Source organism: Amycolatopsis dendrobii, from assembly GCF_014145675.1.
Lineage (GTDB): Bacteria > Actinomycetota > Actinomycetes > Mycobacteriales > Pseudonocardiaceae > Amycolatopsis > Amycolatopsis dendrobii.
The window spans coordinates 283681-339958 of the sequence record NZ_JACGZW010000008.1 but is presented as its reverse complement, the minus strand read 5'-3'; the positions used below and the strand labels follow the sequence as shown (position 1 = coordinate 339958).

At 70.3% G+C, this 56278-nt stretch carries 54 protein-coding genes (2 of these 54 running past the window's edge); 26 read left to right on the top strand and 28 right to left on the bottom strand.

What is annotated here, in order from left to right; all coding sequences use genetic code 11:
• A protein-coding gene (locus H4281_RS24770) for a vWA domain-containing protein (protein ID WP_182893324.1) crosses the window boundary here: on the top strand, positions 1-337 show its final stretch. It extends 1037 nt beyond the left edge of the window; only the last 337 of its 1374 coding nucleotides appear in the window; its start codon lies beyond the left edge, outside the window; the stop codon is at positions 335-337.
• On the opposite strand, the gene add is transcribed toward H4281_RS24770, so the two are convergent.
• The gene (gene add, locus H4281_RS24765) at positions 315-1298 is read right to left on the bottom strand and encodes an adenosine deaminase (protein ID WP_182893323.1); all 984 of its coding nucleotides are present in this window, start codon (positions 1296-1298) and stop codon (positions 315-317) included. The genes H4281_RS24770 and add overlap by 23 nt on opposite strands.
• Before the next feature lie 116 nt (positions 1299-1414).
• Here add and H4281_RS24760 point away from each other — a divergent pair, with 116 nt between their 5' ends.
• Positions 1415-1618: an antitoxin gene (locus H4281_RS24760; RefSeq protein WP_182893322.1), complete on the top strand. Its 204-nt coding sequence runs from the start codon at positions 1415-1417 to the stop codon at positions 1616-1618.
• A gap of 821 nt (positions 1619-2439) precedes the next feature.
• On the opposite strand, the gene recQ is transcribed toward H4281_RS24760, so the two are convergent.
• Positions 2440-4287: a DNA helicase RecQ gene (gene recQ, locus H4281_RS24755; protein ID WP_182893321.1), complete on the bottom strand. Its 1848-nt coding sequence runs from the start codon at positions 4285-4287 to the stop codon at positions 2440-2442.
• A gap of 242 nt (positions 4288-4529) precedes the next feature.
• Here recQ and H4281_RS24750 point away from each other — a divergent pair, with 242 nt between their 5' ends.
• Positions 4530-4964 carry a DUF6314 family protein gene (locus H4281_RS24750; RefSeq protein WP_237600521.1) on the top strand — a complete coding sequence of 145 codons (435 nt, stop codon included), beginning with the start codon at positions 4530-4532 and terminating at the stop codon, positions 4962-4964.
• Positions 4965-5041: 77 nt separating this feature from the next.
• On the opposite strand, the gene H4281_RS24745 is transcribed toward H4281_RS24750, so the two are convergent.
• Positions 5042-5293 carry a hypothetical protein gene (locus H4281_RS24745; protein WP_182893319.1) on the bottom strand — a complete coding sequence of 84 codons (252 nt, stop codon included), beginning with the start codon at positions 5291-5293 and terminating at the stop codon, positions 5042-5044.
• 147 nt (positions 5294-5440) lie between these two features.
• On the opposite strand from H4281_RS24745, the gene H4281_RS24740 reads away from it, so the two are divergent.
• On the top strand, positions 5441-5947 hold the full coding sequence (locus H4281_RS24740; protein WP_182893318.1) for a mycothiol transferase: 507 nt from the start codon (positions 5441-5443) through the stop codon (positions 5945-5947).
• Between the two features lie 626 nt (positions 5948-6573).
• Here H4281_RS24740 and soxR read toward each other — a convergent pair.
• A complete protein-coding gene (soxR, locus tag H4281_RS24735) occupies positions 6574-7041 on the bottom strand; it encodes a redox-sensitive transcriptional activator SoxR (protein WP_182893317.1) in 468 nt (155 codons plus the stop codon).
• A 94-nt stretch (positions 7042-7135) separates the two neighbouring features.
• Here soxR and H4281_RS24730 point away from each other — a divergent pair, with 94 nt between their 5' ends.
• Entirely contained in the window at positions 7136-7696 is a 561-nt protein-coding gene (locus H4281_RS24730) for an NADPH-dependent FMN reductase (RefSeq protein ID WP_182893316.1), read from the top strand.
• A 268-nt stretch (positions 7697-7964) separates the two neighbouring features.
• Here the strand turns inward: H4281_RS24730 and H4281_RS24725 are convergent, their stop codons facing one another.
• Positions 7965-9197 carry an FAD-dependent oxidoreductase gene (locus H4281_RS24725; RefSeq protein ID WP_182893315.1) on the bottom strand — a complete coding sequence of 411 codons (1233 nt, stop codon included), beginning with the start codon at positions 9195-9197 and terminating at the stop codon, positions 7965-7967.
• Positions 9198-9253: 56 nt separating this feature from the next.
• Here H4281_RS24725 and H4281_RS24720 point away from each other — a divergent pair, with 56 nt between their 5' ends.
• Positions 9254-9847 carry a TetR/AcrR family transcriptional regulator gene (locus H4281_RS24720; protein WP_182893314.1) on the top strand — a complete coding sequence of 198 codons (594 nt, stop codon included), beginning with the start codon at positions 9254-9256 and terminating at the stop codon, positions 9845-9847.
• Here the strand turns inward: H4281_RS24720 and H4281_RS24715 are convergent.
• From H4281_RS24715 to H4281_RS24705, 3 genes are read right to left on the bottom strand one after another with little or no spacing between them, the layout of a single operon-like run.
• On the bottom strand, positions 9844-10326 hold the full coding sequence (locus H4281_RS24715) for a hypothetical protein (protein WP_182893313.1): 483 nt from the start codon (positions 10324-10326) through the stop codon (positions 9844-9846). The genes H4281_RS24720 and H4281_RS24715 overlap by 4 nt on opposite strands.
• A complete protein-coding gene (locus H4281_RS24710; protein WP_220507801.1) occupies positions 10323-11669 on the bottom strand; it encodes an ATP-binding protein in 1347 nt (448 codons plus the stop codon). The genes H4281_RS24715 and H4281_RS24710 overlap by 4 nt, the downstream gene beginning before the upstream one ends.
• A 59-nt stretch (positions 11670-11728) precedes the next feature.
• A complete protein-coding gene (locus tag H4281_RS24705; protein WP_182893311.1) occupies positions 11729-12409 on the bottom strand; it encodes a response regulator in 681 nt (226 codons plus the stop codon).
• A gap of 112 nt (positions 12410-12521) precedes the next feature.
• On the opposite strand from H4281_RS24705, the gene H4281_RS24700 reads away from it, so the two are divergent.
• Positions 12522-13439 carry a phosphatase PAP2 family protein gene (locus H4281_RS24700; RefSeq protein ID WP_182893310.1) on the top strand — a complete coding sequence of 306 codons (918 nt, stop codon included), beginning with the start codon at positions 12522-12524 and terminating at the stop codon, positions 13437-13439.
• Positions 13440-13471: 32 nt separating this feature from the next.
• On the opposite strand, the gene H4281_RS24695 is transcribed toward H4281_RS24700, so the two are convergent.
• From H4281_RS24695 to H4281_RS24685, 3 genes are read right to left on the bottom strand one after another with little or no spacing between them, the layout of a single operon-like run.
• Positions 13472-14446, bottom strand: coding sequence for a pirin family protein (locus tag H4281_RS24695; protein WP_182893309.1), 975 nt, complete (start codon positions 14444-14446; stop codon positions 13472-13474).
• Between the two features lie 21 nt (positions 14447-14467).
• Positions 14468-15286 (bottom strand): alpha/beta fold hydrolase, encoded by an 819-nt coding sequence (locus H4281_RS24690; protein WP_182893308.1) that lies wholly within the window; start codon positions 15284-15286, stop codon positions 14468-14470.
• Positions 15273-16355, bottom strand: a complete 1083-nt coding sequence (locus tag H4281_RS24685) for a peptidase dimerization domain-containing protein (protein ID WP_182893307.1) — start codon at positions 16353-16355, stop codon at positions 15273-15275. Before H4281_RS24685 ends, H4281_RS24690 begins: the two co-directional genes overlap by 14 nt.
• A gap of 96 nt (positions 16356-16451) precedes the next feature.
• Here H4281_RS24685 and H4281_RS24680 point away from each other — a divergent pair, with 96 nt between their 5' ends.
• Positions 16452-17369 carry a hypothetical protein gene (locus H4281_RS24680; RefSeq protein WP_182893306.1) on the top strand — a complete coding sequence of 306 codons (918 nt, stop codon included), beginning with the start codon at positions 16452-16454 and terminating at the stop codon, positions 17367-17369.
• Positions 17370-17375: 6 nt separating this feature from the next.
• Here H4281_RS24680 and H4281_RS24675 read toward each other — a convergent pair whose 3' ends face one another.
• Positions 17376-17843: a MarR family winged helix-turn-helix transcriptional regulator gene (locus tag H4281_RS24675; RefSeq protein WP_182893305.1), complete on the bottom strand. Its 468-nt coding sequence runs from the start codon at positions 17841-17843 to the stop codon at positions 17376-17378.
• 134 nt (positions 17844-17977) lie between these two features.
• Between H4281_RS24675 and H4281_RS24670 the strand changes: the two genes are divergently transcribed.
• The 5 genes from H4281_RS24670 to H4281_RS24650 all read left to right on the top strand — a co-directional run bounded on the left by H4281_RS24670 (position 17978) and on the right by H4281_RS24650 (position 23778).
• Complete coding sequence (locus H4281_RS24670) at positions 17978-19165, top strand: FAD-dependent monooxygenase (protein WP_182893304.1); 1188 nt, start codon at positions 17978-17980, stop codon at positions 19163-19165.
• A 217-nt stretch (positions 19166-19382) separates the two neighbouring features.
• A complete protein-coding gene (locus H4281_RS24665) occupies positions 19383-21215 on the top strand; it encodes an FUSC family protein (protein WP_182893303.1) in 1833 nt (610 codons plus the stop codon).
• A 64-nt stretch (positions 21216-21279) separates the two neighbouring features.
• Positions 21280-22047, top strand: coding sequence for an NPP1 family protein (locus tag H4281_RS24660; RefSeq protein ID WP_182893302.1), 768 nt, complete (start codon positions 21280-21282; stop codon positions 22045-22047).
• A 75-nt stretch (positions 22048-22122) separates the two neighbouring features.
• Positions 22123-23316, top strand: coding sequence for a CaiB/BaiF CoA transferase family protein (locus tag H4281_RS24655; RefSeq protein WP_182893301.1), 1194 nt, complete (start codon positions 22123-22125; stop codon positions 23314-23316).
• A 33-nt stretch (positions 23317-23349) separates the two neighbouring features.
• A complete protein-coding gene (locus tag H4281_RS24650) occupies positions 23350-23778 on the top strand; it encodes a MarR family winged helix-turn-helix transcriptional regulator (protein WP_182893300.1) in 429 nt (142 codons plus the stop codon).
• Between the two features lie 38 nt (positions 23779-23816).
• On the opposite strand, the gene H4281_RS24645 is transcribed toward H4281_RS24650, so the two are convergent.
• The 4 genes from H4281_RS24645 to H4281_RS24630 all read right to left on the bottom strand — a co-directional run bounded on the left by H4281_RS24645 (position 23817) and on the right by H4281_RS24630 (position 29716).
• Positions 23817-24743 carry a LysR family transcriptional regulator gene (locus tag H4281_RS24645; RefSeq protein WP_182893299.1) on the bottom strand — a complete coding sequence of 309 codons (927 nt, stop codon included), beginning with the start codon at positions 24741-24743 and terminating at the stop codon, positions 23817-23819.
• Between the two features lie 322 nt (positions 24744-25065).
• Positions 25066-27441, bottom strand: a complete 2376-nt coding sequence (locus tag H4281_RS24640) for a CaiB/BaiF CoA-transferase family protein (RefSeq protein ID WP_182893298.1) — start codon at positions 27439-27441, stop codon at positions 25066-25068.
• 21 nt (positions 27442-27462) lie between these two features.
• Entirely contained in the window at positions 27463-28644 is a 1182-nt protein-coding gene (locus H4281_RS24635; RefSeq protein ID WP_182893297.1) for an acyl-CoA dehydrogenase family protein, read from the bottom strand.
• 1 nt (position 28645) lies between these two features.
• Positions 28646-29716, bottom strand: coding sequence for an acyl-CoA dehydrogenase family protein (locus tag H4281_RS24630; RefSeq protein ID WP_182893296.1), 1071 nt, complete (start codon positions 29714-29716; stop codon positions 28646-28648).
• 218 nt (positions 29717-29934) lie between these two features.
• On the opposite strand from H4281_RS24630, the gene H4281_RS24625 reads away from it, so the two are divergent.
• The 6 genes from H4281_RS24625 to H4281_RS24600 all read left to right on the top strand — a co-directional run bounded on the left by H4281_RS24625 (position 29935) and on the right by H4281_RS24600 (position 36331).
• Positions 29935-31119 (top strand): thiolase family protein, encoded by a 1185-nt coding sequence (locus H4281_RS24625; protein ID WP_182893295.1) that lies wholly within the window; start codon positions 29935-29937, stop codon positions 31117-31119.
• Complete coding sequence (locus H4281_RS24620) at positions 31116-31535, top strand: Zn-ribbon domain-containing OB-fold protein (protein ID WP_182893294.1); 420 nt, start codon at positions 31116-31118, stop codon at positions 31533-31535. The genes H4281_RS24625 and H4281_RS24620 overlap by 4 nt, the downstream gene beginning before the upstream one ends.
• On the top strand, positions 31525-32319 hold the full coding sequence (locus H4281_RS24615; protein ID WP_182893293.1) for a crotonase/enoyl-CoA hydratase family protein: 795 nt from the start codon (positions 31525-31527) through the stop codon (positions 32317-32319). The genes H4281_RS24620 and H4281_RS24615 overlap by 11 nt, the downstream gene beginning before the upstream one ends.
• 97 nt (positions 32320-32416) lie before the next feature.
• Complete coding sequence (locus H4281_RS24610; protein WP_182893292.1) at positions 32417-35068, top strand: ABC transporter permease family protein; 2652 nt, start codon at positions 32417-32419, stop codon at positions 35066-35068.
• Complete coding sequence (locus tag H4281_RS24605; RefSeq protein ID WP_182893291.1) at positions 35055-35717, top strand: ABC transporter ATP-binding protein; 663 nt, start codon at positions 35055-35057, stop codon at positions 35715-35717. Before H4281_RS24610 ends, H4281_RS24605 begins: the two co-directional genes overlap by 14 nt.
• Positions 35714-36331 carry an ABC transporter ATP-binding protein gene (locus H4281_RS24600; RefSeq protein WP_182893290.1) on the top strand — a complete coding sequence of 206 codons (618 nt, stop codon included), beginning with the start codon at positions 35714-35716 and terminating at the stop codon, positions 36329-36331. Before H4281_RS24605 ends, H4281_RS24600 begins: the two co-directional genes overlap by 4 nt.
• Before the next feature lie 55 nt (positions 36332-36386).
• Here H4281_RS24600 and catC read toward each other — a convergent pair whose 3' ends face one another.
• From catC to H4281_RS24580, 4 genes are read right to left on the bottom strand one after another with little or no spacing between them, the layout of a single operon-like run.
• A complete protein-coding gene (catC, locus tag H4281_RS24595; protein WP_037812322.1) occupies positions 36387-36665 on the bottom strand; it encodes a muconolactone Delta-isomerase in 279 nt (92 codons plus the stop codon).
• A 15-nt stretch (positions 36666-36680) separates the two neighbouring features.
• Positions 36681-37526 carry a catechol 1,2-dioxygenase gene (gene catA / locus H4281_RS24590; RefSeq protein WP_182893289.1) on the bottom strand — a complete coding sequence of 282 codons (846 nt, stop codon included), beginning with the start codon at positions 37524-37526 and terminating at the stop codon, positions 36681-36683.
• A gap of 32 nt (positions 37527-37558) precedes the next feature.
• On the bottom strand, positions 37559-38662 hold the full coding sequence (locus H4281_RS24585; RefSeq protein WP_182893288.1) for a mandelate racemase/muconate lactonizing enzyme family protein: 1104 nt from the start codon (positions 38660-38662) through the stop codon (positions 37559-37561).
• Entirely contained in the window at positions 38659-39567 is a 909-nt protein-coding gene (locus H4281_RS24580; protein WP_182893287.1) for a LysR substrate-binding domain-containing protein, read from the bottom strand. The genes H4281_RS24585 and H4281_RS24580 overlap by 4 nt, the downstream gene beginning before the upstream one ends.
• Positions 39568-39796: 229 nt before the next feature.
• Here H4281_RS24580 and benA point away from each other — a divergent pair, with 229 nt between their 5' ends.
• Genes benA through H4281_RS24560 form a run of 4 tightly spaced genes read left to right on the top strand, consistent with a single transcriptional unit; the run spans position 39797 to position 46850 of the window.
• Positions 39797-41167 (top strand): benzoate 1,2-dioxygenase large subunit, encoded by a 1371-nt coding sequence (gene benA, locus H4281_RS24575; protein WP_182893286.1) that lies wholly within the window; start codon positions 39797-39799, stop codon positions 41165-41167.
• Entirely contained in the window at positions 41164-41673 is a 510-nt protein-coding gene (gene benB / locus H4281_RS24570) for a benzoate 1,2-dioxygenase small subunit (RefSeq protein WP_182893285.1), read from the top strand. Before benA ends, benB begins: the two co-directional genes overlap by 4 nt.
• Before the next feature lie 12 nt (positions 41674-41685).
• Entirely contained in the window at positions 41686-44181 is a 2496-nt protein-coding gene (gene benC / locus H4281_RS46305) for a benzoate 1,2-dioxygenase electron transfer component BenC (RefSeq protein WP_182893284.1), read from the top strand.
• A gap of 29 nt (positions 44182-44210) precedes the next feature.
• A complete protein-coding gene (locus H4281_RS24560; protein WP_182893283.1) occupies positions 44211-46850 on the top strand; it encodes a LuxR C-terminal-related transcriptional regulator in 2640 nt (879 codons plus the stop codon).
• A gap of 336 nt (positions 46851-47186) precedes the next feature.
• Here H4281_RS24560 and H4281_RS24555 read toward each other — a convergent pair whose 3' ends face one another.
• Entirely contained in the window at positions 47187-48104 is a 918-nt protein-coding gene (locus tag H4281_RS24555; protein ID WP_182893282.1) for a DUF5829 family protein, read from the bottom strand.
• Positions 48105-48315: 211 nt separating this feature from the next.
• On the opposite strand from H4281_RS24555, the gene H4281_RS24550 reads away from it, so the two are divergent.
• On the top strand, positions 48316-49155 hold the full coding sequence (locus H4281_RS24550; RefSeq protein WP_220507752.1) for a GH25 family lysozyme: 840 nt from the start codon (positions 48316-48318) through the stop codon (positions 49153-49155).
• Here H4281_RS24550 and H4281_RS24545 read toward each other — a convergent pair.
• From H4281_RS24545 to H4281_RS24535, 3 genes are read right to left on the bottom strand one after another with little or no spacing between them, the layout of a single operon-like run.
• The gene (locus H4281_RS24545) at positions 49112-49816 is read right to left on the bottom strand and encodes a DUF3159 domain-containing protein (RefSeq protein WP_182893281.1); all 705 of its coding nucleotides are present in this window, start codon (positions 49814-49816) and stop codon (positions 49112-49114) included. The two genes, H4281_RS24550 and H4281_RS24545, sit on opposite strands and share 44 nt — an antisense overlap.
• Entirely contained in the window at positions 49813-50424 is a 612-nt protein-coding gene (locus H4281_RS24540) for a TetR/AcrR family transcriptional regulator (RefSeq protein WP_182893280.1), read from the bottom strand. The genes H4281_RS24545 and H4281_RS24540 overlap by 4 nt, the downstream gene beginning before the upstream one ends.
• 38 nt (positions 50425-50462) lie before the next feature.
• Positions 50463-51329: a LysR family transcriptional regulator gene (locus H4281_RS24535; RefSeq protein ID WP_182893279.1), complete on the bottom strand. Its 867-nt coding sequence runs from the start codon at positions 51327-51329 to the stop codon at positions 50463-50465.
• Between the two features lie 98 nt (positions 51330-51427).
• Here H4281_RS24535 and H4281_RS24530 point away from each other — a divergent pair, with 98 nt between their 5' ends.
• Positions 51428-51787 (top strand): DUF488 domain-containing protein, encoded by a 360-nt coding sequence (locus H4281_RS24530; RefSeq protein ID WP_182893278.1) that lies wholly within the window; start codon positions 51428-51430, stop codon positions 51785-51787.
• On the opposite strand, the gene H4281_RS24525 is transcribed toward H4281_RS24530, so the two are convergent.
• Positions 51782-52117: a winged helix-turn-helix transcriptional regulator gene (locus H4281_RS24525; RefSeq protein WP_182893277.1), complete on the bottom strand. Its 336-nt coding sequence runs from the start codon at positions 52115-52117 to the stop codon at positions 51782-51784. The genes H4281_RS24530 and H4281_RS24525 overlap by 6 nt on opposite strands.
• Before the next feature lie 80 nt (positions 52118-52197).
• Between H4281_RS24525 and H4281_RS24520 the strand changes: the two genes are divergently transcribed.
• Positions 52198-52962: a group II truncated hemoglobin gene (locus H4281_RS24520; RefSeq protein ID WP_182893276.1), complete on the top strand. Its 765-nt coding sequence runs from the start codon at positions 52198-52200 to the stop codon at positions 52960-52962.
• Positions 52963-52969: 7 nt separating this feature from the next.
• Here H4281_RS24520 and H4281_RS24515 read toward each other — a convergent pair whose 3' ends face one another.
• The 3 genes in view from H4281_RS24515 to pstA are tightly spaced (at most 32 nt apart) and all read right to left on the bottom strand, a layout consistent with a single transcriptional unit that may run on beyond the window.
• The gene (locus H4281_RS24515) at positions 52970-54529 is read right to left on the bottom strand and encodes a substrate-binding domain-containing protein (RefSeq protein WP_182893275.1); all 1560 of its coding nucleotides are present in this window, start codon (positions 54527-54529) and stop codon (positions 52970-52972) included.
• Between the two features lie 16 nt (positions 54530-54545).
• A complete protein-coding gene (locus H4281_RS24510; RefSeq protein WP_370648214.1) occupies positions 54546-55337 on the bottom strand; it encodes a phosphate ABC transporter ATP-binding protein in 792 nt (263 codons plus the stop codon).
• 32 nt (positions 55338-55369) lie between these two features.
• On the bottom strand, positions 55370-56278 hold the 3' portion of the coding sequence (gene pstA / locus H4281_RS24505) for a phosphate ABC transporter permease PstA (protein WP_182893273.1). The gene runs 198 nt beyond the window's last position; only the last 909 of its 1107 coding nucleotides appear in the window; its start codon lies off the right edge, out of view; its stop codon occupies positions 55370-55372.

Genomic DNA, 56278 nt, shown 5'->3' with positions numbered 1-56278 from the left:
AATGCTCAGCGAAGCAGCGGTCGTCCGCTGGGACGGCCACAGCGATTACGGCCGTGCGCTGGGACAATTTACTGCGCACTGGCTCGACGCAGTCGGCCCGCGGACGTCGGTCATCATCCTGGGCGACGCCCGAACGAACGGCGGCGACCCGAACCTCGAAGCCGTCCGCGCGATCCGCTCCCGCGCCCGGCACGTCCACTGGCTGAACCCCGAACGCCGATCCCTATGGGGGACAGGCGATTCCGCCGCACCGGACTACGCGGAGCTGGTGGAAATGCACGAATGCCGGAACGCTCAGCAGCTCGGCGTGCTCGTCACGCGCCTTCTGCCGACCTGAGCCAACTGTCAACTTCCTTGCGCAGCAACACTTTAGTCTCCTCCGGCGCGAACGACGCCTCGACGGCGTTGCCGGCCAGCTGAGCCAAGGTCGCGTCGTCGTACCCGAAAACTTCCCTCGCACGAGTGAATTCGTCGGTGATCGTGGTACCCGTGACGTCCGGGACATCCGTGTTGAGCGTGACCCGGAGTCCCGCCTCGATCAGCCGGGGGAGCGGGTGCTCCGGAAGCGTCGGCACCAACCCGAGCGCGACGTTCGACGATGGACACACCTCGAGCGCGATCCCCTTTTCCGCTACCTGAGCGGCCAGTTCCGCATCCTCGACAATGCGAATCCCGTGCCCAATACGCTCCGCGCCACCGATTTCGATCGCCTCGCGGACGCTGGCCGGCCCAGCGTCCTCGCCGGCGTGGTGGACGAGATGCACGCCCGCCTCCCGCGCCCCGGCGAACACCTCCCGAAACGGCGCGAGCGAGTGCCTTTCCTCTCCGGCCATCCCGATCGCGATGACCTCTTCATGCCGCCTGGCCAGCTCCAGCGTCTTCACCGCCCGCTCGACCGACCGCCGTCGTGAATGGTCGAGGATCAACCGCCATTGCAGCCCATGCTCTTCGCCGCCTTCTTTCAGTCCGTTAAGGACCGCGTCGAGCGGCAGCTCAAGATCCCCGATCCGTTCCCCGTGCGAAGCGGCCGTGAACGTGACCTCGACGTACCGAGTCCCCTGAGCGGCTTCGTCCGCGCAGAACTCGCGCGCGATCCGCTCGAAGTCCGCGGCCTCGCGCAAACACGACCGAGTGAGACTGTTGCGATCGGCAAACGCCCGAAACCCGCTGAACGCGGCCGGTTTGTCCGGCACCCGGACTCCGTGGGCGTCCGCGAGCTCCGCGAGCGTGCCAGGGCGGACGGTGCTCTCGAGGTGGACGTGAAGATGCACCTTGGGAAGGGCCGAAAGATCGCGCACGCGTCGGATGATGCCTGCCCGGGTGTGTCCTGTCATCCAAGTTTCGCCGGGAACTGGAGACGGCTGGACGGCGTTGGGGGAGTGACGGAGATTTCCGCAGGGGAAGGCTGTGTGCGATGGCTCTGATGAAGAAACTCACCATGCTGGCCGGTGCCGCGGGCGCGGTGTCGTACGTGCGGAAGAACCCGCAGAAGGTCAACGAAGCCGTGGGGAAGGCGGCGCGTTTCGTGGACGAGAGGACCCACGGGCGATATCACTCGCAGATCGCGGGAGCCGTCCGGAAGGTTTCGGACACTACCCGCCCTCGGACGGCTGAGTGAGTTTTGCCCTGGCTCCCGGGGTGAGTGAGTCTTGGCGTGGCTTGGGGTTTGGCTGCGTGAGGTTTGACCCGACCCCGGCAGTGGGCTGGGTGAGTTTTGACCCAACCCCTGAGGCTGGCTGAGCGAGGTTGACTTAACCCCGGGGGCGGGCTGAGCGAGGTTGACTTAACCCGAGGGCGGGCTGGGTGAGTTTTGCTTAACCCGTTGGCTGAGCGAGTTTTGATCTCAACCTCGGAGGCTGGCTGAGCGAGTTGTGATCCGGCCGCGGAGGTCGGCTGGGGCGTGAGCGGGTTGAGCGCGCCCGGCTCGCGGGCTGGAGCGTGCTGCGCTGAGCGCGGGTAGGACCGCGGTCCGCGGACTCGGGGTTCGCCTGCGGAGCGCGCTGTGCTCAGCGGGCGGTAGTTCGGCTCGTGCTGGCTGATCGCCGTCCGGTGGCGTCGGGACCGCGCGGTTTCGACGCCACCGAGGGCTCGATCGGTCTTCCTGGCTCATCGTGCCTTGATCGCCGTCGGCACTGCCTGCCCGACTCTCGGCTTCGGGAACCCTGCCCAGCCAATCTGTCGAGCCGTCCTGTCGTGCTGTTCGCGCTGTCGCGCCGTCGTGCTGTTCGCTGACTCTGGCCGGTCGTGCTGTGCAGGCTGGCTTGCGGTTCTGCCGAGTCTCGCCGGTCCTTTCCGTCCTGCCCAGCCCGTCGCTCTGCCGCGAATCCGGCTGTCGGCACTGACCAAAGCAGGACCGCTCCGCGAGGTCTTCAACTGCCGTGCGCAACCAGCCCGGCCATCGTCCGCGCTCGCCGACTCCAGCCTCGGCTCGGCCAGCCCTCATTCCTCCTCGGCCAGCACCGCGAGCACACCCTCCCCGTACTTGGCCAGCTTGCTCTCGCCGACCCCGCTCACCGTGCCCAGCGTGTCGAGCGTCGTCGGCATCGTCGCGGCGATCTGTCGCAGCGTCGCATCGTGGAAGATCACGTACGCCGGGACACCCTGTTCCTTCGCCGTGGCCCCGCGCCAGGCACGCAGGCGCTCGAACACCGGTGCCGCCTCCGCGGGCATGTCGATCGGAGCCGCTGGCGTGCGGCGGGACGTTCGCGGGGCGCGCGCCGGGCGTTCCGGTTCGCGGCGCAGCTGAACTTCGAGAGAGCCGTTCAGCACCGCGGTCGAGCCTTCGGTCAGCACCAGCGACCCGTAATCTCCTTCGACCGCAAGCAGGTTGCGCGCCAGCAGTTGCCGCACCACCGCGCGCCATTCCTGTTCGCGGAGTTCGGTGCCGATGCCGAAGACCTTCAGCGTGTCATGTTGGAACTGGGTGACCTTCGGCGTCGACTTGCCCAGCAGGATGTCGATGATCTGGCCGGCACCGAATTTCTGTCGCCGTTCGTTGCGCAGACGGACCACTGTGGACAGCAGTTTCTGCGCGGGAATGGTGCCGTCCCAGCGTTCCGGCGGGGCAAGGCAGGTGTCGCAGTTCCCGCACGGCTGACCGGATTGCCCGAAGTACGCGAGGATCTGCGTGCGCCGGCATTCGACCGTCTCGCACAGCGCCAGCATCGCGTTCAGGTGCTGGGCTTGCAGGCGACGATGCATCTCGTCGCCCTCGGACTTGTCGATCAGCCTGCGTTGCTGCATCACGTCTTGCAGCCCGTACGCGAGCCAGGCGGTCGACGGCTGCCCGTCGCGGCCCGCGCGGCCGGTTTCCTGGTAGTAGCCTTCCACGGACTTCGGCAGATCCAGGTGGGCCACAAACCGGACGTCCGGTTTGTCGATGCCCATGCCGAACGCGATCGTGGCGACCACGACAAGCCCGTCCTCGCGCAGGAACCTCGCCTGGTTCGCCGCACGGGTCGACTTGTCGAGCCCGGCGTGGTAGGGCAGCGCCGGGATTCCGTTCTGCACCAGGAAATCCGCCGTCTTTTCGACCGACGCTCGGGACAGGCAGTAGACGATCCCGGCATCGCCCGGGTGCTCGGTGCGCAGGAGATCGAGCAACTGCTTCTGCGGCGAGTTCTTCGGCACGATCCGGTACTGGATGTTCGGCCGGTCGAAGCTCGCGACGAAATGCTTCGCACTGTCCAGGCCGAGCCGCTGCGAGATTTCCTTGTGCGTGGCTTCGGTCGCGGTGGCGGTGAGCGCGATCCGGGGCACGTCCGGCCAGCGTTCGTGCAGTGACGACAGCATCAGGTAGTCGGGCCGGAAATCGTGGCCCCACTGGGAGACGCAGTGCGCCTCGTCGATCGCGAACAGTGCGATCTTGCCGCGGTCGAGCAGCCGCACGGTGGATTCGACCGACAGCCGTTCGGGCGCGAGGTAGAGCAGGTCCAGTTCGCCCGCGACAAACGCCTCCTCCACCTCCTGCCGCTGCGCGAAATCCTGGGTGGAGTTGAGGAATCCGGCGCGCACGCCGACGTTGCGCAGCGCGTCGACCTGGTCCTGCATCAGCGCGATGAGCGGCGAGATCACCACGCCGACGCCCGGCCGCACCAGCGACGGGATCTGGTAGCAGAGCGATTTCCCGCCGCCGGTGGGCATGAGCACCAGCGCGTCGCCGCCGGAGATCACGTGCTCGACAATCTCCGCCTGGTCGCCCCGGAACGCGTCGTAGCCGAAGACGCGCTGCAAGGTCTCGAGAGCGGGGGAACGGGTGGCCTGCTCGGCCAGATCGGGGTGCGCCACGCGGCCGATTCTAGGGCGGAAGGCCGTCCGGGCGAGCCTGCCCCGCCGGGTTCGGCGCGAGAGTCCCCGTCGCACCGGCCGTTTTCGGGGTCCGCAATGGCCCCGGTCGCGCAGGGTGAACAGCATGACGACTGGTGACGCCAGGGATGACGGGACCCTTCACGCCGCCCCCGTGACAGACGGTGTCGAGACCGCAGTCCCGGCGCCGTTCGCTTGCGGTCCGGAGGCGCACAATGGGAGCCGTGGCTTTTCCGATCAATGACCTGACCGGGTACTTCTCCGGTGAATGGCAGCTCGTGCGCGAAATCGCCGACGTCGACGGTGCGGCGATGGGCGAGGCGAGCGGCCGCGCGACGTTCACCTCGGAAGACGGCGTGCTCGTCTACCGCGAGTCGGGAGAGCTGCAGCTCGGAGCGCATCGCGGACCGTTTGTCCGGACTCTGCACTATCGGCCGTCCGGCAGCTCGCGCGCCGCGGTCCACTTCGACCATGGCGGGTTCTTCCACGATCTGGACCTGGCGACCGGGGAGTGGACGGCCGATCATCCGTGCGCCGCCGATTGGTATCGAGGGGCGTACCGCGTGCTCGACGATCGCCGGTGGGAGCAGGAATGGGTGGTGACCGGACCGGCCAAGGACCACGTGATCACCAGCCGATTCACGCGTGCGGACACGTGATCTCCCTGGCGCGGCGCAGGATTCCGCGCTGCTGAACTCAGGATCCGGCGGGTATCGAAGCAACCGTCGCGCGTGGCCTACTTGCGCCGGTTGCGCAGGATCACCAGCAGAACCGTGATCGCCGAAATCGCGCAGGCCGCGGTGATCACCATGCCCGCCCAGGCCGGAATCGCGACACCGGCGATGTTGTCGAAGCCGGGCAGGGCGCGGGGCGCGGTGATCGCCACAAGGCCCTCCGTTCGCGTCGTCGGCGTGCAGATCGCTTTCGTGCGGCATTTTACCTGACGTCGGCCGCCCTCGTCAGGTCCGAAGTGGACAGTCGTGGTCACCGCTGGTAGTCAACGGATTTCCCGGGTTGAGGCGCTTCGATCCGGGGCGAAGGGACCCCTCGTGCCGCTCGAGTCACAGTGCTGGGCACGAGCGGATCTTCGAGGCATGATCGAGGCAAGCGCACGACGACGGAAGAGGAGCGCGAGATGAATGTGGCCGATCTGCTCGTGGACGGATTCGGCCGGGTGCGGGAAGTGGTGCACCAGGCAGTCGACGGGCTGACCGCGGAGCAACTGGCGGCGCGACCCGGCCCGGAGGCCAACTCGATCGGCTGGCTGGTCTGGCATTTGGCGAGGGTGCAGGACGACCATGTCGCGGACGTCGCGGGCACCGACCAGTTCTGGACGGCACAGGACTGGCGCGAGAAATTCGGCCTGCCGTTCCCGGCCGGCGACATCGGCTACGGGCACAGCAGCGACGACGTGGCCAAGGTGCGGCCGGAGTCGCCGGATTTGCTCACCGGCTACTACGACGCCGTGCACGAGCACACGGTGTCCTGGGTGACCAGCCTCAACGGGGCGGCGCTGGACCGCGTGGTCGACGAAGGCTGGAACCCGCCGGTCACGCTTGGCGTTCGGCTGGTCAGCGTGCTGTCCGACGACCTCCAGCACGCCGGACAGGCCGCCTACGTGAGGGGGTTGCTGCTGGGATGACCCGAACCGGAGCGGTTGACGCGCCACGTGAGTGACCGGTCCTCATTGCGCGGCGGGCTAAGAGGAGGGGCGGTGATGCGTGTTGGTTAGCACGCGGTGCGGGCGAGTGAGGAGAGTCGGTTGCTGGCCAACGCGCACTGAGGATGCGTGGCGAGGGGGGGATTGGTTGCTGAGTCAGGTGCGGTGTGAGCGGTCGAGGGCGGAATTGGTGGTGGGGAGAGGGCGGTGAGGGTATGCGGTGAAACTTAGGTTGCTGGGCTAGCACGCGGTGAGGGCCGTGCGGTGAAGCTGGGATTGGTCGCTGAGGCGGGTGCAGGGAGAGTGCACACCGAGAGCGGAATCGGTGACGGGGGAGAGGACGGTGAGGGCGTGCGATGAGAGTTGGGTTGCTGGCCAACCCGCAGTGAGTGCGCGCGGCGAAGGCGGGACCGGTAGCTGAAGCGGGCGTCGTGAGAGTGCGCGGCGAGTGCTGAGTTGGTGGCCGAAGCGGGCGCAGCCTTGCTGGCGCAGTCCGTGTAGAGCGGGGCACGATTCCGCGTAGAACTGCGCGGCCGCAGCTTCGCGCGAAGTGAACCCTCGCCGCCGCAGCCGCTCAGCCTCCGAGAGATCTCAGTTGCCGAGCGGTCTCACTCGAACCCGGTGCCCCGGTGGTCCGGGAGTCGTCGCGGGCCGGGGCCGTCTTGGCCCAGGCGGTCTTCCGGATTGGCCAGGCGGCATTTGGCCAGGGACATGCAGCCGCAGCCGATGCAGTCGTTCAGCTGGTCGCGGAGTTGTTCCAGCTGGCGGATGCGCTGGTCGAGGTCGGAGCGCCAGCAGGACGAGATGCGGGACCAGTCGGCGCGGGTCGGGGTGCGGTCGTCCGGGAGGAGGGCCAGCACGTCGCGGATCTGCGCGAGCGGCATGCCCACCCGCTGCGACATGCGGATGAACGTGACCCGCCGCAGGGTGTCGCGGCGGTAGCGGCGCTGGTTGCCCGCGGTGCGCCTGCTGCGGATCAGGTTCTCGTCCTCGTAGAACCGGAGGGCCGACGCGGGTACGCCGCTGCGGTGGGAGAGTTCGCCCACGGTCAGTTCGGGCAGCTCCGTTTTAGCCATGCGCTCAGCATAGCTTGACTTAAAGAGAGCTTGAAGTTCGAGACTCCTTTCCGGAGGCGGGAAACCTGTCCTGCCCCGGGAAAAGGAGAAAAACGTGTCCGAAGCTCCGGTCCGGCTCGCTGTGCTCGTCGGCAGCGCCAGGGAAGGGCGGTTCGCCCCCACGGTCGTGCGCTGGTTCTCCCGTCAGGCCGACCGGCACGGCGGGTTCGCGGTCGACGTCCTGGACGTCGCCGAGATCTCGCTGCCGCTCGCGATGAACGGCGAGGGAGCCGCGCCCGTCGCTGCCCGGCTGGACGCGGCGGACGCGTTCGTCGTGATCACGCCGGAGTACAACCACAGCTACCCGGCCGCGCTCAAGAACGTCCTCGACTGGTTCCGCGGCGAATGGCACGCGAAGCCGGTCGCTTTCGTGTCCTACGGCGGGATTTCCGGCGGACTGCGCGCGGTCGAACACCTCCGTCCGGTCTTCGCCGAACTGCACGCGGTCACCATCCGCGAAACCGTGAGCTTCCACGGGGTGCACGGCCGGTTCGGGGAGGACGGCGAACCGGTCGACCCTGCCGCCGAGACCGCGGCGAAGACGTTGCTCGACCAGCTCGAATGGTGGGCCCGCGCATTGCAGGACGCCCGATCGGTGCGGGCTTACCCGGCGTAGCTGCCACGGGCGGCGCGGATCGGCGTGGGGGAAGCGCCGGAGGTGGGCTAATGGTGCGGCTGCCCTGGGCGACGCGGTTACCGTCCGGACCGGGGAACGGAGGCGACCGGAGCGTGTTCCGGTCCGGCGCCATCCGGCGGGGCAGCGAGTCCGGCCGGCGCCATCCGGCGGGGCAGCGAGTCCAGCCCGGCGCCATCCGGCGGGGCAGCGAGTCCGGTGCGGTGCCGCAAACCCCACGCGGGCAAGCGGCACCGCGCCGGACAAGCGTTCAGCCAGCGTAACTGTCCACACCAGACCGTCGCGCGAAAGCAGGTGCGTGTTCCGGCCGCAACCCAACACCCCCAAGGTAAGCAGTCACCCCGGAAAGCACCGGAAACCGTTGCACCACCCGCATCGGCGTGGGCAAACGATCCAGCGTCCCCGCGAGTGCCGGGCGCAGCAGCATCTCGTGTTCGCCCCGCTGGCTCGACTGCACCGCGACCGTCGGCAGCAATCGGCGGCGGCGTACGGCGGCTAGGCGGGACACCGGAACCTCCCCGCGGCGCAACGGTTCCGCGAGGAGCCGGGCGGTGGCGACAGCGTCTTGCACGGCGAGGTTCACCCCGACGCCACCCACTGGCGACATCGGGTGTGCCGCGTCCCCGATGCACAACGCGCCGGGGGCGTGCCAGCGCGGAAGGAGGCCCATAGTCACTTCGAGCAGTTTCACGTCGTCCCACGAGCGGATGGCGGACACCTGTGAAGGCGTCCAGCCGAAAAGCTCTGCCAACCGTGCGCGGAAGTCTTCGACGGGGCCGGAACGCAGGCGGGCGTCTTGGCCTCGGGGGATGAGGTACGAGGTTTGGTAGTAATCCCCGCGATCCATGGTCACTGAGGCGTATCCGGGGCCGAACCGGGCGAACACCCCCTGTTCGCCCGGTCCGGCTTTCGGCACTCGCACCTGCCAGACGTCCATCGGGACGTCCGATTCCCGCAGGGCGAGGCCGAGTTCGCGGCGCACGGTCGACCAGCGTCCGTCGCAGCCGACGGTCAGCGGGGCGGCAAGCTCGTGCACACCGGTGTCGTCGCGGTAGTCGACGCCGGTCACGCGGCCGGCCTCGCGGCGGAGCGACACCACGGAAGCGCCCATGCGCAGGGAGAATTTCGGTTCTGCCGCACCGGCTTCGGCCAGCAGGCCCAGGAATTCGGCTTGCGGGACCATCGCGATGTGCTTGTGCGGGCCGCGCAGTCTGCTGAAGTCGGCGGCGATCACCGTTTCCTCGCCGATCTCCATTTTCATCCGCTCCAGGACCGAACGGGACAGTGCGGCGAACTGGGCGCCGAGGCCCAGTTCGTCCAGCAGGCGCAGCGTCGACGGGTGCACAGTGTCGCCGCGGAAGTCCCGCAGGAAGTCGCGGTGCTTTTCCAGCACCACCACCTCGACCCCGGCCCGTGCCAGCAGCAGGCCCAGCATCACGCCTGCCGGACCGCCGCCGGCGACCACGCATCCGGTCCGTTCCATCGGGACCTCCAATCTTAGAGACTCTCTAAGTTTAGAGTAACGCTAAGATTCCTGCCATGACCGGGTTGCGGGAAGAGAAGAAGCGGCGGACCCGCCAGGCGCTGATCGAGGCGGCGCTCACGCTGTTCGACGAGCAGGGCTACGACGGCACGACCGTCGCCGAGATCTCCGCGCGGGCGAAGGTGTCCCCGGCGACGTACTTCAACTACTTCGCCACCAAAGAGGACGTCGTCTTCGCTGACCAGCATCTTTACGACGAGGTGGTCGACGAGGTCTTCGCGGCGGCGGAGCCGGGAGCGCCGGTGGCGGAGATGGTGACCAAGACCGTCTACGCGCTGGCGACGGCGGACGCGTGGAGTTTTCCGCTGGACCATCCGCTCACTGAGGTGCGCACTCGGCTGCTGGCCGGGGTCCCTGCGCTGCGCGCGGGATATCTGCTGCGCAACGCAGCGGTGGGCGACAGGTGGGCGGAGAAGCTCTACGAGACGTGTGCGCCGCGACTGGATCGGGTCGAGGCTGCGGCGTTGACCGGTGCGGTGCTGGGCGCGTTGGAGGCGGCGTTGCGGCAGGTGCCTGCGGGGGAGAGCGCGACGGAAGCCGTGCTGGGGATCGTCGAGCGGGTCGTGCGCGGGTTCGTGCCGAAAGGCTAATTGCAGTACAGGGATTCGAGTTTGGTGTCCGACGCGACCACGGTGATCCCCTTGCTGACCGGCTGCCCGGAGGCCGCCAGCGACGCGGACACGGTGCAGACCACCTGCTGCAAGCCGATGGGGTACAGCATTTTCATCGATTCGGAGACGGTCACGGTCACCGGCTGGGCCGAGGTGTCGACCGTGACGTGCCGGCCGGGCGAGAGCGTCGAGTAGAAACCCTCCTGCTCCTCCGTGCGAGTCGGGCCGCCGAACAGTTCCGTCAGGACCGTCGTGGGGGTCGCGTCCCTTGCCCAAGCGCGCTGCACGGGGCTGAGTTGTCCCGCGTAGACGAAGTAGAGCGTGATTTGCGGACGTGGTGCGCCCAGCTGGAATCCGCCGGGGGCGTCGCCGGCGGGAACCACTCCGGTCGGCTGGATGCCGCAACCGGCGAGGGCCAGTACAGAAGCGAAAACAACGAAGAGCCGCCGAAGTTTCATCGCTCCTCCTGCGCGGTGCGGGGCAGCCGGAGCGTGAACCGCGCCCCGTCGCCGGTGTTCGCGGCTTCGATGTCGCCGCCGTGCAGCCGGGCGTTTTCCAGCGCGATCGACAGACCGAGGCCGCTTCCGTCGGAGCGGGCTCGCGAGGTGTCGGCTTTCGCGAAGCGGTCGAACACTTTCGGCAGCACCTCCTCGGGAATTCCCGGGCCGTGGTCGGTGACGGTCAGGAAGACGGTCGTGTCGTCGGTGCTCAGCCGGACCTCGACCGGCGGCGCGCCGTGGTGCAGGGCGTTGCCGACGAGGTTGGCGACGACCAGGTCGAGCCGTCGCGGGTCGGCGGGCACGGTGATGCTCGGCAGGTCGGCGGCCACGGAGTCGGTCCAGCCGCGGGCGGCGAGGCTGTTCGGCACCGCCTCGGCCAGGTCGACCTCTTCGACCCGCAACTCGGCCCGTCCGGCGTCGAAGCGGGAGATCTCGACCAGGTCCTGCACGAGCCGGGTCAGCCGCCGCGTTTCGGCGGACACCAGCCGCGCCGCTACGGCGGTGTCCGAGGGCAGCTGGTCGGCGTCTTCGTCGAGGACGTCGGTGACCACGTTCATCGCCGCCAGCGGCGTGCGCAGCTCGTGCGAGACGTCGGCGACGAACCGGCGCGCGTCGGCCTCCATTTCGCGCAGCGAGCCGACGGTGCGTTCCAGTTCCGCCGCGGTGTGGTTGAACGTCGTGACCAGCTGGGCCAGTTCGTCGGACCCCTTGGCGGGCAGGCGCACGTCGAGCTGCCCGTCGCCGAGTTTGCGGGCCGCGGAGTTCAGCGCGCGCACCGGTCGCAGCACTTGCCGCGCGGCCAGCAGCGCCAGCGCGACCGCGATCGGCAGGGCCAGCGCGGTCATCAGCCACGCGCGCGTCGCCAGCTGCTCGATCGCGGCCTGCTGGGTGGCGAGCGGAACCGTTTTGTAGACCTCGATGCCGGTGTGCTCGCTCTTCCCCGCGCCGTAGCGCAGCAGCGGCATCCCGATGTAGAGCACCGGCCGCCCGCCCTCGACGACCCGCTGGAACTGGATGCTGGTCCCGTCCGCGACCGCGGTGCGCAGCCCGGCGGGCAGTTCCGCCGGATTCAGCCCGACGCGCGAATGCAGCGACCCGAACACTACGGTCGTGACGCCCTTGAGCGAGCTCGCCATGTTGTCGAGCTGGCGCTGGTCGGGCGGCAGGGTCAGCTGCGGCAGGTACGTCCTGACCTCGTCGCGCAGCTGCACCATCGCCGGGTCCTGCACGCCGGCCAGGATCGTGTTGCGCGCGGACACGTAGCTCGCGCCCGCCGCCGCGCCCGCTCCGACCAGCGTCATCGCCGCGAACGCCAGCACCAGCCGCAGGCGCAGCCCGGACACCCACGACCGGAGCCGGTTCACGAGCGGCCGAACCGGTAGCCGAAGCCGCGGACGGTCTGCACGTGGTCCGGCCGCGCCGGGACGTCCTCGATCTTCGCGCGCAGCCGCTGCACGCAGGCGTCGACCAGGCGGGAATCGCCGAGATAGTCGTGGCCCCACACGGACGCGAGCAGCTGGCTGCGGCTGTACACCTGGCCCGGCGTGCGCGAGATCTCCAGCAGCAGCTTGAGTTCGGTCGGCGTGAGCGAAACCTGTTCGCCGTGCTTCCGCACCAGCATCCCGGCCCGGTCGATCACCAGGTCGCCGTGCTGTTCGGGGCCCGCGGCCCCGGGTTCGGCGGCGGTGCGGCGCAGCACCGCGCGGATCCGGGCGTCGAGCACGCGCGGTTCGATCGGCTTCACGACGTAGTCGTCCGCGCCCGCTTCGAGGCCGGCGACGATGTCGAAATCGTCGCTGCGCGCGGTGAGCATGATGATCGGCACCTGGCCGAGCGCGCGGATCCGGCGGCAGGTCTCGAACCCGTCGATGCCGGGCAGCATCAGGTCGAGCACCACCAGGTCGGGCGCGCGTTCGCGCAGCTGCGCCACGCCGTCCTCGCCGGTCGCGGCCGTGTGCACCGTGTGTCCTTGCCTGCGCAGCGCCAGTTCCATGCCCTCGCGGACGGACGCGTCGTCCTCGACCACCAACACCACAGCCACAGGGGCCATTATTCGGAATGCCCGCGGATTCGCGCGAGCCGGGCGGATCTTGTAGCGAAACCATGACACGGCTCTGACGAGATCCCGAAATCCCGCGGCCAGGCTCGAAGGCATGGCAGTGCTGACTCCTGAAACGCCGACGTCCGAAACGCCCCCGCCCGCACCCCGGCACGCGCTCGCCCCGCCGCGGCGTTCGCGGACCGCCGTGCTGGTCGCGGCCGCGATCGGGTTCGCGGGCGCGTTCGTCGTCGCCTACCTGCTGTTCGTGCGGACCGAGGCCGGGCAGCGCGCCGAGGACGGGGTGGTCCGCTTCGCGCAGAACCTTCCGCGGTCCACTGTGGACTGGGCGCGGCCGCTGGCCGGGATCGACGGGGTCGAGGTGTTCGGCGCGGCCGGGATCGTGATCGTGGCGCTCGCGGTGCTGCGCAAGCGATTCGCGCTCGGCGTGACCGCGCTGGTGCTGTACTTGCTGCCGCTGGCGGCCGCGCAGCTGCTCAAGATCTACCTGCTGGACCGGCCGGACGTCGGTTCGGCCGGCGCCCCGCACCACAACAGCTTTCCGAGCGGGCACGTGAGCGCGGCCACCGCCGTGCTGCTGGCACTGGCCGTGGTGCTGCCCGCGCGGTTCCGGACCTGGGTGCTCGCCGTGGGTGCGCCCGGCGTCGCCTGGGTGGCCGCGGCGACCGTCGCGCTCAGCTGGCACCGTCTTTCCGACACCGTGGGCGCCTGCCTGCTGGTGGCCGCGGTGGTGTCGGCGGGCGCGGCGGTCGTCTCGGCGCGGCGTCCGGACGGCAGCCGGATCCCGCCGGTGCTGACGGCGATCGCGCTGCTCGGGCCGGTCGCGGTGGTGCTGGGCGGGTACGCGGTGCTGGCCTCGGCGACGTCGGTTCCGGCCCGGTTCGTGGCGGCGCTGGTGCTGGCCGCGCTGAGTGCGGTGGCGGTGGTGCTGCTGGCCGCCGGACCGCTCCGCCGGGTGAACTTCGACCCGTCCGGGGCGCGGAACCGGCTCAGCGGCGCCGCGGGGTCGTGAGTGCTGATCCCGGTTCTAGCCGCGATCGACGCTCACGAGGGGTTGCGGCGCGGTTTGATCCGCACGGCGGGCAGCGGGGGAGCGGGCAGCCGAGCCGGGCCGCCGGGGTAGGGCTCGATCGCGCCGAACTGGTCGGAGTTCGCCTCCCACGCCTCGCGGTATTCGGCGATCTCGTCGTGGCTGCGGCCGACGAAGTTCCACCACATCAGGATTTCCTCGCCGAACGGCGGCCCGCCGAGCACGATCGCCCGCGCCGGGGAGGCCCCGGGGTTGTGCAGGTCGAGCGCGGACGCGCCGATGCCGAGGTAGCCGAGCTGGGCCCGCTGCAGCGCAGTGCCCGCGAAGGTGACTTCCCCGGTGTCGAGCAGGACACCGTGCTCGAAGGACGGATCCGCGTCGAGGCGCAGCGACGCGCCCGGGTCCAGGACGATTTCCGCGCCCAGCAACGGAGTGAAGGTCTTGACCGGCGAGGTTTGCCCGGCCAGCGTGCCGAGGAAGACGCGCGCGGCGGCCCCGCCGAGGTCGGCGGCGGGCGGGACGTAATGCTGGAAATCTCGGGCGGTGTGCCGGTGCTCGTCCGGCAGCGCGACCCAGAGCTGGACCCCGTGCAGCGTCGTGGTTTCCGGCGTCGACACCTCTTCGTGGCAGATGCCGTGCCCGCCGGTCATCAGGTTCAGCTCGCCGGGCCGGACCATCGCGTGCGAGCCGAGGCTGTCGCGGTGCTCGATCTCGCCGGTGAACAGCCAGCTCACCGTCTGCAGGCCGGTGTGCGGATGCGGGCCGACGGACATGCCGCCGCTGACGGACGTGTCGTCCGGGCCGTAGTGGTCGGCGAAGCACCACGCGCCGATCAGCGACCGCTGTCGTTGCGGCAGGGTGCGGCGGACCGGCATCGCCCGCGGTCCGCCGAGCGGGACGGAGCGGGCGTCGAGGATCTCGACCTTGCCGGGGTCGACGGGGTCGCCGCCGCACGCTAGTTCGGCCGGACCGGTCTCGACGTTGCTCATGCCTGACACGATAACCGGCGGTCAGCGGGCGAGGAGGTTGCGCAGCCAGTCGAGCGCGGTCGGGAGCGCGTTGAGCACCGAGATGTGCCCGTCGCGCGGGCGCAGCCACAGTTCGGCGTCCGGGAGGTTCCGCAGGAGCCATTCGCTGTGGCGGCTCGGGACGATCTGGTCCTCGCCGCCGTGCACCAGCAGCACGGGCACCCGCACGTCGGCGGCGGAGAAACCCCACGGCGCGACGTACGCGAGGTCGTCGTCGGCTTCGGCGGCCACGTCACCAGCGGCCCCGGCGTCCTCGCCCAGCGGACCCCACGTTCCGCGCAGCGCCGCCCAGTCCGCGTCGGTGAAGCTCGTCGGGTCGAATTCCTGCGTTTCTCCGTGCTGCAGCCGGGTTTCGCGGCCCTTGCGGGCGGCCCGCAGCGAGCTGTCGTCGACCATCCCGCCGTACCAGTCGTACTCCTCGGAGTACGGGGCCAGCCCGGCGAGGCACACCGCCGCGGTCACCCGATCCGGCAGCATCGCGGCGCAGGCGAGCGTGTGCGGTCCGCCGCCGGACGCTCCCGCCACCGCGAACCGCGGCAGGTCCAAGGCATCCGCCAATTGCCGGACGTCCTCGGCAGCCGAGCCCACCGTCCGCCCGGCCCGGGGCGTGGACCCGCCGTATCCGGGCCGTGCATAGGAAACGACCCGGAATCCTCGTGCGGCCGCAGCCTCCACCACGGGCGGCAGCAGGCGTCCGGACTGCGGAGTCCCGTGGTGCCACACCAAGGGAAAGCCGTCGCCCTCGCTGTCGTGCACGCGAAGGTCGCGGCCGTCGGGCAGCGGCAGATCAGTCGTCCCCATGCCGAGGACTCTGGCCACCCCGGCGCGCTCGATCGGCGAAATTGTCCCAAGCCTGCCGGACCAGCGCGGGATGCGCGAGAAGGTCCGAGGCGGTCCGGGCCAGCGCCGACGCCGTCGCGAGCAGCACCGTCCGGGCCCGCGGCGACCCGGTCGCCTCGGCGAAGGCGCGGCTGCCGACCGCGCGCCCCGGATCGTGGAGCGCGACGGACGGATGGATCGCCGGCATCCGCACGCTCAGGTCGCCCACCTCGGGCCTGCCGGGAATCGCCGCCGCCCCGGACGGGGACGCGTGGATCCCGCACGCCGCGAGATGCCGGGCGAAATGCCCGGACAGCACCGGATTGTCCTGGAACCGCGCGTGAATCGGGCCGAACCGTTCGACGTTCGCCTTGGTTCCGGTCGCTATAGCGGCGCCTTCGGCGGCGGTGGTCACTTCGGTGACGACGTGCCCGAGCGTTTCGGAGTCCGGCGCACGCAGCCCGAAGCGGGCTTCGGCGAAATCGGGCACCACATCGGTGGATTCCCCGCCGTGCGTCACGATTCCCTGCACCGCCGCGCCCGCGGGCAGCCGGGCCCGGAGCGCGGCGATCGCGGTGAAGACCTGCACCAGCCCGGCGACCGCGTCGGTGCTGTCTTCGGGCGCCGGCCCCGAATTCCCGTGCACGGTCACGCGCAGTTCGGTCCGCGCGGCGAGCGGCGCGGCGGCCCAGGTGTGCACGCCGGGCTGGAAGGTCAGCACCGCGTCGATCCCGTCGCCGGGGCGGTCGGTGACGACGACGGAACCGGATTCCAGCGTCCGGCCGGTGGCGAGCGCTGCCCCGATTACCGCCGCGGCGACGAGGTTGTGCCCGAATTCCCGGAGCCGGTCGGACGGGAGCAGCAAGGCGACGCACGGCCGCCCGGAGCCGTACCGCGCGACGCCGCCGTCGACGGCGAAACCGGCCTCGGCGAGCGGGCCGAGATCCGGCTCCTGCTCGCCGCCCGGTTCGCGGGACCAGGCCCAGAGCCGCTCGGCGAGCAGTTCGATCTCGTGGTCGGTCCGGTCGTGCCGGTCCTCGTCGGGCTCCATGCCGCCCAGGTACCCAGCGGGCAGCGATTCGATCCCCTTCGAAAGTGGGTAATTCGGCCGTTGGCGCGCCCGGGCCGGTGCGCGAGGGTCACTGGCATGACAGCGGGAAGCTACCGGGTGCTGCCGGCCGAGGTGTCGGCGATCGTGAAGAACGTGGAGGGCCTCGGCGCCGCGGCGTTCTCGGCCGTCCGCGACCTCGAGACGCTCGTGATCGACGCCTTGTCGTTCGCGGGCATCGGCAGCGGGGTCGCCGCGGCGAACACCTTGCTGCAGTCGAAACTCGTGTCGTCGCTGGGCGATTTCGTGAAGCTGATCGACCAGGTCAACGGCAAGGTGCAGCACGCGGCGCAGAACTACGCCGACGCCGACACCGCAGTGGCCGAGGGTTATGGCGGCGGCACGGGCGGTGGAGCTGGGGCCGGAGGCGGCGGTGCGGCTGCTGGGGGTGCCGCACCGCAGCAGCTGGACGACCGGGTCGTCGATTCGATCATGCGGTCCGAGGGCGCGACCGGCGAACAGGGCGGCGTGCGCGAGGCGTACGGCTTCCGCGAGAGCATGCACAACGGCTACGACCAGATCATGGCCGCCCGCCGGGAGTACGGCCTCGGCAGTGCCGAAGAACGCGCGGTGGTCGCGCAGCTGATGACCGAGAACGCGCGCCGGGCCGGGGCGATGGAGTTCACCGACGCGGGCACCCAGGCCGCGATCATGTCCGGCGCGCACATGCGCGGCGCGGGCGGCGTCCGGGCGATCCTGAACCACATGGGCGGCGCGGACATCGTGCGGAGCGCGCGCACCCTCGACCCGGCCGCCGTGCAGCAGCTGCAGCGCCTGTCGCCGCAGGAATTCCAGCAGCAGTTCCACGACGCCCGGATCGAATACGACCGCGAGATCTACGGCGACACGACCACCCGCCAGAACGGGCACACGCAGAACTGGTGGGACCGCTACGGAAACGGGCTGACCCAGCGCTACGACCGCGAGCAGCAGGAGTTCCTGCGGCTGTCGCGGTAATCCTCGTCAGTCCAAATCGGACAACCCGGCCGTCAGGTCCTCGACCAGCTTTTTCATCAGCCGGTCGAGGAGCTGGCGGTCTTCCGCTGTCCAGCCGCTGAGCGCGTCGGCGAACCAGCCTTCGATCACCCCGACGTAGCGTTCGGCCGCGGCCTTGCCTTCGGGCGTCAGCTCGATCAGCCGGGCCCGCTGGTCGTCCGGGTCGGCCACGCGCCGTACCAGCCCGCGGCCTTCCAGCCCCTGCACCTGCCGCGTCACGTGCGGGCCGACGACGTTCATCCGGTTCGCGATCTCGCCGACCCGCAGCGGCGCGTCCTCGATGTGCAGGATGCCGAGCACGCTCATCGCCGGCCGCTCCAGCGGGAACCCGGTGGCCTCGACCGCGCGCTCGAAGAGCTTGCCCCGGCGCAGCGTCCCGCTCAGTTCGTTCAGCCGGGGGAGCAGGTCCCGGAGCAGGGAAGGGACGGCGGACATCGCGGGCTCCTTGATTAGATACCTAACTTAGGTATACGGTTGGGTCACCGGGATCGCGCGAGGCGGTTCCGGCCGGTCTCGAAAATGATACCTAAGGTAGGCATCTATCGCCTGCCGGGGACAAGGGGAGAACCATGAGCGGGAGTGTGCTGATCTCGGGGGCGAGCATCGCGGGCCCGGCGCTGGCGTACTGGCTGAACCAGTACGGCTTCGCGGTCACCGTGGCGGAGAAGGCGGCCGCGGTGCGCGGCGGCGGGTACCCGATCGACATGCGCGGCCCGGCCGTCGAGGTGCTGCGGCGGATGGGGCTGGAGGAGAAGGTGCGGGAGCGGCACGTCGCCACCCGGCGGCTCGCGTTCCTCGACGCGGACGGCAGCGTCCTGAACAGCGTCGCGCCGACCGTGATCACCGGGGACGAGTCCGGGTACGACATCGAGCTGGCCCGCGGCGACCTCACCAGCCTGTTGTACGACGCGGTCCGCGACGACGTCGAGTTCCGTTTTTCGGAGTCGATCGCCGAACTGGACGATCGCGGCGACGCCGTCGAGGTCACCTTCGCCAGCGGCCGGAGCCAGACGTTCGACCTGGTCATCGGCGCGGACGGGTTGCACTCGAAGACCCGTGCGCTCGCGTTCGGGCCGGAGGAGCAGTTCCACCGCTACCTCGGCTACTGCTTCGCCGGATTCACCATGCCGAACTACCTCGGCCTGTCCCACGAGGGCGCGTCCTGGGCGGTGGCGGGCCGGTCGGCGTCGCTTTACGCCGCCGGCGACCGCGACAGCGACCAGGTGCACGGATTCCTGGTGTTCACTCACGCCGAGCCGCCCTTCTCCGCGTTCTCCGACCCCGCCGCGCAGCGCGACCTGGTCGCGAGCCGCTTCGAGGGCTGCGGCTGGGAGGTGCCGCGGATGGTCGAGGCGATGCGCTCGGCGGACGATCTGTTCTTCGACGTGGTCAGCCAGATCCACCTGCCGGTCTGGTCGAAGGGCCGCGTCGCGCTGGCCGGGGACGCCGCGCACGCGACGTCGTTCCTGTCCGGGCAGGGATCGAGCCTCGCGATGATCGGCGCGTACCTGCTGGCGTACGAGCTGGCGGACGCTCCGCACGACGTCGCCTTCGCCGCGTACGAGAAGCGCTCGCGGAAGTTCGTGGAGGCCAACCAGGCGCTGGCGACGGGCGGGTCGGCGCTGATGTCGCCGCGGACCGAGGCGGAGGTGGCGGCGCGGAGCGCGGCGTTGCTGGCGCTGGACGGGTTGCCGGGGGCAGAGCACAGCGAGGTGCACAACTTGCTGACGCTGCCGCCGGAGCGTGCGAACGTCTGAGGCGTCGTGAGCGGCGTTGCCGGTTAGAACCGGCATAAACACCCACGACACGCACGCGCTCAGGCCCGCACCGACCGCTGCGCCATGCTCCGCAACTGCCTGCGCCGGCGCGGGCTGAGGCGTCGTGAGCGGCTGTCGCGGTCAGAACCGGGATCAGCACTCACGAGTGCGACGTGCGAGGCTACTGCGGCATTGCGCGGTGACGGAACGGGGCGGGATGAACGCGATTGCGCGCGGCGGCGGGATGCTCGCGGCGATTCTGGTGGTCGTCGGCGGCACCGCCGGGCTCGGGGTGGCGCTCGGGCTCGGCGGGACGGCGATGCTGGCGGGGCTGACCGCATTGTTCTGCTTCATCGCCGCCACCGGCGGCCCGCTGCGGCCGGACCTGTGGTTGCTCGCGGCGTTCGCTCCGGCGGTCGTGCTCGGCGGCGCCGGGCCGCGGTTGCTGGGCGAGGTGTCGCCGGTCGCGTCGATCGCGCTGCTCGTGCTGGTGGTGTTCGCGGCGGCGGTGGTGCCCGCGCTGGGGCCGCGGTACGTGACGGTCGGGCTCGGGCTCGGCATGGCTTCGGTGTTCGGCTACGGCTTCCAGCTGAGCGGTGCGGCCAGCCCGGTGCAGATCGTCTGCGCGCCGGCGCTGGCCGTCGCGGTCGTTTTCGTGCTGCGGCTGCTGATGGGCCTGAGCGATCCGGGCAAGCCGACCCGCACTGCCTTGGCCGACGCGCTCGCGGGGCCGGATCGCGCGAGCGCGGAGCGCGCGGTGCGGCTGTGGGTGACCGATCGGCCGCGCGCGTGGCAGGCGCGGGTTCTCGCTGGTGGCGCGCGGTACCACGGAACCGCTGCGCTGCTGCGGGATCGGCTGCGTGCGTTCGACGAAGAACAAGCGGCGGCTGTTTCCCGGGTGCTCGACGCCGCGGACGAACAGGTCGCGGCGCTGGCGGAAGCCGTGCGGGCGAAGACGGTTTCGGATCCGCCGGAGATCGAACGGGCCGACCCGGACGTCTCGTTGCCCGGCGACACCGCTGCGCTGCTCGACGAAGCCTGGGCCGGGTTGTCCGCGATCCGGGAAGCCGTGCTGAACCGCGACGAGTCCATTGTGGACTTCCCGCGGCATCTGGTCCGCGAGGCCTTGCGGCGCGAGGCGACCGGTGTGTTCTCGTGGCGGTCCGCGCAGTTGCGGCACGCGGTCCGGTGCGCGCTGGGAATGCTGGTCGCCGCGGTGATCGCGACGTTCCGCCCAGGCGACCCGCTCACCGTGTCGTTCCTGATGACGACGTTCGCGCTCATGCAGCCGGAATGGCGGGACACGCTGGCGAAAGCGTGGCAGCGCGCCGCCGGTGCGGTGGCCGGGGCTGTGGTGCTGGCGGTCGCGTTGTGGTTGCTGCCGCCGGGCGCGTTGCTGCCGCTGGGGATCGTCGCGCTGCTCGTCGGGTTCCCGTTCATGCAGGTAAAGCCCATGGTGTTCAACGGCTGCATGGTGCTGATGAGCGTCGGGATGAACGCGACGACGCGGCATCTGGACGCGGTGTCGGTGCTCGGGGAATACCTGCTGCTGGTGGCGTTGGCGGTGGTGATCGGCCTGCTGTTCGGCTTCGCCGCGGTGCCCGGGGTACCGAAACCTTCGGTGGCGCAACGGTTTTCCGACGCCGTCTCCGAGACTGGCGAGCTGCTCGCGGCGGTGGCGGAGCGGTTGCGCGGCGGAGGCGGCCGTCGTGAGGTCGGGCTGCGGTTCCGCGCCGCGGCTCGGACGCATCAGGACCTGCTGAGCCCCGAGCCCGGCAGCCGGGAGCCTGCGTCGGAGCAGCGAGAAGCCTTGGAGGAGGCCGGGCAGGGCTTGCGCGGTCTCGCGGCTTCGGCGGGCGCGCTGCTGCAGCGGGACGGTCAGTCGCCGACGATGGCGTCCTTCGCGGAGGCCGCGGCAGGCGCGCTGGCAGGCAGCGGAGAACTGCCGCCGCGACCTTCGGAGGTCGACGAGGAGGAACGGCTGCTGGCCGACCTCGTCCGGGCTGACCTGCTGCGCGTGCACCGCGGCGCGGAGGTCCTCGCGGGCTGAAAGGCCATCGGATGCTTCCCTGACATCCCTTCACCTTCCGCGTTCGCGGTGTCACCATCCGGACATGAGGAAACTTCCGCTCGCCCGCGTCGCGACGGTGGCCGTGTGCACGGCATTGCTGTTCCCGGTGTCCGCGGCGTACGCCGACCCGCCGCACAACCTGCCGCAGAACGCGAACGGATACGAGCAGTCCTTCTCGCCCGCCTACGACTACGACGGCGACGGTTGCTACGCGACCCCGGCGATCGGCCCGGACGGCGCCCTCGCGCCCGGCCTCAAGACCACCGGCGCGGTCAACGGCAACTGCCACGACAAGTCCGACCTCGACAACTCCCAGACCTACTCGCGCTCGACCTGCAACCACGGCTGGTGCGCGGTCGTCTACGCGAGCTACTTCGAAAAGGACCAGGCCGTCGACGGCAGCGGCCTCGGCGGGCACCGGCACGACTGGGAGCACGTGATCTCGTGGATCGACCAGTCGTCGAACCAGGTCGAGTACGTGACGACCACGCAGCATTCCTCGCAGGTGACGTACCCCCGGTCGAAGGTGAGCTTCGACGGCGCCCACCCGAAGACGGTGTACCACAAGGACGGCCCCGGCACGCACTTCTTCCGCCTCGCCGACGCCCACGACGAGCCGCCGGAGAACCACTACCGCGATTGGCGCTACCCGCCCCTGGTCGGCTGGGACGGGTGGCCCTCGACCGCCCTGCGCGACCGCTTGACGGCCGCGGACTTCGGCGCCGCGACGATCAAGATCAGCGAGGGCCGGTACCAGGACCTGCTGGAGAAGTCGAAGCCGTCCGGCATCCCGTTCGACCCGCGCGGCTGAGCTCGCCGGGACACGTGCCCTGCGCAACACGATTCACCCGAGCACCCCGGCGAAAACCGGGTCATAGTAATCGGCATGCACTCGGACCCCGCGCTCCCGCTGGACGGGATCACCGTCGTTTCCGTCGAACAGGCAGTCGCCGCCCCGCTGGCCACCCGCACTCTGGCCGATCTGGGCGCCCGGGTGATCAAGGTGGAACGAGCGGACGGCGGCGACTTCGCCCGCGAGTACGACCACGTAGTGCACGGCACCGGCGCACACTTCGTCTGGCTCAACCGGGGCAAGGAATCCCTGGCGGTAGACCTGAAAACAGCGGAAGGCCGCGACGCGGTCCGCCGGCTGGTCGCGCGCGCCGACGTCTTCGTCCAGAACTTGGCCCCGGGCGCGGCCGCTCGCCTCGGCTTCGGTGCCGCGGAGCTCCGAGCCGACCGTCCGGAACTGGTCGCCGCAGACCTCTCCGGCTACGGCACGGGCGGTCCGCGGGAACAGCGCAAGGCCTACGACATGCTGGTCCAGGCCGAAGCGGGCCTGATCGGCATCACCGGCACCCCGGACACCCCGGTCAAGACCGGCATCCCGACCTCCGACATCGCCTCCGGAATGTACTGCGCGCAAGCGGTGCTGGCCGCCCTCCTGCGCCGGTGGCGAACCGGGCAGGGCGCGACGGTCGAGGTGTCGATGCTGGAGGCGACCGTCGAGTGGATGGGCTACGCGATGTACAGCCAGATGTACTCCGGACGGCAGCCCGCGCGGATGGGCTTGAGCCACGCCTCGATCGCGCCCTACGACGCGTATCCGACGAAAGACGGGCAGATGCTGATCGGGGTCCAGAACGACAGCGGCTGGCGGACCCTGGTCACCTCGGTCCTCGAAGCTCCGCAACTCGCCGACGACCCGCGATTCACCACGAACGTGCGGCGCGTCGAGCACCGCGCGGAATGCGACGCCGCGGTCGCCGCCGAGACCGCCCGATGGTCCACAGTGGAATTGGACGAGCGGCTCGCGAACGCCGGAATCCCTGCGGCGCAAGTGAAACAGGTCGCCGATGTCGTGGCCGACCCGCAGCTTCGCGCCCGCGACCGCTGGCGCAGGATCGGCACCGAACACGCGACCGTCGACGCGCTGCTGCCGCCGGTGACGTTCGCGGACGTCGAGGCGCGGATGGGCGACGTCCCGGCGTTCGGCGCGCATACCCGTGCGCTGCTTGAAGAAGCCGGGGTCGACGCCGAGGACCTGCTGCGCCGGGGGATCGCCGCCGAGCCGCGTTGACAGTTGTATGGTGCATCTCTAGCATGCGGGGACATGCCGGGAGAAGACCGCGACGGCGATGCCCTGGACGCTATCCACCGCGCGATGATCCTGTTTTCCCGCGGGTCCCGGGTGCGCTCGAACGAACTGTACGAGGGGCTCGGGTTCGTGCAGTACACGATGCTGTCCTCGATCGACCTCGCGGACTGCGCGCACGCGGCGGATCTCGCCCAGGAGTACGGGCTCGACCCGTCGACGGTGAGCCGGCAGCTGGCGGAACTGGAGAGCGGCGGGCTGCTGGTGCGCGGCCCGGATCCGCGGCATTCGCGCAGGCAGCGGTTGGAGCTGACCGAAGCCGGGCATCGCGCGCTGGCGATTACCCGTGCGGCGCAACGGAAACGGCTCGAAGAGCGGCTGCGGGACTGGCCGCGCCGCGACGTCGCCGAGTTCGGGCGGCTGCTGAGCAGGTTCGTCGGGTCCTGACGGTCCACTGTGGACGCTGCTGGCGGCCCGGGTCGTGGTCAGCCGCGGCGGATCGGGCCCAGTTTCGCGGAAAGGTCCTCGGCGAGATCGGCCGGACGAGGCGGTCCGGCGGCGCGGTCGGCGGCCCAGGCGAGCGCGAGCCTGCTCGGTTCCCAGCCGTCCTCGTCGATCCGGACCAGTTTGAACTCCGGCGGCGAGAACATCCGGCCGATGAACGAGGCGGGCGCGTAGGACACGAGGGCGACCAGCCGCCGGTTGAACACCTGCGCGGCCATTTCGAGTTCGCCGCCGCGCCCGCTGACCGCGCGCACGATGTTCCGGACGCCGCGTTTGGCGAGTCTCCTGGTCAGCGCGGCGAGGATGACCGGGTTCGGCCGGGCGAAGTCGATGACCACCTCGCGGTCGCGCAGTTCCTCGATGTGCACGAGATCGCGGCAGGCGAGCGGATCGTCCGCGCGGACCGCGATCGCGCCCTGGTACTCGGCGACGGTCCGGGCGCGCAGCCGCTGATCCTCGACGGCGAGGTGGATCAGCCCGAGTTCCAGGTGCCCCGACACGAGTTTCGCGGTGACCTCGGCGGCGGAACCGGCGACCTCGAACGTCGCGGGCGCGGCCAGCCCGCCGACCGCGGTTTCCAGGTCTTCGAGCAGATCGGACGGCGCGTACGCGGTGGCCCCGACCCGGATCGGCGTGCCGTCCTCGAGAACTCCCGCCGCGATGTCCTTCAAGCCGTCGACCTGGCGCAGGATCGCCCGAGCCGGGCCGAGCAGCGCCTGGCCGAGCGGGGTGAGCCGGACCTCGTGGTAGTGCCGTTCGAAGAGCGGGCCGCCGAGCTCGCGTTCGAGCAGCTTGATCTGCTTGCTGAGCGGCGGAGGGGTGATCCGCAGCCGGTCCGCCGCGCGCTTGAAGTGCAGTTCGTCGGCGACCGCGACGAAGTACTTCAGGCGGGTGAAATCGATCTCCATCGTCCAATGTCCAGCGAGGTCCGGCAGCGGCGGGCGGGTTGCGGCGATCATACGGCGGGGAGCGGGGTTCGGCGGGTTCGCGGGACGGTCGGGCCGGCGGGGCGTTTTCGTTCGGCGGCGCCGGGTTTCGCGGCGGGGTGCCGGGGTGGCCGTGCGCGGCGGGCGGCTTTGCCCGGACCGCCGGATTCCGGGACGCCTGGCCACCCGGCGGGGTGCCGGGGGCGGGTTCGCCGAGCGGCCAGGCGGATGGCGGGTGTTTCCGCCCGGTGTCACCGGAGCGTGCGGTGGTGATGCCGGGCGGATTCGCGGCCCCCGCTGGAAGTCACCCCGCGCGAGCAGCCCGCCCGCCCTGCTCCTCGGGCGCCTCCAACACCCCGCGAGCGACAAGCCCCGCCGTCTCCGCGACCCCCAGCCCGAGCAGTTCCGCGGCGATCTCGAACGTCTGCTCGCCCAGCAGCGGCGCCTGCCCCACCGGCGGATCGGCGACGTGCGCGGCGTGGATCTGCACGTTCTCCAGCACATACGGCTCCGACGCGTACGGATGCAGCTCCTCCCGAAACGCCCGCCGCTCCCGGTACTGCTCCCATTCCGGCAGGTCGCCCGCCCGCAGCAGCGCCCCGGCCGGAATCCCCGCGGCCTGCAGCAGATCCATCGCCTCGAACGGAGAATGCCGCGAGGTCCACTCGGTCACCGCTGCGTCGATCCGGGCACGGGCCGCCGCTCGGCCGGAGCGGGTGGCCAAACCGGGGTCGGCGGCCAGGTCGGGACGGTCCAGCACCGAGCACAACGCACCCCAATCCGCGTCGTTCCGCACCGTGACGGCGAGCCAATCGTCGTCGCCAGCGGTCGGGAACACGCCCCAGGGCGCGTCGTGCGCGGGGCCGTCCGCACAGTGTCCCCGGCGGGCCAGGTCTTCGGCGGCGATCCGGTCCGCGAAGTGGCTCAGCATGACCTCGGACTGCGCGACGCTCACCGACCCGCCCTCGCCGCTGCGTTCGCGCCGGACGAGCAGCGCCAGCGCGGCCAGCGCGCCGATCCGGGCGCATACGTGGTCGGGATAGACGGTGACGGCGTCACTGAACGTGCCCGGTTCGCCGGGATAGATCCACTCGCTGGTGAGTCCGGTCGCGGCGCGCACGAGCGGGCCGTAGCCGAGCCGCCTGGCCCACGGGCCGGTCGGGCCGAAGGCGGAGCTGTCCACGACGACGATGCCGGGGTTCACCTCGGAGAGCGCGGCCCGGTCGAGCCCGAGCGAGGCGATGACGCCGGGTTTGAAGTTGGTGAGTACGACGTCCGATTGTGCGACCAGCCGCCGGACCAGCGCTTGGCCTTCGGGGTCGCGCAGGTTGACGCCGATGGCGCGTTTGTTGCGGTGCCCGGCGGCGAAACCGTGCGACATCAGGCCGGGCAGTGCGGCGCGGGAACCGTCCGGGAAAGCTGAGTTCTCGATCTTGACGACGTCCGCGCCGAGGTCGCCGAAGAGCCGTCCGGTGTCGCCGCCGACGACGATCACGCCGAGGTCAAGGACCCGGATTCCCTCCAGCGGACGTCCTTCGCCGCGACGGGGGCGACCAGCGAGGATCGGTGCGGCGGTGACGCGCGCGCCGGTGCCGGGCACGGCGAAGGCGCGGTGCCCGTCGATCTCGGTGATTCCGGCTGGGACCGGCGCGACGAGACCGGGCGACAGTTCGGTGTCGCGGAAGAAACCGCGCGCGGCGAGTTGGTCGGTGTGCAGGGCTTCGGCGAGCGTGAGCACCGCAGCGGCCGGCACGCCGTGGCGCTGGCCCTCGCATTCCAGCGAGGCGCGGGTGCGGTCGGCGAAGAACCGGCCGATCGCGGGCAGCAGGTCCGGCGACGCATAGCGCTCGCGCACCTGGTCGTACTTCGGGTCGGCGAATTCGGCCGGGCTGCCCATCCACTCGAACATGCCGCGCCACTGCCGGCGCGACAGCAGGCAGATCCGGATGTATCCGTCCTGGCAAGGGAAAATCGGGTACCGGTGGCGCTCTTCGGTGCGTCCGCGCGGCAGGTCGCTCAACGGCACCCCGGCGGCCGCGCTGCCGACCATGCCGAACGCCGGGTCCAGCGCCTGCATCGCCCCGTCGAGGACGGCGAAGTCGATGCGGTCGCCGCGTCCGGTGCGCAGCCGGTCCAGATACAGGCTCACCGCCTGGAACGCGGCTTGCGCGGCGGCCACGTGGTACGGCAGTTCGCCGGGCGGCAGCAGCGGCGCGCGGCCGGGGATGCCGGACCGGGAGAGTTCGCCGGTCAGCGCGTGGAACACCGGGGTGGTGGCCTGCCAGTGCCGCCGCGTCGTGGCGCGGCCGAAGTCGCTGATCGACAGGACGACCAGCGCGGGATGCCGGGTGCGCAGGCCGGGGACGTCGAGCAGTTCTTCGGCGGGCGAGCCGGGCGGGGTGGTCTCGATCAGCAGGTCCGCGTCGGCCAGCAGCCGGTCCCAGCCGTGCGAGCCGGGTTCGGCGGTCGCGTGGGCGAAGCCGTGCCGGTCGATCGCGGTGCCGATCGCGACGCCGTCGACGACCGGTCCGGTGGTGTGGTCGCCGGTGACGCCGGGCAGGACGACGCGGGTGACGCGCGCGCCGAGATCGGCCAGCAGCCGCCCGGTCGCGGTCATCGGGCCGGAGGACAGATCGAGCACGCGGAACCCGGACAGCGGCGGGTCGTAGGTGTCGGGCAAGGGAACCAGCCTCCTCGGGGCTCAGCTGCGGCGGACGGCGCGGAAGGGGAGGTCGCGGTCGATCTCGGGTTCCTTGGGCAGGCCGAGGACGCGTTCGGCGATGATCGTGCGCTGGATCTGGTCGGTGCCGCCGCCGATGGAGGTGAAGAAGGCGTTGAGCGCCAGGAAGTTCACGTCGTCGGCGACCGGGTTCCCGTCCCCGGCCAGCAGCGTTTCCGGACCGGCGATGTCGGTGCGCAGCCGTCCTTCGGCGTGCAGGATGCCGGACATCGCGAGCTTTCCCAGCGACATCGCCGAACTCGACGTGCCTTGTTCGGCGGCGGCTTTCGCCCGGGCGTTGTTCAGCGCGTTCAGTTCGCGCAACGCGAGCACGGTGGCCAGGTTGTCGCGGACGACCGGGTCGGCGAGGCGGCCGCGGTCCCGGGCGAGCCCGACGAGGTCGTCGGCGATCGATCCGTGCCGCGACGCCCGCGCGCCGTCGCCCATGATCGAGCGTTCGTACGCCAGCGCGGTCTGCAGCACGCGCCAGCCCTTGCCCTCTTCGCCGACCAGGTAGTCCGGCGGGATTTCGACGTCGGTCAGGAACACCTCGTTGAAGTGCGATTCGCCGGTGATCTGCACGAGCGGCCGGATGTCGACGCCGGGCTGGTGCATCGGCACGACGAAGTAGCTGAGGCCCTGGTGTTTCGGGACGTCCCAGTCGGTCCGCGCGATCAGCAGCGCGTAGTCCGCGGTCTTCGCGCCGGACGTCCAGACCTTCTGTCCGTTGACGATCCAGCGGTCGCCGTCGCGGACCGCGGTGGTACGCACGGCGGCGAGGTCCGAGCCCGCGCCGGGTTCGCTGTAGAACAGGCAGGTCCGGGAGCGTTCGGTGAGGACGTCGTGCAGCAGGTCGTGCTTGAGTTTTCCGGTGCCGAACGCGAGGACGGTGTTGGCCGGGATGCTGTACTTGTCCTGGCGGGCGCCAGGTGCGCCGACGGCGTCGAACTCGGCCGCGATCACGTCGGCCAGTTCGGCGGGGCAGGCGCGGCCGGACCATTCGACCGGCCAGGTCGGCACCGCGTATCCGGCGGCGACGACTTTTTCCAGCCAGGCAATGCGTTCCGGGGTGGTGCTCCAGCGATCCTCGGCAGGCGCGAGCCCGGTCCATTCCGCGGCGAGCCACGCGCGGACTTCTTCGCGGAGCTGGTCGGCGCTGGTCATGTCAGGCTCCCTTCGAGACGAGGTAGCGCTCCCGGTGCAGTCGCGAGCTGCCGAACAACTGCGCGCCGGAGCGGGCGCGGCGCAGGTACAGGTGCGCCGGGTGTTCCCAGGTGAAGCCGATCCCGCCGTGCATCTGGATCGCGGACAGGGCAACGGTTTCGTACGCTTCCGCGCACGCGAACCCGGCGAGTGCGATCGCGCCCGGGCTGCCGTCGGCCGCGGCGTGCCGGGCGGCGGAGGTCGCGGATTCGACGTCCAGCAGCCGATCGGCGGCGAGGTGCTTCATCGCCTGGAAACTGCCGATCGCTCGGCCGAACTGGACGCGGGTTTTGAGATATTCGACGGTTGTCTCAAAGATCTTACGAGCGCCGCCTGCCTGTTCTCCGGCGAGCGCGACAATGCTGGTATCCAAGGCTTTCTGCACAGCCTCCCAGCCTGAAGTGCCAACTCGGCGCGCTGGGGTATCAGCGAAGGTGAATTGAGACAGCCGTACAGTCGGGTCGAATACCTCTGCCGTACTGCGGACGAAGCCCGGCGCGTCCGGGGCGACTTCGAAGATGCCAATGTCGTCACCAGCGCGGGCCACCACGAGAATGACGTCGGCGACCTGGCCGAAGGTCACATAGGACGCGGTCCCGGTGAGAGTTCCGTTCGCTTGTATCGCAATGCTTTCAGGCGTCCAAGCGCCGGTGGGGCCAGTGACGGCGACGGTTCCGATCGAAGACCCGTCGGCGAGCGCGGGCAGCAGACGGCGTTTGTCCTCTTCGGACCCGGCGGCGTCGATGAGCGTCGAGGTCAGCACCGCGCTGGACAGGAACGGCGACGGCAGCAGCGCTGCCCCGATTTCCTCCGACACCGCTTCGAGTTCTTCCGCACCCAGGCCGACTCCGCCGTATTCCGTCGCGATCAGCAGGCCGGGCAATCCCAGCTCGGCCAGTTGTTTCCACAGTCGCAGGTCGTAGCCGGAGCCGCTCGCCATCACGCGGCGCACGTCGGCCTCCGTGCAGCGGTCCGCGAGCAGGTCGCGCACCGCCTCCCGCAGCTGTTCGGTTTCCGCGGCGCTGATCGCCATCGCCGGACCGCCTTTCCCGTCGTCGGGTCTCGATTCCCATGCTGGGTGCGGAAAACGGCGATGTACATCACGGATTCCGACACCGGCAGGTTTCCGGCAGCGACATCGGCGCACGTGTCGCGGCCGCACATCTGCCGGTGTCCCGACCGGTCGTTTACGCCGCGTCAGCGGGATGCGAACGTGGAGGTGCGACCACCGGTCGGGAACGGAGTGCGAAGATGACGAGCAGGCGGGAGACCCCGGCGCGCCGGAGGGCGGCAATCGCCGGTCTCGGGCTCACTGAGCTGGGGAAAGTCTACGGTCCGAGCGCGCGGCAGTTCGCCGCGCAGGCCGTCCGGCGGGCAGCCGCGGACGCCGGGATCGGGCTGTCCGACATCGACGGGCTGCTGGTGTCCGCAGGCACGACGCCCGGAGTGGACCTGAGTCTGCAAGTCGACTTAGGACTGCGCGACCTGCGCCTGTTCACCCAAATGCAGGCGTTCGGCTCGACAGCGGGCGCGATGGTGCAGTACGCCGCGATGGCCGTCGAAGCGGGCATGGCCGACACCGTGGCCTGCGTGTTCGCGGACGCGCCGCTACAGCAGGGCAAAGCGACCGGCGCGGCCTACGGCGGACGGCGCACGACCCCGACCGGCTGGGGAAGCCTGCTGGGCTCCAGTGGTTTCGCCGGGCCGAACTCGTTCTACGCGCTCGCCGCGCGACGGCACATGAAGACTTACGGCACTACGAGCGAACAACTCGGCGCGATCGCGGTCGCGCAGCGCGCGTGGGCGGCGAAGAACCCGCTGGCACAGCTGCGCGAGCCGATCACACTGGCCGACCATCAAGCGTCGCGGTTCATCGCGGAACCGTTCCACTTGCTGGACTGCTGCCTGGTGTCCAACGGCGGAGCGGCGGTGATCGTGACCTCCGCCGAACGAGCGAAAGAACTCGCTCAGCCCGCCGTCCAGGTGCTCGGCTGGGGCCAGGCGCATCCGGGGAATTCCTTCCGCCGCAACGACAATCTCGGCCTCGTGAGCGGTGCGGCGCAGTCCGGCCCGGCGGCGATGGAGATGGCCGGGGTGACCATCGAGGACATCGACGTCGCCGAGATCTACGACTGCTACACCTTCACCGCGCTGCTCACCCTGGAGGACTACGGGTTCTGCGGCAAGGGCGAAGGCGGCGAGTTCGTCGCGACGCCGGGCATGCTCGGCCCGGACGGCAAGCTCGCGGTCAACACCGGCGGCGGCCAGCTGTCGTCCTACTACCTGTGGGGCATGACGCCGCTGTCCGAGGCGATCATCCAGGCACGCGGCCAGGGCGGCGAACGCCAGGTGCCGAAACACGACACCGTGCTGGTTTCCGGCAACGGCGGCATTCTGGACCACCACAGCACGCTGGTGCTCGGAACGGAGGGATGACAGTGCGGATCAACCCAGTCGCGCGCGACGAGGAGTCCGCCGCGTTCTTCGACGGCACCGCGATCGGCGAATTCCGGCTGCTGCGGCGGCGCGGCACCGGCGAGTACCTGGACCCGCGCACGGTCCCGGACCCCGACGACGATCTGGAGTGGACGGCCGCCTCGGGAACCGGCACGGTGGTGTCGTGGTCGGTGGTGCACAAACGGGCGCGCGACGGCGGCGAGCCGGAGCGCGTGGTCGTCGGCATCGTGGAGCTGGCCGAGGGACCGTGGTGGTGGTGCCGGCTCGACGCCGACCCGGACGCGGACCTCTGGCAGCTGCCGGTGCGGGCAGTGTTCGTGCCCTCCGGTCCTGAACCTGACCACGAGAAGGTGCCGGTCTTCGCGCCGGCGGAGGAGGCAGACCATGCCCGATGACGCTCCGGCCGCGCTCGTCGAACAGCGCGGACACGTCCTGGTCGTCACGCTCAACCGGCCGCACGCGATGAACTCGGTCAATGCCGAGCTGAGCGAACTGGTCGGCACCGCGCTGGAACGGGCCGAGCAGGATCCGGAAACCCGCGTCGTCGTGCTGACCGGTGCGGGGGAGCGGGCGTTCTGCGCCGGTGCCGACCTGAAAGCCGTGTCGCGAGGCGAATCGCTCGCGGCTCCCGGTCACGAGGAATGGGGTTTCGCCGGATACGTGCGGCATCCGGTCTCGAAGCCGACGATCGCCGCGGTGAACGGATTCGCCCTCGGCGGCGGCACCGAACTCGCGCTGGCCAGCGACCTGGTGGTGGCGGCCGAATCGGCGAAATTCGGGCTGCCCGAGGTGAAACGCGGCCTCTTCGCGGCGGCGGGCGGGGTGTTCCGGCTGCCGAGGCAGATCCCGCGGAAGATCGCGATGGAGATGATGTTCACCGGCGAACCCCTGGACGCCGCCCGCGCGGCGACGCTGGGGCTGGTGAACCACGTGGTCCCGGACGCCGACGTGCTGACCGAGGCGCTGGCGCTGGCGGAGAAGATCGCCGCGAACGCGCCGTTGGCGGTGCAGGCGAGCAAACGCGTCGCACTGAGCATTGTGGACGGTGCGATCTCCGCCGAGGACAGCGACTGGGACAACACGCGCGAGAACGCCGTCGGCGTGATGACGAGCGAGGACGTCCGCGAGGGGACGCTGGCGTTCGTCGAGAAGCGCGCGCCGGTTTGGCAGGCGAAGTAAGCGTTCTGTATTCGGGAAAACGCGCTCTGTTCGCGTCGGGTCACGGACATCGGGCAGCGCCGCCCCGCCGGCGCCGGGATCGTGGCAGACTCGGCAGATGCGCGGGTGGGGGGCGACGCCGTGGACGCGGGCGCCGAAAACGGGGTGGCGGCAACCAGCGGTCGTCGTGGCGGCTGTCGCGGCGGCGATGCTCGTCGCGTTGCCTGCCGCGGCAGTGGCGTTGTTCCTGTCGTCGGCCGGGAACGCGATGCTGCACGACCAGACGAACCGGGCGTGCCAGTGGGCGGTCGGCGCGGAGTGGGTCGGCGGACTGCCGATGTCCCAGCCGTATCCGGGTGCCACCGGGCCGACGGGCAAGGCGCTCGACGACGCCCGGCTCGCGGTCGCGCGCGACGCGGCTCGCGATGTGCCGCGGTTGTCCGGGGTGCGGTCGACGCTCTCCAGCAGCGCGAAGGTCAACCCGGTCCGGCCGGGTTCGCCGAATCCCGAGCAGTCCGCGATGTGGCTGGTCGCCCAGGACGATTTCGCCGGGCACTTGCAGGTCTTGGAGGGCGGCAAGGGCCAGGGGATCTGGGTGTCGAGCCAGTTCGCGCAGGCGCGCGGGCTGCACGCGGGCGACCAGGTGGCGATCCAGGGCGGCTGGAGCCCGCGGACCGGCGTGCCGCCGGGCGCCCCGGTGGCCACGATGCCGGTCGCCGCCGTCTACCGGGATCTGCGCGAGCTTCCTGACCAGCCGTTCTGGTGCCATCTCCAGTCGCTGTACCGGCCGAATCCGCTGAGCGAGGCCCCGGTCTTCCCGGTGGGGTTCGTGTCGCGGGACGCGCTGTTCGGGCTGACCCCGCCGGATTCGGGCGTCGGCAGCTTCCTCGAGGCCTCGGTCGACACCGACGGGCTGACCACCGCGAACGCACCCGGCACCATCGCCGGGCTGGAACGGGTGCGGCAGCGCACCGAGAACACTCCCGAACTGTTCGCGCAGCGCGGCCGGATGCAGTTCACGTCGTCGCTGGGCGGTATCGCGGACCGCGCGGACCAGGTCGAATCCTCGCTTGCCGCGACGGTGGTGCCGATCGGCGTCGCCGGGTCGTTGACCGGGCTGGTCATTTCGGCGACGGTCGGGTCGTTCTGGGTCGAACGCCGCCGGGCCGAGCTCGCTGTGCTGTCCGCGCGCGGGGCGGGTCCGGCCGCGCTCGCCGGAAAAGCGTTGCTGGAGCTGGGTTCTATCGCGCTGCTCGGCACCGTCGGCGGCTGGTTCGCCGCGCGCGGGCTGGTCGGCGCGCTGGGGCCGAGCCCGCTGGTGACGCCGTCCGCGGTCGGCTACTCGATCGGCGGCGCGGCGGTCGCGTTCCTGGCGACGCTGGCCGGGATCGCCGGTTCGGTCGTCCTCCGCACGCGGGCGACGTTCGACGCGCGCAGGTCGCGGATCCGGCATCTCCCGTGGGAAATCCTCCCGCTGACCGCCGCCGTGGTCTGCTACTTCGCGCTCGGCGACGGGACGCAGACCGGGCTCGGCCAGGCCGGTTCGGTCGCGCGGATCCCGCCGCGGCTGATCGTCGTGCCGTTGCTGCTGGTGCTGGGCCTGGCGATGCTGGCGACCCGGGCCGTGCGGCTGACCTTGCCTCGGGTGCGCGCGGTGCGTCGGGAACGGGCCGTGGCGTTCCTGGCCTGGCGACGGCTGGCTTCGGCGCCCGCCGCCGCGGCCGTGTTGGTCGGGGCCACGGCGGTACCGGTCGCGCTCTCGATCTTCGCCACCACCGTCACCGGCTCCGTCCAGCGCACGCTCGACGACGAGGGACAGCTCGTGGTCGGCTCGGACGTCGTGGTGCACCTGACCGGCCCCACCGCGATCCCGCCCGGCCTGACCGGGCAAGCCGCGCTGGTCGACCGCTACGACTCGGCGTACCTGGGCAGCAAGACGGTGAACGTGCTCGGCGTCGACCCGGCGACGTTCGGCTCGGCCGCGTTCTGGGACGACCACCTCAGCGGGCCGACCCTGCCGGAGCTGCTGGACCAGCTGTCCGGCGACACTGCGGTCGGCATCATCGCCGGGGTTCCGGACGCGCCCGCGCAGGCGACGTTGAGCATCGGCGGCAAGGACCTCCCGTTGCGCGTCGTCACGGTGGCGCAGCTGCCCGGGAAGAACGCGGGCTTCCCGGAATTGCTGCTGCGCAAGGACATTCTCGCCAAGTTCGCCGGCGAGAGCGTGCACCGCGAACTGTGGGCGCGCGGCGATCCGGCGCGAGTCCTGCCGGAACTGGGCAAAGCCGGGGTTCCGGCCGGGACGGTGAGCCGCGCGGCCGACGTCACGGCGCACGGCGTCTACGGCGGAGTCACTTACACCTTCGCGTTCTTGACCGCAGTGTCCGCTTTGGTCGGTGTCGTAGTCCTGGTTGGACTGTTGCTGTACCTCAACGCCAGGGCGCGCGCCCGCCGCGGAGCGTATGTCCTTTTGCGACGGATGGGCATCACTTCCGGCGCGCATTGGCGAGCGCTCGCGTACGAGGTCGGTGGTCTGCTGGCGGCCGGATTCGCTTTGGGCGTGGGATTCGCGGCCGTCGCGGTCTCGGTGACCTACGAGGGTTACGACCTCGATCCGGCGACCCCGCCGGGCACGGTGATCCCGGTGCCGTGGGGGCCGGGCGGGCAATTGCTGCTCGCTGCGGCGGTCGTCGCACTTGTTGTCACCTACGCGGCCCAACGCGCGGCTGCGCGGGCACTGCCTTCGGAGGTGTTGCGTGACACTGCCTGATGCTGTCCGGGGTACCGGATTGACGCACAGCTATCGCACCGCGGGTCGCTCGCTGACCGCTCTGCACGAGGTCTCGATCGCCGCCGCGCACGGCCGGATCACCGCGCTGGTCGGCCCCTCCGGCTCCGGCAAATCGACCTTGCTGCGTCTGCTGGCCTGCCTGGAACGACCGGACGAGGGCCGGATCGAGGTCGGTGGCACCGACGTCACCGCGTTGTCCGCACGGGCCCGCCGAGCGGTGCGGCGGCGACGGATCGGTTACGTATTCCAGAATCCCGCCGACAATCTGCTGGATTACCTCACCGTGCAAGAACATCTGGAGCTGGCCGCGAAAATGCGCGGCACCGGTCTTTCCCTGGCTTCGCTGGAGCGGCTGGGCTTGGACCACCGCCGCGGCCACCGTCCGCGCCAGCTTTCCGGCGGTGAACAACAACGAACCGCACTCGCCTTCGCCGCGGTCGGCGACCCGGACGCGGTGCTGGCGGACGAACCGACCGCCCAGTTGGACCGCTCCTCGGCCCGCTTGGTCGCGGAGGCGTTCCGCGCGCTGGCGGATTCGGGTCAGACCGTCGTGGTCGCGACGCATGACCCGGTGCTGGCCGAAGCGGCGGACGACGTGGTGGAACTGGTGGACGGGAGAGTCCGGTGACTGCGCTGCTCAGCGTGTCCGACGTGAGCCGCTCCCACGGCGGGACGCCGGTGCTGCGGCACACGAGCCTGGACCTGGCGGCGGGCGAACTGGTCGCGCTGACCGGCCCGTCGGGCTCCGGAAAGAGCACCTTGCTGATGATCGCGGGCGGCTGGGACAAGCCGGACAGCGGGACCGTCACCGCGCATCCGCCGATGCCGGACGCGCCGGTTTCGGAACAGCCGTGGCACGCGCTGGCTTTCGTGCCGCAGTCGATCGCGCTGTTCGAGGAACTGACGGTCGAGGAGAACCTCGCGTTCGCCGCGCGGACCGCGGCGGAGCTGCCGGATCGGTCGAAGCTGCTGGAAACGCTGGACCTGGCGAAGCTGGCGGACCGCTTGCCGAGCGAGGTCTCGCGCGGGGAACAGCAACGAGGTGCGGTGGCGCGCGCGTTGGCAGCGGGACCGTTGGTGCTGCTGGCGGACGAGCCGACGTCGCATCAGGACCGCGCGCACGCGGAGATGGTGCTGACCGCTCTGCGCCGGGCAGCGGATCGCGGGACGGCGGTGCTGGTCGCGTCCCACGATCCGCTGCTGGCCGAGCACGCGGACCGCGTGGTGACCGTCGGCGAGTAACCCCGCCTCACCGGTCCTTCGCGCGGGTTCGCGAGCCGTGCGGGGGCGGAGCGGATCAGTCCACTTTGGACGGATGCCGGGCGAGGGCGGTCACCTGGATGTCCATGTAGGGGAACAGCGGCAGATTCGACAGGATCTGGTGCAGCTCGTCGTGATCCGCGACGTCCAGTACCGAGTAGTTCGCGTACTCCCCGGCGATCCGCCAGATGTGCGGCCATTTCCCGCTGCGCTGCAGCTGCTGGCTGTACTCCTTCTCGCGCGCGATGAGGGCGTCGCGGACCGCCGGGTCCAGGTCCGGGGGGATGCGGACGTCCATCCGCACGTGGTAAAGCATGGGTCTCCTGCCGAATCAGAGGGCCGGGTCGAGGACGAAGTTGTACTCGATGGTCTCGCCGTTGGCCGCGGGCTTGGGGTCGAGCAGCAGTTCCGGCTTCACCGCGGACGCGATGTCGTCGTCGTTGTGCTCGTCGCCCGGGAAGTACAGCTGCGCGGTGAGCAGTTCGTGGCCCGGCGCGGAGACCTTCACGTGCAGGTGCGCCGGACGCCAGGCGTGCCAGCCGGCCGCCGCGATCAGTTTGCCGCAGGCGCCGTCGGTCGGGATCTGGTACGGCGCGGGTCGCACGGTGTGGATTTCGAAGCGGCCCTCGTCGTCGGTGGTGAAGGTGCCGCGCAGGTTCCACTCCGGGATGTCCGGCGCGAACTGGGAGTACAGCCCGTCCGCGTCCGCGTGCCACAATTCGACCTTCGCGCCGCCCAGTGCCGCGCCGGTGGTCGAGGTGACCTGTCCGGTCCAGGTGAGCGGCGTGCCCGGCTCGTTCTCCCGCGACGGGACTGAACCGCGCGCGCCCTGTTCGGGGGCGTCCGGCACGTAGTAGGGGCCCTCGATGGTGCCCTTGTTGCCCTTGCGGTGCTCAGTGGCGACGTCCTCGACGACGTGCTCGACCCAGACGTCCAGGAACAGCGGCCATTCGCCGTCCTCGCCGACGCTGATCAGCCACGATTTGAGCGCGTTGTACTCCTCGTAGGTCACCTTGTGCTTGCGGATGGTCGCGTGCACGGCCTCCAGCACCTCGCGGGCGAGCAGGCTGACCCGTTCCTTCGGGGTGCCCGCGACGCCGGCGAGCTTGTCGCTCTTGAACCGTTCGGTGGCGTTGGCTCCGGACGCGGCGGCGGTGGGGGAATGCGTGGCAGTCATGAATCCTCCTTGATCCATCAGGGGTTTCCGGCTCAGCGGTCTTGCCGGTAGTGCCGGAGCTTGCCGGGGTCGAGTTCGGCGCCGAGCCCGGCGCCGGGGCGGATGACCAGTTCGCCGTCCGCGATGCACAGCGGTTCGGCGAGCAGGTCGTCGGTCATGTCGAGAAAGTTGGACAGTTCGCCGGGGCGGCGCGCCGTCAGCTCGTACGACGCTCCGAACGCGACAGTGCACAGTGAACCGATCTGGCCGTCGATCTGGTTGCCCATCACGACTTCCAGCCCGAGCCCGTCCGCGAGGTGGTGCGTGCGCTGCGAACGCGTGAAGCCGGTGCGGGCGGTCTTGATGCTGATCGCGGTGGCCGACCCGCCGAGGATCTCCCGGGTCACGTCGGCCGGGGTCACCGCGGATTCGTCGGCGATGAACGGAATGTCCAGCCGGGACACGAGCCAGCGGCGGCCGAGGACGTCGTCGGCGGGGCACAGCTCCTCGGCGAACAGCAGGTCGAGGTCGGCCATTTCCCGCATCGCGCGGGCGGATTCCGCGGCCGTCCAGCCCCGGTTGCCGTCCACGTACAGGTCGACCTCGGCGCCGAACCGCTCCCGCAACGCGCGAACCACTGCGGTGTCAAGGGAAACCGGACGACGGCCGACCTTCACCTTGAACGTCGTGATGCCGTAGGTGTCGCGAATCCGTTCCGCCTCGGCGACCATCGCGGCAGGCTCGTCGAAGCCGAGCATGTGCGAGACCTTCATGCGGTCGGTGTAGCCGCCGAGCAGTTCGGTGACCGAGACGTCGAGGCTCTGCCCCAGCGCGTCCCAGATCGCCATGTCCAAAGCGGACTTCGCAGCCGGATTGCCGACCGTGCGGGACAGCCGCGCGTGCACGGTCTCGCGTTCGAGCAGGCTCAGGCCCACGACTTGCGGCGCGAACACGGTCTCCAGCACCGCCACGATCCCGGCTTGCGTCTCGCCGTAGGTGAACGGCCGCGGCGGTGCTTCGGCAACACCGACCACGCCGTCGTCGGTGTGCACGCGGACCAGCACATGCTCGGCCGTGTGCACCTCCCCGGACGCGAAACGCAGCGGTTTGCGGTAGGGGATGGCGAACGGGATCGCCTCCACCCGGGTGATCTTCATCGTGTCCTCCCTGACACGGGCACTTCGACGGGGAACAGCTCGCCGAGCGCGTCGAGCACGGCGGGGACCAGTGCCGAGGCCCGGTCGCGGTGCCAGGCGAGCGCGAGCTGGACGGTGGCCGCGCCGGCGAGGTCGCGGAACACGACCCCGGCCAGCGGCAGCGCCCGCGCGGACGCGGGGACGACGCCGACGCCGAGACCGCCGGCGACGAGTGCGAGCAAGACCGCGGTGCCGGCCGCTTCGTGCTCGCGTTGCGGGGTGAAACCGGCGTCGCGGCAACTGCGCAGGACCGCTTCGTTGACGACGGAGTAGCTGGCCGGATAGGTGACGAAAGCTTCGGCGCGCAAATCGCTCATCGCCACGACCGGTTCCACCGCGAGCCGGTGGTCGGCCGGGACGGCGAGCACCAGCGGCTCGGTCTCGATGACGTGCAGGTCGAGGTCGCCGCCGGTGACCGGCGGGCGCAGCACGCCGATGTCGAGTGTGCCGTCGCGCAGCTGTTCGCACTGCTCGCCGGTGAGCAGGTCGGCGTGCACCTCGAGTTCGACCTCGGGCAGCCGGTGCTGCAGCGCGCGGGCCACCTGCGGCAGGTGCGACAGGGCGGCGGTTCCGGTGAAGCCGATCCGGGCGAGCCCGCGGCGGCCGTCGGCGATGCGCCGGGCTCCGCGCGCGCCCGCCTCGACTGCCTCCAGGATCCGCTGGGCCTCGGCCAGGAAGAACCGGCCGGCCGGGGTGACTTGCACCTGCCGCGTCGTGCGGCTCAGCAGCGCGACGCCGAGCTCGTCCTCCAGCTGCCGGATCGCGTGCGAAAGCGCGGGCTGGGCGAGGTGCAGGCGTTCGGCGGCGCGGCCGAAGTGGCAAGTCTCGGCGACGGCGGCGAAGTACCGCAGGTGGCGCAGTTCCATCGGGCTGCCTCCTCACCGGCTCCTCGCGTGGTCTCGCTCACCGTAAGTTCCGGCATTGAGTGAAGACAAGGAGCGGTTTGCGTGCGATTGATAAACGACATCGAATAATCACACCCTAGGTCAGGACTGGGTCTTGCCCTGGTGTGGCCGCCGCCACGGACTGGCACAGTGCGGGAAACGCCCTGCTGGGGAGTCGATCAGTGCAGATCAGAGGCCCGTTGGAGGAGTCATGGCCGAGCCGCATGCCCACGCCGCCGCGATAGTCGCGGACGCGGTGGTGGAGGACCCGGAGGCGGGCGTCTACCGCGCGAACCGCCGGATCTTCACCGACGAGGAGATTTTCGAACTCGAGATGACGCACATCTTCGAGGGCAACTGGATCTACCTCGCGCACGAGAGCCAGCTGCCGAACCTCGGCGACTACTTCACCACCACGATCGGCCGCCAGCCCGTCGTCATCACCCGCGGCAAGGCGGGCGAACTGCACTGCCTGATCAACGCCTGCGCGCATCGCGGAGCGATGATCTGCCGGCGCAAACGCGACAACCGGCCGACGCTGACCTGCCCGTTCCACGGCTGGACCTTCCGCAACGACGGCAAGCTGCTCAAGGTGAAGGACCCGGACGGGGCGGGCTACCCGGATTCGTTCGACACCGACGGCTCGCACGACCTGACGAAGGTCGCCCGCTTCGAGTCCTACCGCGGGTTCTTGTTCGGCAGCCTGAACCCGGATGTGCTGCCGCTGACCGAGCACCTCGGCGACGCCACCAAGGTGATCGACATGCTCGTGGACCAGTCACCGGACGGACTTGAAGTACTGCGCGGGGCGTCCACGTACACCTACGACGGCAACTGGAAGGTCCAGGCGGAGAACGGCGCGGACGGCTACCACGTCACCGCGACGCACTGGAATTACGCGGCCACCACGGCCCGGCGCGACACCGGCGAATCGGCGAACGACACCAAGACCCTCGACGCCGGTTCGTGGGGCAAGTCCGGCGGCGGCTACTGGTCGTTCCCGCACGGGCACCTGTGCCTGTGGACCTGGGCGGGCAATCCGCAGGACCGGCCGCTGTGGCCGCGGATGGCGGAGCTGAAGGAGCGCTACGGCGACGCCAAGGGCGAGTTCATGGTGCGCGGGTCCCGGAACCTGTGCGTGTACCCCAACGTGTACCTGATGGACCAGTTCTCGACGCAGATCCGGCATTTCCGGCCGATCGCGCCGGACAAGACCGAGGTCACCATCTACTGCATCGCGCCGAAGGGCGAAAGCGCCGAATCGCGGGCGTGGCGGATCCGGCAGTACGAGGATTTCTTCAACGCCTCGGGCATGGCGACGCCGGACGACCTGGAGGAATTCCGGTCCTGCCAGCTCACTTTCCGCGCGACGGCCGCGCCATGGAACGACATGAGCCGCGGTGCGCGGCATTGGCTGACCGGGCCGGACGAGGTCGCGTCGTCGCTCGGGCTGGACGGGGTCGTGTCGGCCGGGCAGAAGAACGAGGACGAGGGTCTTTACCCGGTGCAGCACGGGTATTGGCAGGAAACCATGCGCGCGGCGATCGCCCGCGAGCAGGCCGTTCGAGGAGAAGCCCGATGACCGCCGCCGCCGAGAAAACCATCACCCAGCACGACGTCGAACAGTTCCTCTACCGCGAGGCGCGGTATCTGGACGACCGCGAGTTCGAGAAGTGGCTGGAATGCTACGCCGACGACGTCGTGTACTGGATGCCTTCCTGGGGCGACGACGATCTGCTCACCGAGGACCCGCAGCGCGATATCTCGCTGATCTACTACCCGAACAAGGGCGGGCTCGAGGACCGCGTGTTCCGGATCCGCACCGAACGGTCGAGCGCGACGTCCATTCCGGAACCGCGGACCAGCCACAACATCTCGAATGTCGAGCTGATCGAGCGGCACGGCGATCTGGTGGACGTGCGGTTCAACTGGCACACGATGTACTTCCGGTACAACACGGTCGATCCGTATTACGGGACCTCGTTCTGCACCATCGATTTCTCCGGGCCGTCGCCGCTGATCCGGCGAAAGACGGTGGTGCTCAAGAACGACTACATCCACCACGTCGTCGACGTGTACCACTTCTGAGCGGAGGCGGTCATGAACCACCGGATCGCTCTGTCCTTTGAGGACGGTGTCACTCGCTTCGTCACCTGCGCGCCGGAGCAGACTGTCGCGGACGCGTCGTACCGGCAGCGCATCAACATCCCGCTCGACTGCCGCGACGGCGCGTGCGGAACCTGCAAGGCGTTCTGCGAATCGGGGGAGTACGAGGGCGGGTCTTATCTCGAAGACGCGTTGAGCGCGGACGAGGCGGAGCGCGGTTATGTGCTGCCGTGCAGCATGAAGCCGAAATCCGATCTGGTGTTGCAGATCGCGAGCACGTCGGCGGTCGCGAAGACGCAGGCCGCCGAACATCACGGGACTCTTGTCGCGCTGGACCGGCTTTCGCCGACGACGATGTCGCTCACCGTCGAGATCCGCGACCGGGACCGGCTCGCGTTTCTTCCTGGGCAGTACGTGAACATCACTGTTCCGGGCACCGAGGTGACGCGGTCGTACTCGTTCAGCAACGCGCCCGAGGACGAGCGGCTGACCTTCCTGGTGAAGCTCTCGCCGGGCGGCGTCATGTCGGATTACCTGACTGGGCGGGCGAAATCCGGCGACGAGCTGACGTTCACCGGACCGCACGGGAGTTTCTTCCTGCGCGAGACGGACCGGCCGGTGCTGCTGCTGGCCGGAGGCACCGGACTCGCGCCGATTCTGTCCATTGTGCGCACCATGCGTGATTCCGGCGTGGCCAGGCCCGCGCATCTCGTGTACGGCGTGAGCACCGACGACGACCTGGTCGAGACGGCGACACTGGAGAAGCTCGCGGCGGAGGTTCCCGGGCTGACCTGGGATTACTGCGTGTCCGATCCGGGGAGCGCCGCGCCGAACAAGGGCTATGTGACCACGCTGATCCGGGACGAGCACCTGCACGGCGGGGATGTCGCGGTGTACTTGTGCGGCCCGCCGCCGATGGTGGAGGCGGTGCGTGGGCACTTCGCGTCGGCTGGGTTCGAGCCGACCGGGTTCTACTACGAGAAGTTCGCGCTGGCGGCGCCAGTTCGGGCTCCTGAGATCCCAGTCGAGCCGGTTGCCGTGGCGCCGCCCGAGCCCGAGCCCGAGCCGGAGCTGGAGTTCGGCGCGGGCCGCGTGCTGGCCGGGCAGGAGCTGTTCCCGACGGTCGAACTGGCCCCGCTGCGGGCCGGAGCGGTGTTGTCCGCGGCGGAAGAGGCGCGGGTCGCCCGCACGATCGCGGGCCAGGAAATGCTGCCCGCGGCCGACGAAACGCCGGGCGAGTACGAAATCGGCGAGGAACACCCGTCGGTGCACGAATCGGACGCGGTTTTCGAGGCCCGGCAGGCCCTCGAACTGGGTGCGCTCGAACTGACCATCGGACGGCTCACCTCGGGCCAGCTCGCCGGGTACCGGCTGCTCGCCGAGTCGACAGTGCCCTATGTGGACGGTGACCGGTTCCTGGACGCCGCGGCCTACACCGAAACCAACGCGGCGTTCCACGACTACCTGTTCACGCTCACCGGCAACGAGCATCTCTTGCAGGCATATCAGGCGCTCGGCGTGAAAGGCCACATGGCCGAAACGCTGCGCAACGCGACCTGGTGCCATCCGCGTTGCACGCAAGACCACCTCGACCTGGTCGCCGCGTTCGAGTCCGGGGACCGGGCGGCCGCGCGACGGCTGGTCGCCGAGCACGCGGAACGGTCGAAGGTCACCACCCGGCGGGCGATGGGCGGCGCGGCGGCGGGACCGAAATTCCTGTCGCCAGGACGGTTCGCGGGCAAGGTCGTGGTGGTCACCGGCGCCGCGCAAGGGATCGGCGAGGCGACGGCCCGGCGGATCGCCGCGGAGGGCGGCGCGCTGGTGCTCGCCGACCGGTCCGGCCTGGTCAGCGGCCTCGCCGACGAGCTGCCCGAGGCCGCCGCGGTCGTCGCCGACCTGGAGACCTGGGCGGGCGCGCAGGCGGTCGCGGAGGCGGCGCTGGCCCGGTTCGGCCGGATCGACGTGCTGGTCAACAACGTCGGCGGCGCGCTGCGGTTCAAGCCGTTCACCGAGTTCGGCCCGGACGAGATCGAGGCCGAACTCCGCCGGTCCTTGCTGACCGCGCTGTTCTCCTGCCGGGCCGCGCTGCCGTCGATGGCGCAGCGGGGCGGCGGGGTGATCGTGAACGTGTCGTCGGCGGCCACCCGCGGCATCCACCGGATCCCGTATTCGGCGGCGAAGGGCGGGATCAACGCGCTGACCGCGTCGCTGGCGTTCGAGTACGCCGACGCGGGCGTCCGCGTGGTCGCGACCGCGCCGGGCGGCACCGAGGCCCCGCCGCGGCGGATCCCGCGCGGCGGCCCCGATCCGGCCACTGACCAGGAACGGGAGTGGTTCCAGGCGCACATCGACCAGACTGTCGGGTCGTCATTGCTGAAGCGGTACGGCACCCTGGACGAGCAGGCCGCGGCGATCGCGTTCCTGGCCTCGGACGAGGCCTCGTACGTCACCGGCACCGTCCTGCCCGTCGCCGGGGGCGATCCCGGCTGACGGAGGCATTCGGCGAAGCGGGGAGGACCGTGACGACAGCGGCGGAGGAGCTGGCCGGCCTGCTGTCCCTGGCGGGACGCGCGGTGCTGCTGTGCGGTCCCGCCGGATGCGGGCGCACCACGCTGGCGCGCCGCGCCGCCGACGCGTTCCCCGGGCCGGTGCTCCGGGCGACCGCGGCCGAATGGGAAAGCGACAGCGCGTTCGCCGTGCTGCGGCAGCTGTTCCCGGAGTTGTCGGCCGACGGCGGCCCGCTGCCGCTCGCGGGACGGATCGCGGCGGAGCTGGTGCCGGGGACGTTGCTGGTGATCGACGACGCGCAACTGGCCGATGTGGACTCCGTGCGGACACTGTCGTCACTGCTGCGGCACCATCCGGCGGCGCGGGCGACGGTGCTGCTCACTGTCGCGACCGGCGATTCTCGTGCTCGCGCGGACGTTCTGGAGCTGCTCGCCCGGATGTCCGGCGACGAGGTGCGCGTGCCGCCGCTGGACGCCGCGGAAGTGTCCGAACTGGCCTCGGCGCGCGGCATCGCCTTGCATCCGACGATGGCCGAACGGCTGTGCCGCCACACTCTTGGCCGGCCGCGGTACGTGGTGCAGCTGCTGACTGAGGTGCCCCGGGCCACCTGGGCCGGGTTCGATCCGAATCTTCCCGCACCGGCCGCGGTTGCCGCTTCGGTCCGCGAACGCATCTCGAGGCTTTCCCCCGCGGCGGAACGGTTTGTCGCGGCGGTTGCGGTGCTGGGCGCTGGTGCGGCGGTGCGGTCGGCGGCGTCGCTGGCCGATCTCGACGGGGATCCGTTGCCGGTGCTGGACGAGGCGTGCGCGGCGCGGTTGGTCGAACTCGCGCCGCGCGGGCTCGCGGAGGTGGGGCCGCCGGATCCGATGGTCCGGGCGGCTGTGCTCGCGGGGCTGGGGCCGCAGCGGCGGTCGAAGCTGCAGCGGAGGGCGGCGGAGCTGGTCGAGGATCCGGCGCGGAGTTTGCGGTTGCTGGTGGCGGCCAGTCCGGTGCCGGACGCGGGCGTCGCGGATCGGCTTGACGCGTTGGCGGTCGAGCGGGCCGCGGCGGGGGCGTGGGGGACGGCTGCGGTGCTGCTCAACGACGCTGGGCGGCTCACTGAGGACGCCGAGCTGCGTCAGGCGCGGATCACCCGCGCGGTCGATGCGTTGATCGGTGCCGGCGATGTGTTTCGGGCGGCTGCGCTTGCTCCGGAAGTCGAGAGTGTGCGCGAGACGCCGTTGCGGGACGCGGTGCTGGGCTATCTCGCAGTGGTGCGCGGTCGGGCTGCTGAAGCTGGCGGACGGTTGAGCCGGGCTTGGGATATCGTCAACGCCGCGCGGGATCCGGAGACGGCCGCGTTGATATGTCAGCGGTATGTGCTGGACGCGCTGTGCCGGTACTCCGCGGAGGATCTCGTGCGGTGGGCGGACCGGGCTCTTGAACTAGCTGTACCGGAGACCCCGGCCGCGGTGGAGGCGGCGGCGATCCGGGGGCTGGGGCTTGCCGCGTCCGGGCGGGCCAAGCAGGCTCGGCGGGATTACGGGCAGCTGGCCGAGCGGATCCGGCATGGCGCGCAGGCGCAGCGGATCGTGATGGCACGGGGATGGCTGAACCTGCTCACGGATCGGATCGACGACGCCCGGGTGGATCTGGAAAGCGCTGTGCCCACTAGTTATCTGGGCGGTTCGGCGCGGATTTCCTTGTGGGCGCAGGCTTGGCTGGCGCGGACGTTGTTCCTGAGCGGGGAATGGGACGACGCGTTGCGGGTGGTCCGGGAAGCGCTCGTCTTGGTGGACCGGACGGGGATTGTGATCACCGCGCCGTTGCTGCGGTGGACCTCGGCCGCGGTGCACGCGTTGCGCGGGGACCAAGGGCGGGCGGAGGAGGCGTTGCTGGCTTGTGCTTCCGGGCCGCAGGATTACGAGATCATGCGGGTTCCTGCGTTGCTGGCGCGGGCGCAGGTCGCTGAGGCCGCCGCGGATTCCGCCGGGGTGTTGCGGGCGTTGCATCCCTTGACGCGGTTGTCGTTGCCGACTTCGGTGGACGAGCCGGGGCATTGGCCCTGGCATGATCTGTACGCGCATGCCTTGGTCCTTAGCGGACGGCCGGAGGAGGCGGATGTCTTTTTGGCTCCGCATGAGCGGGCTGCCGGGAAGCGGGAGCATGCTTCGGCGCGGGCTCGTCTCGCTGCTGCGCGCGGACGGTTGCTGGGGGCGCGGAATGATCATGTGGGTGCGGTGGCGGCGTTTGACGCTGCGCTGGAGATGATCGGGGCGTTGCCGTTGCGGTACGACCAAGCTCGGATCGCGTTCGCTTATGGACAGACGTTGCGGAGGCTGGGGCGGCGGGCTCGGGCGGATACGCAGCTGGTCGCTGCTCGGGATGGGTTCGCTTCCATGGGGGCGGTTGCTTATGTGGCTCGGTGTGAACGGGAGTTGCGGGCTGGGGGCGTGCATTTGCCGCGGGGCGGGGCGGATTCTTTGACGCCCCAGGAGGAGGCGGTGGCGCGGATGGTGGCTCGGGGGCAGTCGAATCGGGAGGTGGCTGCGGAGTTGTTCTTGTCGGTGAAGACTGTGCAGTATCACTTGACGCGGATATACGCGAAGTTGGGGATTCGGGGGCGGACTGAGTTGGCGGTGTTGCGGTCTGGGGAGGACGGGGAGGGGTGACTGCTCGTCGCCTGGCGGCGACATCGGCCCGGTCTTGGGTTGCGTGGGGCACCCCGTTAGCCCATTGTGCTGACGGTTCGGGGGTGCTTGTCAAGGCGGGAAAGATGCCTTGACAAGCACCCCCGAACCGCAGGGCGGCTTCGTATCGGGGTTGGGGGAGGGCTGGGTGCCTCGATGGTTGGGTGCACTGGCTGCGGTGTCGTAGGGGGTGGGGCTAGCGCCCCAATGTGGCATTGGGTGCGTCAGATGCACCCAATGTGGCGTTCGGTGCGTGGGATGCACCCAATGCCACATTGGGGGCGCATTCGTGGCGGCGGGGGTCCCTCACAGACTTGGTCAGGTGTGGATGGTGAAGGTCCAGCGGGCGTGGGCGCCTGGGCCGACGGTAAGGGTGGAGTGGCCTAGGCGTTCGACGTGCTTCGTTCCGGTGGGGGAGTTCAGGGCGAAGTCGAGTTGTCGCAGGCCGACTTGGTCTGCGGGGACCGTGTCGAAGCGGATGGTGGTCATGCCGTCTGAGGCGAGGGCGCCGGTGGGGAACTGACGTACGGTCATTCCTCCGGCGCGCAGCAGGGGCAGGGTGTTGGCCAGGTCGCGTGCGGTGATGCCCAGGCGGACGCCGGTGACGTCGCGCATCTGGTGGTCGCGGTAGTCGTCCGGCAGGTAGCGGTTGCGGCTGATGTCGCCAGGATATTGGGCCGGGCCGGTGTTGCTGCGCGGGTCGGCGAAGTACTCCTCGCGGTACTCCATGCCCCAGGCGCCGAAGGTGTCGTACTGGTCGGTGGTGAAGACTCCGTTGAACCACGGGACCGGCTTGCCGTCGCCGAAGTCCCGGGTCTGCAGGAATTCCAGCGGGTTCGCGATGCCGGCGTCGTGCAGGTGCTGGACCACTGTGGACAGTTGGCCGGTGTGTTCGACCGAGACTCCCAGGCCCGCCGAACCGAGGTCGCCGTCCTTGCCGGGGACGTCGCCGACACCGAAGAGTTCCACGTAGGTTTCCCGGCCCATCAGGTAGCGGCCGGTCCACTTTTCGCCGCCCGCGCCGGTGGTGGTGCGGACCTGGAAGTTCGCGAAGTCCTTGAGGTAGGACGAATGCTCGATGGCGTCGGCGGTCTCGCGGTCGAGGACGCCGTAGCCGTGGTTGAAGTGCAGCAGAGTCGGTTCGCCTGCTTCCGCGGTGCCAGTGCCGGTCGCGGCCAGGGACAGGAGGACGGCCAGAAGCTGGAGGAGCGTCCGGGTTCTTCGAGGTTTCGACATGGCCGAGGAGAGTAAGGCGGCGGCGGCCGGCCGGCGGCGTTTTCCCGGAACTCGACCGCAACGGCCTACTGAGAATGTCTTTCCCGTTGTCCGGTCAAGTGGAAATTAGTTCACTTGGAGCAGTGACAGTGCATCACATTTAGTAACAGAATCAGGTCCTCGTGCCACCTGATCGGGTGGCACGTCGCGAGGGCATCCGAAAGGACCTGTCATGACGACTCACCACTGGGGACCCGCCGGGAGGGCGCGCCGCCGCCTGACCGGTGCGGTGCTCGCCGCGGCTGCCGCCCTGCTCGTGGCGACCGCGTCGAACGCCTCGGCTGCACCTGCCGCAGCCGCGAGCACTTCGACCGAGACTCCGGACAACCATCAGATGGGCGCCTCCATCCGGGCGCACGAGCCCGGCGGCACGGCGGTCGCGCCCGCGTCGGTCGAGACCACCACGGCGGGCATCGACGTGAGCAGCTACCAGGGCGCGGTCGACTGGCAGTCCTATTGGAACCAGGGCAAGCGGTTCGCCTACGTGAAGGCGACCGAGGGCACCGGCTACCAGAACCCGGACTTCACCCAGCAGTACAACGGCTCGTACAACGTCGGCATGATCCGCGGCGCGTACCACTACGGCCGGCCCGATCTGTCCGGCGGCGCGGCGCAGGCCGACTACTTCGTCGCGCACGGCGGCGGCTGGTCGAAGGACGGCAAGACCCTGCCCGGCACGCTCGACATCGAATGGGGGCCCAGCTCCGCCTGCTACGGGCTGAGCCAGTCCGCGATGGTGTCGTGGATCAAGGCCTTCAGCGACGAGTACCACGTGAAGACGTCGCGCTGGCCGGTGATCTACACGGCCACCAGCTGGTGGACCCAGTGCACCGGCAACAAGGGCGACTTCAGCTCGACCAACCCGCTGTGGGTGGCGGCGTACTCGTCGTCGCCGGGTGCGCTGCCCTACAACTGGGGTTTCTACACCTTCTGGCAGTACACCTCGACGCCGCTCGACCAGGACTACTTCAGCGCGGGCATCGACCGGCTGAAGGTGCTGGCCACCGGCTGACCCGGACCTGTCCGGGAGCCCGGTCCGGCCGGGCTCCCGGACGGGGCCGCGCCCAGGCGAGGACCGCCAGCCCGGCCAGCGTGCCCGGCAGTCCGGTCGCGACTTTCGCCGCGACCAGCCAGGCGTTGCCCGGGTCGAGGCTGAGCAGCCCGGTCACGGCCGCCCGGACGAGGAACCCCGCGGCGAGGAGCACGGTCGCGACCGCGAACCGGCGGCGGGCGGCGCGGCCGGTCCCGCCGCGCCCGACCGCCGCCCAGCCGATCCCGACGAGCGGCCGCCGGACGAGGACCGACCCGGTCAGCACCAGCGCGGCCAGCAGGTACCAGGCGAGGTCGGGCAGGAAGAGCCCGCCGCCCGAGCCGGTCTGCCAGGCGATGACCCCGGCGATGCCGACGCCGGCCAGGCCGCCGAACGCCGGCCCCTTCGGATCCCCGCGCCGGATCCGGACCGCCGCGAGCACAGCGGCGAGGACGGCTGCGGCGCCGACAGCGATTCCCGTGCCGGCGAAAGCGTTGAGCGGCGCGAGAACCGCCGAGGGGATCGCGGACAGCACGATCCCGGCAGGCGTGTCGATCCGCGGCCGGCGGCTCCCGGCCGGTCGCTCCTCGCCGGACCGCAGCGCCGCGCGATTCGCTTCGCTGCCAGGAAAACGCCATCTCATTTCATCGCTCCCGACACTGACCTGGCCGCTTGGTCCGGATCGTCGCCGTACCCGATCGCCAGCCGCACCACCAGATCCGCCAGCGCCGCTCGCCCCGCGGCCTCCGGCAACGCGCCGCTGAGCACCATCGTCGCCAGCCCGTGCTGTGTGCTCCACAGCTGGGCAGCGCCCATCTCCGTTTGCTCCGCGGACACCCCGGGAAACCGGCCGGTCTCCACGGCCCTGGCGAAAATCTTCCGCAGCAGCAAGAAACACGCCTCGCCCGCGCGGTCGTCGTCCAGCGGACGGTCGACGAACATCGCCCGGTACAGGTGCGGTTCGGCCATCCCGAACCGGAAAAACGCCGCCGCCGCGCCGGCGAGGGCCGCCACCGGGTCTTGGGCGGGCGGGTCCATCGTCTCTTCGAGCCGGCGGAAGCCCTCCAGCCGCACCTCCCGGCGCAGCTGTTCGACGCTGCCGAAATACGTGTACACCGCTGTCGTCGACACGCCAAGTTCGCGGGCCAGCCGCCGGGTCGACAAGGCCGGGCCGCCTTCTTCGGCCAGCACCTGGGCGGCCGTCGCCAGAAGGCTCTCGCGAAGCGCGGTGTCGCGTTGTCTCGGGCTCACGCCAGGATAGTAATACGGTGTTGCGTAACGGTGCAATGCTAAAACTCGGCCAGCGCCTCCATGACCGCACCGACGATCCGCCGGGTCTGCGGCTGGCATGCCGCCCAGGTCGTCAGCGGGACGCTCGGCTCGACCAGTTCGCTCCAGAACCAGCCCGGCAGCATCCGGTTCGCGCTGGGCCTGCTGAGCAGCACCGCGTCCGCCTCGACTGCCTCCGCGCAGGCCAGCGCGTTCTCGTTGAACCGTGCGAGCCGCCAGTTCGGCGACACGCCGAGCCCGTGCGCCGCGGCGAGCATCTGGTCGTGCCCGGCCGGGACCTGCGCGCGCGAGTGGGCCAGCACCCGGACGTCGTCGAGATCCCGCAACCGGCACTTCGCCCGCCCGAAAAGCTCGTGACCAGGCCGGACCGCGACGCCGAACGGATGCTCGAACAACAGCCGCCCGTGCAGCGTCGACGGCGGGTTCTGGTGGACCAGCCCGATGTCGATGCGTCCCTCGCTGAGCATCCGCAGCTGCTCGGTGCTGCTGGCGTCCAAAAACGACAGTGCGGCGTCCGGCACCTGACGGCGGATCTCCGCCAGCGCCGCGAGCACCCAGTCCTGCGGAATCCCCGGCGGCAACGCGATCTCGACCTGTTCCTTGACCGGAGCCGCGGACCGTGTGACCTCCCGTGTCGCGTCCGCGAGCCGCAGCAGTTGCCGCGCGTGCTCGTGCAACGCCCGCCCGGCGACCGTCGCCTGCACGCCAGTCGGCACCCGGTCGAACAGCGGCGTCCCGAGTTCGCGTTCGAGCACCCGGATCTGCCGGGTCAGCGCGGGCTGCGACATCACCAGCAACCCGGCCGCCCGGCTGATCGACCCCTCGGTGAACACGGCGACGAAGTACCGCAGCTGACGCAGTTCCATACCCTGGGGTTATACCCCCTTCGTTTGCACCGCGGCGGCGACCGGCGGACGCTGGGCGGAGACGGGAGCCCCCGACACCGGAAGGAGCCGCTGTCCCGATGAGCAAACGCCGAGTCCAGGTACGCCGGGTCTACGACGCCCCGGAATCCGCCGACGGCGCACGGGTCCTGGTCGACCGCCTGTGGCCGCGCGGGCTGCGCAAGGACCGCGCCCATCTGGACGACTGGCTGAAGCAGATCTCCCCGTCGACGGAACTGCGCAAGTGGTACTCCCACGACCCGGACCGCTACGACGAATTCGCCGAACGGTACCGGTCGGAACTGGAAGAGCCGGAGCGCGCGGAAGCGCTGGACCAGTTGCGTGCGCTGGCCAAGGAGGGTCCGTTGACGTTGCTGACCGCGACTAAACGCAGCGACATCAGCGAAGCGGCGGTATTGGCTGACATTCTCCAGTCATGAACTGCCGACCGAGATGCCGTTGCGTTCGGCATATCGGCTGCCCCATTCGTACAACGCGGTCAGCGCCGGGCGCAGCTCGTCGCCTTCCGGGGTCAGCCGGTACTCGACCGTCGGCACCCGGCCGTCGACCTCGGTCCGGTCCACCAGTCCGGCCGCGGCCAGCTCGCGCAGCTGCTCGGTGAGCATCTTCTCGGTGATCGACGGAATGGCCCGGCGCAGCTGGCCGTAACGGTGCGGGCCTTCCTTGAGCCGCGCCAGGATCACCGGCTTCCACTTACCGCCCATGACGTCGACGGCCAGTTCGACCGCACAGGAGTAGCGCGCTTTCATCCCTCCATCATCGCCCGCCGCGGCTACGCACCGGCAAGTGCGTACTAGGCGGCCGGCCCGGTGCGTGCTTGGGTGGTCCGGTGATCATCGAGTACATCCGGTACCGCGTCCCGGACGGCGGCCGCGCGGACTTCGAAGCCGCCTATCGACGCGCGGCCCGGTCGCTCGCCGCGGCGGAACAGTGTCACGACTACGAACTCTCGCACGCCGTCGACGAGCCGGGCAGCTACGTCCTGCGCATCGTCTGGACTTCTGCCGAGGCCCACCTCCAGGGCTTTCGCGGCGGACCGCATTTCGCCGCGTTCTTCGCCGAGATCCGGCCCTATGTCGAGCAGATCGAGGAGATGCGGCATTACGAGCGCACCGAGGTGGCCGGTTCCGGCGGCGCGGTGCCGACGCTCTACGAATGGGCAGGCGGAGCGGCGGCGCTCGCCAAGCTGACCGAGGCGTTCTACGCGAAGGTGTCCGCGGACGACCTGCTCGCCGAGGTGTTCGCCGGGATGAGCCCCGAGCACCCCGCGCACGTGGCGATCTGGCTCGGCGAGGTATTCGGCGGCCCGGCCGCGTACACCGACCGGCACGGCGGGCACGCGCACATGATCTCCAGGCACGCCGGCCGGGCGATCACCGAGCCGCAGCGGCGCCGGTGGGTTTCGCTGCTGCTGGCCACCGCGGACGAGGTCGGGCTGCCTGCCGACCCGGAGTTCCGCGCCGCGCTCGCGGGATACTTGGAATGGGGCAGCAGGCTCGCGGTGGTGTTCTCCGCCCCGGACGCCGGGCCGGCGGCCGACCAGCCGGTGCCCCGTTGGGGCTGGGGCTCGGCTCCTCCGTGGACCGGCACCTGAATCCGCGCTATTCGGTCCGCCGAAACCGTCGGACAATTCCGCGCACCACCAACGGGACGCAGATCGCCGCGAACAACACCAGTGCCGCCCATGCGCCGAATCCGCCGAGTCCGCTGCCTTGGTATGCGGCGGGTTCGGCATTGCGCCAATCCCGCGATCCGCCATTCGCCTCCGACGCATCCGGCCCGTTCGAAGACGACGCTCCTGGCCCATTCGACGCCTGCGCACCGGCTGAAGACTTGGGGCCTTCCTTCGCGCCAGCCTTGGGGCCGCCACCATTCCCGGGGTGGGTCAGCGCGTCCACTCCGCCCATGGCGGCGAAGGGATCTTGCGGTGCGGTAGCCCCGGCTCCGAGGCTGCCTCGGAACGTCGGATTGGCGCAGTTGCCGGCATTGAGCTGCTTGGCCGGCCGCCCGGTGAGCCGGGCATTGGCGTTCATCATCTCCTGCGACAAGTTCGGCGGCAGCGGTGAATACCCGATTCGCGCCATGTTGATCTGCCCGTCGCAAGCGACATGTTCGATGAACGCGGTCATGGTGTCCGCCTTGGCTCCGTCCGGATACCCGCCCTTGCAGGTGTCCCGGCCGGCTCCGCATGGCGTCATCAGATACGAGTAAGCCGAAATGGGGTAAGCGGACGGATCCGGATTGGCGTAGACCCCGGACAGTTCCTGGCTGAGGTCTGGTCGCAGGTTGGCTTTGGTCAGTGCTGCCGCGATATTGGCCGCGTACGGCAGCGTGTACTTTCCGGCCTGGTTTTCCACCCACGCGGTCGGCGCGTTGTACTTCTTCGCATACCCGAACTCGTCATACCCGATGGAAAACGGGACGCTGCCGTTCGCCAGGGTCTGCGCGATCTGGTCGGAGTCGGCGAACAGCCGGTAAAAGTCCGCGTCCGGACCGCGGGTGGGCAGTTGGATCGGCCGGACCCCGGACGGCAGCGGGCCGATCCCCTTGTCGACATTCCGGGCGATGAAGGCACCGTACGGTCCGGGCGCGACGTGCGCCACGAAGTCGTAGAACAACGCTGTGGTGCCGGACTGTCCGCTGCGGCCCACCAGGGTGATCGGCTGATCCGGCAGGGCGAAGCCGCCGTTCGTCGCGCTGATCGCCGGATCGCTCCAGCGCGTGATCTGCCGCGCGAAGATGCGGGCGACCACATCGCGGGTCAGATGGAGGGTGTCGACCCGGCGTCCGCCGGCGTCGGTGACGTTGTACATCACCGCCACCGCGCCCGCGACGTCCGGAACATATTGGTACCCGCGCTGTTTCGCGGTCGCACCGCCGCCCCCGGCCGCCTCCAGCGAGCTGACTTCGGCTTCGGTGCCGGCGAAGTCGACGGTGTGGTCGCCGTATTGATTGACTCCGGCGGGGGAGCCGAGTGCGCTGTAATTGACCGGGATGCCGCGCGAATTGGCGCCGTTCTGCCAGTCGCTCATCGCGAGTCCGACGTAGGTGGACCCGGATCCGTTGACCTGGCTGAACGCCTCCGCGGCGGGAGCGAGCAAAACCTGGCAAGCCAGCAGCGCCGCCGCGCCGCCGAGGCCGAGCCGTCTCGTGCGATGCATCAAGAAACTCCCCAGTTCAGCCGAAACGGCCGTGCACGTAATCGTGCGTGCGGCTGTCTTCCGGATTCTCGAAGATCTGCTCAGTCGACCCGTGCTCGACCACTCGGCCGGGCTCGTTCTCTCCGGCGAGGAAGAACGCACAATGGTGCGAAACCCGTTGCGCCTGCTGCATGTTGTGCGTGACGATGACGACGGTCACCTCGTCGGAGATTTCCACGATCGTCTGCTCGATCCGCCGCGTGGACGTCGGGTCGAGGGCTGAGCACGGCTCGTCCATCAGCAGCACGTTCGGCTGCACCGCGAGCGAGCGCGCGATGCACAGCCGCTGCTGCTGCCCGCCGGACAGCGCGCCGCCGGGGGAGTTCAGCCGGTCCCGGACCTCGCGCCACAGCCCGGCCCGCTCGAGGCTTTGCTCGACCAGCCCGTCCTTGTCCGCGCATTTGACGCCGGCGAGCTTGAGCCCGGCGAGGACGTTGTCGCGAATGGACATCGCCGGGAACGGGTTGGGCTTCTGGAACACCATCCCGATCCGCAGCCTGGCGTGCTGCGCGCGGGTGCCCTCGGCGTAGATGTCGTCGCCGTCCAGCAGGACCTCCCCGGCCAGGCTCGCCGCGGCGACCAGTTCGTGCATCCGGTTGAGGATGCGCAGGAACGTCGATTTGCCGCAGCCGGACGGGCCGATCAGCGCGGTCACCTCGTTGGCGGGCATCGCGAGGGTGACGTCCTCGAGCACGAGCCGGTCGCCGAACCAGGCGTGCACGCCGCGCGCCTCCAGCGTCGCCGCGCCCGGGGGCGGCCCGCCGAGCACCCGGACGGGTTCGCGGGCTTCGAGAGTTTCGGTCACCGGGCACTCCTGGGTTTCGTGCGGCGCGCCGACCAGCGTGTGCGGCCGATCAGCCGGGTCAGGGCGAACAGCGCGAAGATCAGCAGGATCAGCACCAGCGCGCCGATGTACCCGCGTTCCTGCGCCGAGGCGAGCGGTTCCTTGATGTAGCGGTAAACGAAGCGGGGCAAGCTTTCCTGCGGCTCGCTGAACGGGTTGTAGTTCATCGAAAGCGTGCCGAAGGACGTGAACAGCAGCGGCGCGGTTTCCCCGACCACTCGTGCGATGCCGAGGATGATCGCGGTGCTCACCCCGGTGCGCGCGGTCGGCAGCACCACCGACCAGACCGTGCGGGCGCGGCTGGCGCCAAGGGCGAGTGACGCCTCGCGCAGGCCGTCCGGCACCAGGCGGAGCACGACGTCGACGGTGCGGGTGACGGTGGGCAGCATGATCATCGTCAACGCGAGCGTCGCCATGAACCCCGAGAAACCGAGCTGCGCGGGCGGCAGAATCAGCGCCGCGTAGACGAAAAGCCCGGCGACCACCGACGGCAAACCGCTCATGGCGTCGACGAAAATCCGCACCGGACGGCGGAACCGCGACCGCGTTTCGTTCAGGAACACCGCGGTGAGCACGCCGAGGGGAACGACGAACACGAGCGCGAGCGCCGTCTGTTCCAACGTGCCGACGATCGCGTGCAGGCCGCCGGTCGCCGTCGCCGGATCGGTCGGCGCGACGGCGGACATGTCGTGCCCGAAGAAGGCCAGCCGCAGGCTTGGCACGCCCTTGACGACGATGTAGCCAAGCAGGAACAGCAACGGGATCAGCAGGCCGACCGCGCCGCTCACCACGACCGCGGACACCAGTTTGTCGAACGCGGCGAGCCGGCCGAGCCGGTCGCGGGTGACGAGGTAGAGCATGCCGAG

Coding starts and splice junctions, on each gene's coding strand:
- H4281_RS24695 (WP_182893309.1), bottom strand. CDS start 14,446: ATGAGCAACGTCGAGACCGGTCCGGCCGAACTAGCGTGCGGCGGCGAC.
- H4281_RS24530 (WP_182893278.1), top strand. CDS start 51,428: ATGAGCAAACGCCGAGTCCAGGTACGCCGGGTCTACGACGCCCCGGAA.
- H4281_RS24725 (WP_182893315.1), bottom strand. CDS start 9,197: ATGGAACGGACCGGATGCGTGGTCGCCGGCGGCGGTCCGGCAGGCGTG.
- H4281_RS24525 (WP_182893277.1), bottom strand. CDS start 52,117: ATGAAAGCGCGCTACTCCTGTGCGGTCGAACTGGCCGTCGACGTCATG.
- H4281_RS24700 (WP_182893310.1), top strand. CDS start 12,522: ATGGCAGTGCTGACTCCTGAAACGCCGACGTCCGAAACGCCCCCGCCC.
- H4281_RS24665 (WP_182893303.1), top strand. CDS start 19,383: ATGAACGCGATTGCGCGCGGCGGCGGGATGCTCGCGGCGATTCTGGTG.
- H4281_RS24720 (WP_182893314.1), top strand. CDS start 9,254: ATGACCGGGTTGCGGGAAGAGAAGAAGCGGCGGACCCGCCAGGCGCTG.
- H4281_RS24615 (WP_182893293.1), top strand. CDS start 31,525: ATGCCCGATGACGCTCCGGCCGCGCTCGTCGAACAGCGCGGACACGTC.
- H4281_RS24645 (WP_182893299.1), bottom strand. CDS start 24,743: ATGGAGATCGATTTCACCCGCCTGAAGTACTTCGTCGCGGTCGCCGAC.
- H4281_RS24670 (WP_182893304.1), top strand. CDS start 17,978: ATGAGCGGGAGTGTGCTGATCTCGGGGGCGAGCATCGCGGGCCCGGCG.
- H4281_RS24655 (WP_182893301.1), top strand. CDS start 22,123: ATGCACTCGGACCCCGCGCTCCCGCTGGACGGGATCACCGTCGTTTCC.
- H4281_RS24635 (WP_182893297.1), bottom strand. CDS start 28,644: ATGACCAGCGCCGACCAGCTCCGCGAAGAAGTCCGCGCGTGGCTCGCC.
- H4281_RS24760 (WP_182893322.1), top strand. CDS start 1,415: ATGGCTCTGATGAAGAAACTCACCATGCTGGCCGGTGCCGCGGGCGCG.
- H4281_RS24580 (WP_182893287.1), bottom strand. CDS start 39,567: ATGGAACTGCGCCACCTGCGGTACTTCGCCGCCGTCGCCGAGACTTGC.
- H4281_RS24675 (WP_182893305.1), bottom strand. CDS start 17,843: ATGTCCGCCGTCCCTTCCCTGCTCCGGGACCTGCTCCCCCGGCTGAAC.
- catA (WP_182893289.1), bottom strand. CDS start 37,526: ATGACTGCCACGCATTCCCCCACCGCCGCCGCGTCCGGAGCCAACGCC.
- H4281_RS24630 (WP_182893296.1), bottom strand. CDS start 29,716: ATGGCGATCAGCGCCGCGGAAACCGAACAGCTGCGGGAGGCGGTGCGC.
- H4281_RS24515 (WP_182893275.1), bottom strand. CDS start 54,529: ATGCATCGCACGAGACGGCTCGGCCTCGGCGGCGCGGCGGCGCTGCTG.
- H4281_RS24620 (WP_182893294.1), top strand. CDS start 31,116: ATGACAGTGCGGATCAACCCAGTCGCGCGCGACGAGGAGTCCGCCGCG.
- H4281_RS24585 (WP_182893288.1), bottom strand. CDS start 38,662: ATGAAGATCACCCGGGTGGAGGCGATCCCGTTCGCCATCCCCTACCGC.
- H4281_RS24685 (WP_182893307.1), bottom strand. CDS start 16,355: ATGGAGCCCGACGAGGACCGGCACGACCGGACCGACCACGAGATCGAA.
- H4281_RS24660 (WP_182893302.1), top strand. CDS start 21,280: ATGAGGAAACTTCCGCTCGCCCGCGTCGCGACGGTGGCCGTGTGCACG.
- H4281_RS24545 (WP_182893281.1), bottom strand. CDS start 49,816: ATGAGATGGCGTTTTCCTGGCAGCGAAGCGAATCGCGCGGCGCTGCGG.
- H4281_RS24625 (WP_182893295.1), top strand. CDS start 29,935: ATGACGAGCAGGCGGGAGACCCCGGCGCGCCGGAGGGCGGCAATCGCC.
- benB (WP_182893285.1), top strand. CDS start 41,164: ATGACCGCCGCCGCCGAGAAAACCATCACCCAGCACGACGTCGAACAG.
- catC (WP_037812322.1), bottom strand. CDS start 36,665: ATGCTTTACCACGTGCGGATGGACGTCCGCATCCCCCCGGACCTGGAC.
- benC (WP_182893284.1), top strand. CDS start 41,686: ATGAACCACCGGATCGCTCTGTCCTTTGAGGACGGTGTCACTCGCTTC.
- H4281_RS24535 (WP_182893279.1), bottom strand. CDS start 51,329: ATGGAACTGCGTCAGCTGCGGTACTTCGTCGCCGTGTTCACCGAGGGG.
- H4281_RS24740 (WP_182893318.1), top strand. CDS start 5,441: ATGAATGTGGCCGATCTGCTCGTGGACGGATTCGGCCGGGTGCGGGAA.
- H4281_RS24555 (WP_182893282.1), bottom strand. CDS start 48,104: ATGTCGAAACCTCGAAGAACCCGGACGCTCCTCCAGCTTCTGGCCGTC.
- H4281_RS24610 (WP_182893292.1), top strand. CDS start 32,417: ATGCGCGGGTGGGGGGCGACGCCGTGGACGCGGGCGCCGAAAACGGGG.
- H4281_RS24680 (WP_182893306.1), top strand. CDS start 16,452: ATGACAGCGGGAAGCTACCGGGTGCTGCCGGCCGAGGTGTCGGCGATC.
- benA (WP_182893286.1), top strand. CDS start 39,797: ATGGCCGAGCCGCATGCCCACGCCGCCGCGATAGTCGCGGACGCGGTG.
- H4281_RS24550 (WP_220507752.1), top strand. CDS start 48,316: ATGACGACTCACCACTGGGGACCCGCCGGGAGGGCGCGCCGCCGCCTG.
- H4281_RS24690 (WP_182893308.1), bottom strand. CDS start 15,286: ATGGGGACGACTGATCTGCCGCTGCCCGACGGCCGCGACCTTCGCGTG.
- soxR (WP_182893317.1), bottom strand. CDS start 7,041: ATGGCTAAAACGGAGCTGCCCGAACTGACCGTGGGCGAACTCTCCCAC.
- H4281_RS24710 (WP_220507801.1), bottom strand. CDS start 11,669: ATGACGCTGGTCGGAGCGGGCGCGGCGGCGGGCGCGAGCTACGTGTCC.
- H4281_RS24650 (WP_182893300.1), top strand. CDS start 23,350: ATGCCGGGAGAAGACCGCGACGGCGATGCCCTGGACGCTATCCACCGC.
- H4281_RS24715 (WP_182893313.1), bottom strand. CDS start 10,326: ATGAAACTTCGGCGGCTCTTCGTTGTTTTCGCTTCTGTACTGGCCCTC.